Source organism: Psychrobacter maritimus (assembly GCF_904846345.1).
GTDB classification, from domain to species: Bacteria; Pseudomonadota; Gammaproteobacteria; order Pseudomonadales; family Moraxellaceae; genus Psychrobacter; species Psychrobacter maritimus.
In genome coordinates, this window is sequence record NZ_CAJHAJ010000004.1 from 1 (window position 1) to 57,671 (window position 57,671).

The 57,671-nt window shown below is 44.6% G+C and carries 44 protein-coding genes and 2 riboswitches; of the genes, 21 read left to right on the forward strand and 23 right to left on the reverse strand.

Annotated elements, in window-relative coordinates:
- Positions 1-185: 185 nt before the first annotated feature.
- The 4 genes from gcvP to gcvT form a co-directional block, all read right to left on the reverse strand.
- The gene (gene gcvP, locus JMX50_RS06590; protein WP_201628932.1) at positions 186-3,083 is read right to left on the reverse strand and encodes an aminomethyl-transferring glycine dehydrogenase; all 2,898 of its coding nucleotides are present in this window, start codon (positions 3,081-3,083) and stop codon (positions 186-188) included.
- A gap of 83 nt (positions 3,084-3,166) precedes the next feature.
- Positions 3,167-3,925 carry a nitroreductase family protein gene (locus JMX50_RS06595; RefSeq protein WP_201628933.1) on the reverse strand — a complete coding sequence of 253 codons (759 nt, stop codon included), beginning with the start codon at positions 3,923-3,925 and terminating at the stop codon, positions 3,167-3,169.
- Positions 3,926-4,199: 274 nt separating this feature from the next.
- The gene (gene gcvH / locus JMX50_RS06600; protein ID WP_144297111.1) at positions 4,200-4,580 is read right to left on the reverse strand and encodes a glycine cleavage system protein GcvH; all 381 of its coding nucleotides are present in this window, start codon (positions 4,578-4,580) and stop codon (positions 4,200-4,202) included.
- Between the two features lie 69 nt (positions 4,581-4,649).
- Positions 4,650-5,852 carry a glycine cleavage system aminomethyltransferase GcvT gene (gene gcvT / locus JMX50_RS06605; protein WP_201628934.1) on the reverse strand — a complete coding sequence of 401 codons (1,203 nt, stop codon included), beginning with the start codon at positions 5,850-5,852 and terminating at the stop codon, positions 4,650-4,652.
- 168 nt (positions 5,853-6,020) lie between these two features.
- A riboswitch (glycine riboswitch) is annotated at positions 6,021-6,172 on the reverse strand.
- Positions 6,173-6,226: 54 nt separating this feature from the next.
- Positions 6,227-6,362, reverse strand: a riboswitch (glycine riboswitch).
- A gap of 339 nt (positions 6,363-6,701) precedes the next feature.
- On the opposite strand from gcvT, the gene JMX50_RS06610 reads away from it, so the two are divergent.
- From JMX50_RS06610 to JMX50_RS06625, 4 genes are all read left to right on the forward strand, one after another.
- On the forward strand, positions 6,702-7,022 hold the full coding sequence (locus JMX50_RS06610) for a YcgL domain-containing protein (RefSeq protein ID WP_201565121.1): 321 nt from the start codon (positions 6,702-6,704) through the stop codon (positions 7,020-7,022).
- A gap of 351 nt (positions 7,023-7,373) precedes the next feature.
- Positions 7,374-8,045 carry a hypothetical protein gene (locus JMX50_RS06615; RefSeq protein WP_201628935.1) on the forward strand — a complete coding sequence of 224 codons (672 nt, stop codon included), beginning with the start codon at positions 7,374-7,376 and terminating at the stop codon, positions 8,043-8,045.
- 267 nt (positions 8,046-8,312) lie between these two features.
- Positions 8,313-9,179 carry an AAA family ATPase gene (locus JMX50_RS06620; RefSeq protein WP_201628936.1) on the forward strand — a complete coding sequence of 289 codons (867 nt, stop codon included), beginning with the start codon at positions 8,313-8,315 and terminating at the stop codon, positions 9,177-9,179.
- Positions 9,180-9,260: 81 nt separating this feature from the next.
- Positions 9,261-10,484, forward strand: coding sequence for a vWA domain-containing protein (locus JMX50_RS06625; RefSeq protein ID WP_201628937.1), 1,224 nt, complete (start codon positions 9,261-9,263; stop codon positions 10,482-10,484).
- A gap of 125 nt (positions 10,485-10,609) precedes the next feature.
- On the opposite strand, the gene JMX50_RS06630 is transcribed toward JMX50_RS06625, so the two are convergent.
- From JMX50_RS06630 to JMX50_RS06640, 3 genes are all read right to left on the reverse strand, one after another.
- Positions 10,610-11,452, reverse strand: coding sequence for a phosphodiester glycosidase family protein (locus JMX50_RS06630; RefSeq protein ID WP_201628938.1), 843 nt, complete (start codon positions 11,450-11,452; stop codon positions 10,610-10,612).
- Positions 11,453-11,535: 83 nt separating this feature from the next.
- Positions 11,536-13,338: an FMN-binding glutamate synthase family protein gene (locus JMX50_RS06635; protein WP_201628939.1), complete on the reverse strand. Its 1,803-nt coding sequence runs from the start codon at positions 13,336-13,338 to the stop codon at positions 11,536-11,538.
- 297 nt (positions 13,339-13,635) lie between these two features.
- A complete protein-coding gene (locus tag JMX50_RS06640) occupies positions 13,636-14,463 on the reverse strand; it encodes an IclR family transcriptional regulator (protein WP_201628940.1) in 828 nt (275 codons plus the stop codon).
- 175 nt (positions 14,464-14,638) lie between these two features.
- Between JMX50_RS06640 and JMX50_RS06645 the strand changes: the two genes are divergently transcribed.
- The 3 genes from JMX50_RS06645 to JMX50_RS06655 all read left to right on the forward strand — a co-directional run bounded on the left by JMX50_RS06645 (position 14,639) and on the right by JMX50_RS06655 (position 18,427).
- Entirely contained in the window at positions 14,639-15,823 is a 1,185-nt protein-coding gene (locus JMX50_RS06645) for an acyl-CoA dehydrogenase (RefSeq protein WP_201628941.1), read from the forward strand.
- Positions 15,824-16,117: 294 nt separating this feature from the next.
- A complete protein-coding gene (locus JMX50_RS06650; protein ID WP_201628942.1) occupies positions 16,118-17,317 on the forward strand; it encodes a CaiB/BaiF CoA transferase family protein in 1,200 nt (399 codons plus the stop codon).
- 60 nt (positions 17,318-17,377) lie between these two features.
- The gene (locus tag JMX50_RS06655; protein ID WP_201628943.1) at positions 17,378-18,427 is read left to right on the forward strand and encodes a histone deacetylase family protein; all 1,050 of its coding nucleotides are present in this window, start codon (positions 17,378-17,380) and stop codon (positions 18,425-18,427) included.
- A gap of 69 nt (positions 18,428-18,496) precedes the next feature.
- On the opposite strand, the gene JMX50_RS06660 is transcribed toward JMX50_RS06655, so the two are convergent.
- Entirely contained in the window at positions 18,497-19,261 is a 765-nt protein-coding gene (locus tag JMX50_RS06660) for an IclR family transcriptional regulator (protein WP_201628944.1), read from the reverse strand.
- Between the two features lie 262 nt (positions 19,262-19,523).
- Here JMX50_RS06660 and JMX50_RS06665 point away from each other — a divergent pair, with 262 nt between their 5' ends.
- The 3 genes from JMX50_RS06665 (at position 19,524) to JMX50_RS06675 (ending at position 24,142) form a co-directional block, all read left to right on the forward strand.
- Positions 19,524-20,996 carry an NAD-dependent succinate-semialdehyde dehydrogenase gene (locus JMX50_RS06665; RefSeq protein ID WP_201628945.1) on the forward strand — a complete coding sequence of 491 codons (1,473 nt, stop codon included), beginning with the start codon at positions 19,524-19,526 and terminating at the stop codon, positions 20,994-20,996.
- Positions 20,997-21,160: 164 nt separating this feature from the next.
- Positions 21,161-22,423 (forward strand): 4-aminobutyrate--2-oxoglutarate transaminase, encoded by a 1,263-nt coding sequence (gene gabT / locus JMX50_RS06670; protein WP_201628946.1) that lies wholly within the window; start codon positions 21,161-21,163, stop codon positions 22,421-22,423.
- A 279-nt stretch (positions 22,424-22,702) separates the two neighbouring features.
- Positions 22,703-24,142 (forward strand): APC family permease, encoded by a 1,440-nt coding sequence (locus tag JMX50_RS06675; protein WP_201625390.1) that lies wholly within the window; start codon positions 22,703-22,705, stop codon positions 24,140-24,142.
- 106 nt (positions 24,143-24,248) lie between these two features.
- On the opposite strand, the gene JMX50_RS06680 is transcribed toward JMX50_RS06675, so the two are convergent.
- The 5 genes from JMX50_RS06680 to JMX50_RS06700 form a co-directional block, all read right to left on the reverse strand.
- Positions 24,249-25,622: an NAD-dependent succinate-semialdehyde dehydrogenase gene (locus JMX50_RS06680; protein ID WP_201628947.1), complete on the reverse strand. Its 1,374-nt coding sequence runs from the start codon at positions 25,620-25,622 to the stop codon at positions 24,249-24,251.
- A 286-nt stretch (positions 25,623-25,908) separates the two neighbouring features.
- Positions 25,909-26,781 carry an N-carbamoylputrescine amidase gene (gene aguB, locus JMX50_RS06685; protein WP_201629125.1) on the reverse strand — a complete coding sequence of 291 codons (873 nt, stop codon included), beginning with the start codon at positions 26,779-26,781 and terminating at the stop codon, positions 25,909-25,911.
- 121 nt (positions 26,782-26,902) lie between these two features.
- Positions 26,903-28,396, reverse strand: coding sequence for a Na+/H+ antiporter NhaC family protein (locus JMX50_RS06690; protein WP_201628948.1), 1,494 nt, complete (start codon positions 28,394-28,396; stop codon positions 26,903-26,905).
- A gap of 214 nt (positions 28,397-28,610) precedes the next feature.
- Complete coding sequence (locus tag JMX50_RS06695) at positions 28,611-29,975, reverse strand: NAD(P)/FAD-dependent oxidoreductase (RefSeq protein WP_227670952.1); 1,365 nt, start codon at positions 29,973-29,975, stop codon at positions 28,611-28,613.
- Between the two features lies 1 nt (position 29,976).
- Positions 29,977-31,320 (reverse strand): glutamine synthetase family protein, encoded by a 1,344-nt coding sequence (locus JMX50_RS06700; protein ID WP_201565106.1) that lies wholly within the window; start codon positions 31,318-31,320, stop codon positions 29,977-29,979.
- A gap of 499 nt (positions 31,321-31,819) precedes the next feature.
- On the opposite strand from JMX50_RS06700, the gene JMX50_RS06705 reads away from it, so the two are divergent.
- Both JMX50_RS06705 and JMX50_RS06710 read left to right on the forward strand, forming a co-directional pair.
- Positions 31,820-32,560: a gamma-glutamyl-gamma-aminobutyrate hydrolase family protein gene (locus tag JMX50_RS06705; protein ID WP_201628949.1), complete on the forward strand. Its 741-nt coding sequence runs from the start codon at positions 31,820-31,822 to the stop codon at positions 32,558-32,560.
- Positions 32,535-33,269: a cupin domain-containing protein gene (locus JMX50_RS06710; RefSeq protein WP_201628950.1), complete on the forward strand. Its 735-nt coding sequence runs from the start codon at positions 32,535-32,537 to the stop codon at positions 33,267-33,269. The genes JMX50_RS06705 and JMX50_RS06710 overlap by 26 nt, the downstream gene beginning before the upstream one ends.
- A gap of 137 nt (positions 33,270-33,406) precedes the next feature.
- On the opposite strand, the gene JMX50_RS06715 is transcribed toward JMX50_RS06710, so the two are convergent.
- From JMX50_RS06715 to JMX50_RS06750, 8 genes are all read right to left on the reverse strand, one after another.
- A complete protein-coding gene (locus JMX50_RS06715) occupies positions 33,407-34,810 on the reverse strand; it encodes a glycosyltransferase (protein WP_227670953.1) in 1,404 nt (467 codons plus the stop codon).
- 161 nt (positions 34,811-34,971) lie between these two features.
- A complete protein-coding gene (locus tag JMX50_RS06720) occupies positions 34,972-35,844 on the reverse strand; it encodes a TIGR03915 family putative DNA repair protein (protein ID WP_201628951.1) in 873 nt (290 codons plus the stop codon).
- 87 nt (positions 35,845-35,931) lie between these two features.
- Positions 35,932-37,200, reverse strand: a complete 1,269-nt coding sequence (locus tag JMX50_RS06725; RefSeq protein WP_201628952.1) for a putative DNA modification/repair radical SAM protein — start codon at positions 37,198-37,200, stop codon at positions 35,932-35,934.
- Between the two features lie 274 nt (positions 37,201-37,474).
- Complete coding sequence (locus tag JMX50_RS06730; protein ID WP_201628953.1) at positions 37,475-38,404, reverse strand: hypothetical protein; 930 nt, start codon at positions 38,402-38,404, stop codon at positions 37,475-37,477.
- A 413-nt stretch (positions 38,405-38,817) separates the two neighbouring features.
- Positions 38,818-39,294, reverse strand: coding sequence for a transcription elongation factor GreA (greA, locus tag JMX50_RS06735; protein ID WP_079691347.1), 477 nt, complete (start codon positions 39,292-39,294; stop codon positions 38,818-38,820).
- 355 nt (positions 39,295-39,649) lie between these two features.
- The gene (gene carB, locus JMX50_RS06740) at positions 39,650-42,904 is read right to left on the reverse strand and encodes a carbamoyl-phosphate synthase large subunit (protein ID WP_201628954.1); all 3,255 of its coding nucleotides are present in this window, start codon (positions 42,902-42,904) and stop codon (positions 39,650-39,652) included.
- A gap of 156 nt (positions 42,905-43,060) precedes the next feature.
- Entirely contained in the window at positions 43,061-44,293 is a 1,233-nt protein-coding gene (gene carA, locus JMX50_RS06745) for a glutamine-hydrolyzing carbamoyl-phosphate synthase small subunit (protein WP_201628955.1), read from the reverse strand.
- A 448-nt stretch (positions 44,294-44,741) separates the two neighbouring features.
- Positions 44,742-45,290, reverse strand: a complete 549-nt coding sequence (locus JMX50_RS06750) for a phosphatase PAP2 family protein (protein ID WP_201628956.1) — start codon at positions 45,288-45,290, stop codon at positions 44,742-44,744.
- A gap of 271 nt (positions 45,291-45,561) precedes the next feature.
- Between JMX50_RS06750 and JMX50_RS06755 the strand changes: the two genes are divergently transcribed.
- Complete coding sequence (locus JMX50_RS06755) at positions 45,562-46,098, forward strand: gamma carbonic anhydrase family protein (RefSeq protein WP_201625378.1); 537 nt, start codon at positions 45,562-45,564, stop codon at positions 46,096-46,098.
- A 129-nt stretch (positions 46,099-46,227) separates the two neighbouring features.
- Here JMX50_RS06755 and JMX50_RS06760 read toward each other — a convergent pair whose 3' ends face one another.
- Positions 46,228-46,674, reverse strand: a complete 447-nt coding sequence (locus JMX50_RS06760) for a hypothetical protein (RefSeq protein WP_201628957.1) — start codon at positions 46,672-46,674, stop codon at positions 46,228-46,230.
- A 214-nt stretch (positions 46,675-46,888) separates the two neighbouring features.
- Between JMX50_RS06760 and JMX50_RS06765 the strand changes: the two genes are divergently transcribed.
- The 3 genes from JMX50_RS06765 to JMX50_RS06775 all read left to right on the forward strand — a co-directional run bounded on the left by JMX50_RS06765 (position 46,889) and on the right by JMX50_RS06775 (position 49,156).
- Complete coding sequence (locus JMX50_RS06765) at positions 46,889-47,590, forward strand: HAD family hydrolase (RefSeq protein WP_201628958.1); 702 nt, start codon at positions 46,889-46,891, stop codon at positions 47,588-47,590.
- A 116-nt stretch (positions 47,591-47,706) separates the two neighbouring features.
- Positions 47,707-48,802, forward strand: a protein-coding gene (prfB, locus tag JMX50_RS06770) for a peptide chain release factor 2 (protein WP_201625376.1) whose coding sequence is annotated in 2 segments (ribosomal slippage) — positions 47,707-47,778 and positions 47,780-48,802 — 1,095 coding nt in all. Because the reading frame shifts where the segments join, the coding sequence is not laid out codon by codon here.
- A gap of 69 nt (positions 48,803-48,871) precedes the next feature.
- The gene (locus JMX50_RS06775) at positions 48,872-49,156 is read left to right on the forward strand and encodes a pyrimidine/purine nucleoside phosphorylase (protein ID WP_201628959.1); all 285 of its coding nucleotides are present in this window, start codon (positions 48,872-48,874) and stop codon (positions 49,154-49,156) included.
- Between the two features lie 109 nt (positions 49,157-49,265).
- On the opposite strand, the gene JMX50_RS06780 is transcribed toward JMX50_RS06775, so the two are convergent.
- Positions 49,266-49,718, reverse strand: coding sequence for a GNAT family N-acetyltransferase (locus JMX50_RS06780; RefSeq protein WP_201628960.1), 453 nt, complete (start codon positions 49,716-49,718; stop codon positions 49,266-49,268).
- A gap of 179 nt (positions 49,719-49,897) precedes the next feature.
- Between JMX50_RS06780 and JMX50_RS06785 the strand changes: the two genes are divergently transcribed.
- From JMX50_RS06785 to clpB, 5 genes are all read left to right on the forward strand, one after another.
- Positions 49,898-51,031: a DNA topoisomerase IB gene (locus tag JMX50_RS06785; RefSeq protein ID WP_201628961.1), complete on the forward strand. Its 1,134-nt coding sequence runs from the start codon at positions 49,898-49,900 to the stop codon at positions 51,029-51,031.
- A 203-nt stretch (positions 51,032-51,234) separates the two neighbouring features.
- Entirely contained in the window at positions 51,235-52,983 is a 1,749-nt protein-coding gene (locus JMX50_RS06790) for an AMP-binding protein (RefSeq protein WP_201628962.1), read from the forward strand.
- Positions 52,984-53,069: 86 nt separating this feature from the next.
- Positions 53,070-53,861 carry an SDR family NAD(P)-dependent oxidoreductase gene (locus tag JMX50_RS06795; protein WP_201628963.1) on the forward strand — a complete coding sequence of 264 codons (792 nt, stop codon included), beginning with the start codon at positions 53,070-53,072 and terminating at the stop codon, positions 53,859-53,861.
- A gap of 131 nt (positions 53,862-53,992) precedes the next feature.
- Positions 53,993-54,556: a L,D-transpeptidase family protein gene (locus tag JMX50_RS06800; RefSeq protein WP_201628964.1), complete on the forward strand. Its 564-nt coding sequence runs from the start codon at positions 53,993-53,995 to the stop codon at positions 54,554-54,556.
- Positions 54,557-55,020: 464 nt separating this feature from the next.
- Entirely contained in the window at positions 55,021-57,618 is a 2,598-nt protein-coding gene (clpB, locus tag JMX50_RS06805) for an ATP-dependent chaperone ClpB (protein ID WP_201565089.1), read from the forward strand.
- The last annotated feature ends 53 nt before the right edge of the window (positions 57,619-57,671 follow it).

Here is a 57,671-nt window from a genome sequence, read left to right on the forward strand (position 1 = left end):
AACTTCTCACTTGTGGCAAGTCCGGTATGTCCTTGCCGATAGTATGCGATGACTTTTATCTTAAAGTCTAGGTCGTAATGCATAAAAATACCCCATAAGTTGTGTCCAACTTATGGGGTTCAGTTCAAATCAGCTACTGACTTGGAGGTTTGTTTTTATATTAACTTTCTATAGTTGTTTGAAAACTACATATAGTTTTCGATACTTGGGCAAGAGCACATAAGGTTCTTATCACCATAAGCATCATCAACGCGTGCCACACTCGGCCAGAATTTATGGGCACGAATGTAAGGCAGCGGGAAGGCAGCCGTATCACGGCTGTACGGATGCGACCATTCGCTGCTGGTAATCATCGCCGCGGTATGCGGTGCATTGACCAACGGGTTGTCCTCTAACGTCCAACCATCGTCGCCAGCTTTGGCTTTCATCGCTTCGGCTTTGATAGATTGTAGCGCACTGATAAAACGATCTAACTCTTCTTTAGACTCAGACTCAGTGGGCTCAATCATCAAGGTGCCCGCTACTGGGAAACTCATCGTTGGTGAGTGGAAACCATAATCCATCAAGCGCTTAGCAATATCGCTTTCACTGATGCCAGTTTCTTCCTTCAACGGACGAATATCGATGATACATTCGTGAGCGACGCGGCCGTTTTTGCCGGTATAAAGAACAGGGTAGTGGTCTTTCAGCTGGCTGGCAACATAGTTGGCATTTAATAGCGCAAGCTCAGTTGCTTTTAGCAGACCATCACGGCCCATCATGGCAATATACATCCATGAGATAGGTAAGATACTTGCTGAACCATAAGGTGCTGCCGATACCGCTGAGTAATCATTTTGCGCATTATGCACAGGGCTCAACGTATGGTTGGCCATAAATGGTGCTAAGTGTGCTTTCATTCCGATAGGGCCCATGCCTGGACCGCCGCCGCCATGTGGGATACAGAAGGTTTTATGCAAGTTCATATGCAGTACGTCTGCTCCAACATCAGCAGGCTGCATCATGCCGACTTGCGCATTCATGTTGGCGCCATCCATATAGACCTGACCGCCATGTTTATGAATCAAATCACAAATATGACGAATGCCTTCTTCAAACACACCGTGCGTCGATGGATAAGTAATCATCAAGGCACCTAGATTGGCGCTGTGTTCTTCACATTTAGCGGTCAAGTCATCGATGTCTACGTTACCGTTGTCATCGGTTTTGACCACGACTACTTTCATACCCATCATCATGGCGGTAGCAGGGTTGGTACCGTGCGCTGACATTGGAATCAAGCAAACATCACGATCCGTCTCGCCCAATGACTCATGGTAACGACGGATTGCTAAGAGACCAGCATATTCACCTGAAGCGCCAGAGTTTGGCTGCATAGACACTTCATCAAAACCTGTGATGGCTTTCAGTTGCTCTTGCAAGCTATCAATCATCGCAATGTAGCCGGTGACTTGATCGCGTGGTGCAAATGGATGCACATTGGCAAATTCAGGCCACGTAATCGGCAGCATCTCACTGGTCGCGTTCAATTTCATGGTACAGCTACCAAGTGAAATCATGCTACGGTTCATCGCCAAATCTTTGTCTTCAAGCGATTTTAAGTAGCGCAGCATTTCATGTTCGGTATGATGCGTGTTAAAGACTGGATGGGTCAAGATATCGTCAGTACGCAAGTGGGCGCTATCAAGTGATACGCTAGCCGCTTCAGGTAAATCGTGTGATTTATTGACAAATAGCTGAGTTAAGACGTTAAAGTCCTGCGCATCGCTGATTTCACTGAACGCAACGCCAAGCTTACTGTCGCCCAAACGCCATAAGTTATAGCCAACATTGTCCGCATTTTCAAAAATCTGCGTCGCCAGCTTCTCTGAACCACAATCAATAACAACCGTATCGAAGAACTGCTCATGTACCACATTTAAATTGCTATCGTTAGCTTGTTTAATAACATTCGCAAAGGCAGTCGCAAAGGCATGGATACGAGTCGCGATACGCTTGACGCCACCTGGACCATGATACACCGCATACATACCCGCTAGATTAGCAAGCAATACTTGTGAGGTACAGATGTTTGAGTTGGCTTTTTCGCGGCGGATATGCTGCTCGCGGGTTTGTAATGCCATACGCAATGCAGTATTGCCTTGTGAATCTTTTGAGACACCGATGATACGACCAGGTGCTGAGCGTTTGGCTTTATCAGAGAAGGCAAAGTAGGCGGCGTGTGGACCACCAAAGCCCATTGGAATACCAAAACGCTGGGTGCTACCCAATGCGACGTCTGCGCCCATATCGGCTGGTGATTTTAATAGCACCAAGCTCATGATGTCACTGACGACACTCACGTAGGTTTTGTTTTTCTTCACCGCTGCGATAACGTCGGTTAAGTCTTTTACATCGCCCTCAACACCGACGTATTGGAAAATAGCACCAAAATAATCGCCTGATTTGGCGGTTTCAAAATCACCAACCACCACTTCCCAGCCGAAATACTTGGCACGAGTATTGATGACATCTAAGGTTTGTGGATAGATACGGTCATCAACAAAAAACTGATTTGATTTGCTTTTGCTCACACGCTTTGACATGGCCATCGCTTCTGCCGCAGCAGTTGCTTCGTCAAGTAATGACGCGCCAGCCATCTCTAAACCAGTCAAATCAATACAAACTTGCTGGAAGTTTAGCAATGCTTCTAGGCGACCTTGGGCGATTTCAGCTTGATAAGGGGTATAAGCGGTGTACCAACCTGGATTTTCAAGCACATTACGCTGAATAACCGCTGGCATGCGCACAGGCGAGTAACCTTGACCGATATAGCTCTTATTAACCGTGATGTCGTCTGCCATGGTACGTAATTTAGCAAGCGCGGCATGCTCACTCATCGCCACAGGCAAATCTAGCTCTTTATGCAAGCGCACAGGCTCAGGCACGGTATCGTTGATGAAGCTCGCCATGTCTTTATAGCCAACTGCGCTGAGCAGGTCAGCTTGCTTGGTCTCATTTGAGCCTAGATGACGATAGACAAATTCAGCTTCGTTGAATAAACCTTTAAAGGTATCAAGCGTTGGGTTTTGAGAAATAGTCATGAGAGTCCTTGGTTAAGGGAGTAATAAAGGGATGGCTAAAATAACTAATAACTAGTAATAATAACTAATGACGGCTTACAGTTTTAGACGTAATGGACAAACTGCTCTTGGTCAAAGCGGAACTGGGTGTTGTAAACGCCATTATCAGCGCGCTCACCAGCACCAATCATCATAATGATATGCTGGTCGTTGCTTAAGTTTAATAGGCGTTTCATAGCAGGCTCATCAAAGCCGCCCATCGGACAGCTATCAAAACCGTGCGCGCGTAGGGCAAGCATGAGGTTTTCAGCGGCAAGGGCGGTATTGTTGGTGGCCCAGTTTTTGGTGTCTTCAAAGGTATAGTAAGGGGACTTAATCGGACCTTTTACGCGTCTAAATACTTGAGTCGCACTCCATTTTGCCGCTGATATTACGTTAACTGGTCCGCGTAAAAAGTCCATAGCCACGACTTTGGTGTAGTAGTCTTTGACTTTTTTTGGTACGGGTGTATCAGGGTATTCGCGCAATATCTGCTGAGCGTGATCCTGCCAGATATCGGTACGCGCAACGATTGCAATCAAGCGTGCGGCGGTTTTTGCCGCATTTTGATTCATGCAATTTTTTACCGCGCGTTTGCGATTGTCAGCATCGTCAATCACATAAAATTCCCACGGCTGTAGATTGCTTGAGTTCGGCGCGAGCATGGCCAAACGCAGACAGTCTGCTAACACGTCATCAGGTATCTTTGTGTCGGTAAAGCGACGAACGGAACGACGTGATTCAACCACTTCGCGAAACGCTTGCAGCTGCGGGGTATGAGTAGGCGTCGCAGTATTGTCTTTAAGGTCAGTGCTAAAGGTCATATTAGAATCCATACTGGGGATTGAATGATCAACTTAGGTCAGTATTGAGTGCAACTTTTCAATAGTGTCTGACAAGTGGTTAATACGAGTAATCGAATAGCGATTGGCAGTAGTCAATTGAGCGATAAATAGGTTAAAAAAGGCGTACAGATATCAGCTGACGCCAATATCTGTCATAGCAAGTTACATTTTTAAAGCTACATTTTTAAGATTGCAAATAGCGATATTTCATTTCAGTCAAATAGCGCTTTTCAGCAAGGAAGCAAAGCTGATATTACAGCTCGTTTTCGTACTCATCAGCAGTTAGCAGCGCTTCGTAGTCAGCGATGTTGTCAGGCTTCATTCTAAAGAACCAACCTTCACCGTATGGGTCAGAGTTGATGATTTCTGGATCATCTTCTAATGCTTCGTTGATGGCAACGACTTCACCTGAGAGAGGCGCGTAAACGTCAGAGGCCGCTTTTACTGACTCTACGACTGAGATTTCGTCATCAACGGCGATGATGTCACCCACGTCTGGCAATTCAACAAACACCACGTCACCCAATAGGTCTTGAGCATGGTCAGTGATACCAACAGTGATAGTACCGTCGTCTTCTAGGCGTAGCCACTCGTGGCTGGCGATGTATTTTAGTTCTGCTGGGATATTGCTCATGGTCTCTCTCCTAAGTGATAGAGGATGGTTAACAAAAATAGTGGAAGCTAATAATAGAATTTATAATGACTACGAGTCAAACTGCTGCTTGCCATTACGGACAAACGGTAGCTTAAGGACGCGTACATCGACAAACTTACCTTTGCCGCGCAAATCGACCTGAACGCTATCGTCATCGGATAAGCTGGCAGGGACACGGGCAATGGCAATCGAATTTTTTAGGCTAGGGGAGAAGGTGCCACTGGTAATGAGACCAGTTTGCTCATTGTCCGTGCCTTGATTGATGGTGACTGTCATGCCTTCACGCAATACGCCGCGCGTCGTCAATAGTAAGCCGACTTGTTTCATGGCGGTGTTGTCGTCTTTTGCTTGCTGACGCTTACTTACTAAGGCTTCACGACCGATAAAGTCACGCTCGTCTTTTAGCGCCAGCGTCCAGCCCATGTTGCACTCATAAGGGCTGGTTTCTTCATTCATATCATGACCATAAAGGTTCATGCCCGCTTCCATACGCAAGGTATCACGCGCGCCAAGGCCAGCAGGTTTAACGCCATTGGCTTTTAATTGCTCAAAGAACGCTGGAGCATCATCGCCATGCATAATCACTTCGACGCCATCTTCACCCGTGTAGCCGGTACGAGCAACGAACCAATCTGTGCCTTCGATGTCTGTTAAATCAGCACCAACGAAAGGCTTAAGTCCCGACAAGGTATCTGCCCAGCTCGGTTTAACTTGCGCCAGTTTTTCAACCGCATTTGGTCCTTGTACGGCAATCATCGCAAGCTCTGGACGCTCGGTGATGGTAATGTCAAAGCCTTTAGCGACTTTTTCAAACTGTACCATGTCTTTATCGCGAGTAGCAGCGTTTGAGACGATACGGTATTCGGTAGCGTCTTCATTCATCAGGTAAACGATTAAGTCATCGATGATACCGCCTTGCTCATTGAGCATGCCAGAATATAGCGCCTTACCGACGGTTTTTAATTTATCAACATCATTGGCAAGCAGCTTTTGGAGCCATGCTTTAGCGTCAGCGCCTTTAACATCAGCGACGACCATATGTGAGACATCAAACATACCGGCATCGGTACGCACGGCTTCGTGCTCTTCGATTTGTGAACCATAATGGATTGGCAATTCCCAACCAGAAAAATCCACCAGTTTGCCATCACTATCAACGTGAGACTGGTAAAGAGGCGTGCGTTTAGGAGCTGAAGTACTTGTGCTTTGAGAGCTGGCGTTTTGAGAATTGGCGTTTTGAGTGTCGGTCATAACAAATCCTTATGTGTACATCAGTCGTACTCGGTAGAGTAATGAGCGATGTGCAGTATCATAGTAGCGAGAAGCAATATTGCAGGGTGCAAGCATTGCAACCAAGGGTAGCACAGAAAAAAAATATAAAGCAGTAAGCCAAACTAACGCTGAACGTCGGTTTAAGCAAAAGCCCTATCTGTCCTGTAACCTGAGATTTTCAACACGAACCATCATTTTTTTTAAGCATCTATTTGCAAAAAAATAGCAATGATGTCGCATTTTCTCCCCTTCGGTGGGTAAGGCGTCGTCCGTCCTTACCGCTCTCCAGATTTGTTATGCCTTGTGTTTGGGTGTGCTACGCGATTGACGGTAGACAGCGAAACAGTCGTGGCATGTGTTTTTCAGTCCTTTTACCTGAGCGATTGGCAGGGTATATGCGCCTTCGGTGGTCTTGTTACAACTATCAACGCAACTCATTAAATAAGTGCATCTGACATCGTGCCCAAGACTCTCTCCTGAAAAACGCTTTTATTATGAAAGGTTAATGGTTTTTTTACAAGCCACCGCATGGATTAAAGTGAATAATTTAACCAAAATGCGCTTTTTTAGAGATATTTAGGCAAATAAACCGCTAAAAAAGCCAATTTTTTGCGCCTGTACAAAGCAACATAAGGCAATCAAAAGCCATCTCGTTAAAGCCTGCTACGCAAAGCCACTATTGAAAGTCGGGCAAATTATGCTAGGCTAGCAACCATTATTCCTCATTCATTTCATCTAAGCTATTTAATACAGGCTATTTAATACCAGTCATTTGATAACTGTTTTAATTGATGGTTTTTAACCTTTCGTGCTCAATAGGTGCCCTTTATGCATTGCGATATTTACAAATTTCCCAAACACAATGATATGTACGTCTATATTGCTCGTCCTGATTATCCTAACGATACCGACGAGATTAAAGACTGGCTTGGCGTATTACCGAAAGACTTCCGTGCAGGCTTAGGGCGCAGTCAGTTTGTTATGCATCTAGATTTGGCAACTACGGCAACGCTTGCGCGGGTTGATAAAGAAGAAGTATTGGCGAAATTACAATCACAAGGCTATTTTGTACAAATGCCGCCGCAAGATGTCATGCGCCGCCAAGCCGAGTTGCGCGCCCGTGAAGCACAAGACAATATCTACGACTAGTGCACTTATTTTAAAGTGCTGCTTTTAAGTTGTATGGCAATCTTATTTTCAATGTGTCTTATTTTATAAAGCAACTAACGGCAACTGAAGGTAAATATAGGTCAGTGGCCAAGTGGTAGCCAGTCATAATCGGTGCTAATAACAACTCAACTGGCGATGCGACCAATTGATAAAAAACGTTACCAAACAGTGGTCAGCATGCACTTTATTTAGAAGTCGTGATAAACTAGCAGCCTATTCAGTACAGATGTCGATGATGTAGTCGGCCCCATTTTTAGTACGACAGAACGTACCCTATACCGCTAGACACATAACGTGTCGCCGGTGATAAATGCAGGTAACCAAACACGTATGGACTGGTTTAAAAGTATCTTACACAGCTTACCATTGGAAGCCATCAGTGACATTCTCGGCGAGATTGCGATTTGGTGGGGGCAGCTGGTAAAAGACGTTCCAGCCGCAGACTTACCCATGTATGCGTATTTGGGCGGTGTCATTATCGTCTTGATACTTTGGCTACTGGTTGCTCGGGTTTTGCCGCGTCCACTTGGCGGTATGAGCTGGATGATGCTCTTTGCTGTCTTACTAGCTCCCGGTACAGCGCTTGGCGACCCTAGCGTGATTGCACCGGCCAGTATTAGCGTTGTCTACGCCATTATGATGAAAGACACAGCTGGTGCGATTGCTAATATGTTGCCAATATTGGTGGTATTGGTCGTCGGCTTGTTTGTGGGTTTTGTTTGGCAACTGATTCGCGGCGCGTTTGAGTCAAGCTTAGATAAAGCCCGTAGCCGAACGGCAGAAGATACGCAAGCGACGATGCAGCTAACCAGTGGTAATTACTTGGCAGACAATGCTGGTTTAGCAGAGCCGTCTGCTGATTCAGCATTAATGGCTAAGCCTGAAATAACTAAACCCGAAATGGCTAAGACGGAAATAAATAAGCCTGCAGCTGAAGTCAGTTTAAAAAAAGACAATAAGCCATTAAAGCAAGCGGATAGTGATAAATCTGATAAGCTTTAAAGTAGAATTAAGCTTCATTAATTAAGATAGAAGACACCATGCGTGTCTTTTTTTATGTAAAAGCATTTTTATGTAAAAGTATTTTTTGCCGATTGAGGATATAAGTAATTAATGACTATTAAAACGATATCAGTATTATTTGTTAGCAACTGCGAACGCATGAGTATTTTGGCAATTAAGGCAGCTGTGCTAGTCTAATTCATTATTTCTTATTCACCAATTGCCCCCTAATCCCTTTAATGTATAACAATAACTGAGACTTAGTTTATGACAAACACGACCGATAAAACCAAGAAAACCTTTACCGGTACAGAAAGCTATATAGCCACCGATGATTTGCAATTGGCAGTCAATGCGGCGATGACTTTGCAAAAACCGCTGCTTATTAAAGGCGAGCCGGGCACTGGTAAGACGTTACTGGCTGAAGAAGTAGCAGAGAGTTTGGGTATGCCGCTGATTACATGGCATATCAAATCAACCACCAAAGCTGAGCAAGGGCTGTACGAGTATGATGCGGTATCGCGCTTGCGTGATTCACAAATGGGTGATGATAAGGTTTATGAGATTGGCAACTATATCAAGCCGGGTAAATTGTGGGATGCCTTTACCAGTAAAGAGCGCAGTGTGTTATTAATTGATGAGATTGATAAAGCTGATATCGAGTTCCCCAATGACTTGCTTCATGAGCTGGATAAGATGTCATTTTATGTTTATGAGACAGGCGAGACCATCACCGCCGAGCAGCGTCCGGTGGTTATTATCACCTCAAACAATGAAAAAGAGCTGCCAGATGCGTTTTTGCGTCGTTGTTTCTTTCATTATATCGACTTCCCAGAAGAAGCAACCATGCGTCAAATCATTGAAGTGCATTTCCCTGATATTCAAGAAAAGCTGGTCAATGATGCATTAGATATCTTTTATAAGCTACGTAATGTTCAAGGGCTTAAAAAGCCACCATCGACGTCAGAGTTGGTTGATTGGTTAACGTTATTATTGGCCGATGATATGGCACAAGAAGAGCTGGAAGAAAACTTGCGCGGCGAAAAGTCTATCCCGCCATTATATGGTGCACTGCTTAAGAATGAAGCCGATGTGAACTTATTACAGCGTTTTGCCAATATGATGCGTCGCTAAGCAACAGACCATTTGTCATGATTAAAGCCAATGAAACGGCTTCACTCGTAACTATATCAGCCAATAAGTGATGCGACTCTTATGTTTATCAAATTGTTCTATACCTTACGTACTTACGGCGTACCCGTCAGTACCCGTGAGCTGCTTGACCTAAACGCTGCGTTAGATCAAGGGCTGATGATGCAGCCGCATCCTGAGAATCCAGAGCTATCTACCTTTGCCAGTCGCGAGGGTATGTATCGGCTGATTCGACTCTGTATGGTTAAAGACGAGCGTCACTTTGATAAGTTTGACCGCGCCATGGCAGACTATTTTGAAGGGGTCGATAGCCTTGATATGGACGAGCTGTTGGCCAAGTTGACGGACGTCCCAAAAGAATGGCTCGATTTAAAGCTCGACCCAAAAAATCTGACCGAAGAGCAGCGGCGCTTGCTAAAAAAATACGGCTCGCTAGAGGAGTTGATGAAAGCGCTTGAAGAGCGTCTGAAAGAGCAAAAAGAGCGTCATCAAGGCGGCAGTAAATGGGTCGGCACAGGTGGGACATCACCATTTGGTGCCTATGGCGACCATCCAGAAGGGGTGCGCGTCGGCGGTGAATCACGCAAACGTAGCGCTGCCAAAGTTTGGGAGCAGCGAAAATACCGCAACCTTGATGATGATAATCAGCTTGGTACGCGCCAAATTCAAATGGCACTGCGTAATTTGCGCCAGTTTGCGCGTACAGGAAGCGCGGATGAGCTAGACATTCATGAGACCATCAAGCGCACCGCCAAAAAAGGCATGCTCGATATTCATATGCAAGCTGAGCGCCGTAACCGCGTCAAGGTACTTATGCTGTTTGATGTCGGAGGCAGTATGGATATCCATGTGGAAGCATTAGAAAAACTGTTTTCTGCAGCGAAGAATGAATTTAAAACCTTAGAGTTTTTTTACTTTCATAACTGTTTATATGATTATGTTTGGAAGGATAATAATCGTCGCCATAGTGCGCCGATGCCTACCTTTGAGCTGCTGAATAAATACGGCCGAGAATATCGCGTTATCTTCGTCGGTGATGCATCGATGTCGCCCTATGAGCTGATGACAGTTGGCGGTAGTGTTGAGTATATGAATAATGAGGCGGGCATCGTTTGGCTTAAGCGGGTGCTGGCGCATTTTGATAAAGTCGCTTGGCTTAATCCTGAAAACCCCGCGTACTGGCAATATACCCAAACCATCGTCGAGATTAAAAAACTATTCGACAATAAAATGTATCCCATGACTTTACATGGTGTGGAAGACATGACCAACTATCTGGCGCGCTAACGGCTAACTATAGATAACGATAAGAATCCTTTGCTTTATTTTTTATTGAAACACGCATAAAAGTAGCCGTTGTAAAATATAGCGGCTATTTTTTCTTTCTATTTTTAGTTTATACCTTTTCTTTTCTAGTTTTTTGTTTCTATCAGCCCAATCATAACGCCCATCTCTTTTTTATCATGCTTATCGATAGTCGGTGCATACAATGCCGAAGCAATGCCGCCATCTAAAAATAATGCATTTGGACAGTTTAAATCATCCTTAAACAGGGTGGCAAATTGATAAAAGCTCACAGGCTCTTCGCTATGAACAAATTGTAGGCTGCCGTCACTGCAAACACCGGCACCATTACGCAGCTTAATCGAGGTACTGTCAGGGTTGAACTGCGGATGAATCTCATTAGTGATGACCAGCATGGGACCTGATTGCGTGGCATACCAAGGCTGTGCTGTACCACTTTTGAGCTGCTTATCTAAAGCATTGCTTTCAGTAATTTGCACCTTACCAGACTTATCCCACCACATAACGCCATTGGGCAATAAGTGAAAGTTACCGCCGCCTTCTTTAATATTTAACGCGCGCAGCTCTTTACCTTCGATGACGGTGTAGCCAATCGGCGCATAATTTTCATTATACATACCGGCGTTCATGGCAAAATTCAGCGTTTGCTCAGACGGTAATGTCGCTAACAAAGTATCAAAAGTCAGCAGCGGCTGGGTGTTATTAGCACTGTTATTTGCTTGTTGCCAAAACAGCTGTAAAGAATAGCGAGGGTCTGATAGCGTCTGCGCGTCGATACGACAAGCGCTATAAGTAAAGGGCACGTTTTGCGACTGGCATGACCAATGCTTTTTGCTATTATCAGCGCTGCTATCATTTGTGTGGTCTGTCGGTTGACAGGCGCTGATGCTTAATGCAATCAGCGCTGCCGTCAAAAGAGTTTGGGATGAAGTAAAAAGGGAGGTTGGCATCAATGACTTGCCTTGTGGTAGGTGGACAGAAGTTATCTATTGTAATGCTTCTACCATATTTTGTCGCTTATTTGCTGCTTCGCTTAGTCATCTGTATGGGGTAAGTCGCGAAAAGTATTATTGACGTTGCCAATTAACATGCCACCATCGATGATGTCTACTGAATCATCTGGGTGTTTCGTGGTCGGCGCGCTGGTTTCTTTGCCTCTATCGCGCGAGTCTTTATTATAAGCAATCAGCGCATCGTTATTGGCAAGGAAGCTATCAGGATTTGCCATGACCCACATTTGGTTAAAGACGTCGGCGCGAGCGTTTTGCGCAAGTAATGCGCCTTGGTCAGCAAAGTAAAAGAACTTCGATAATAGTTTAATTTGTCCGTTATCTAAACGGCGCGCAATATGATAAGGCTGTAATTGGCTTGGATGCTGGAGGCCAACCGCGCCAACGATGCTGGCCAGTGATTTCAGCGTATTTTTATGGAAACTTGCCACGCGCTCAGCTTTACTTGGCACATCGAGGGCTTTTTGGCGGTATGGGTCTTGAGTGGCAACCCCCGTCGGGCAAGTGTTGGTATGACACGAGCGTGATTGAATACAACCAACGGCAAACATAAAGCCGCGCGCTGAGTTACACCAATCAGCGCCAAGCGCAATCATGCGCGCAATATCAAAACCTGAGACGATTTTGCCACTGACGCCAAGCTTAATCTTGTCACGGATACCAGCGCCAACCAAGGTATTATGTACCAATAAAAACCCTTCAACCATTGGCATACCGACGTTGTCCATAAATTCAACGGGCGCTGCACCTGTGCCGCCCTCTGCGCCATCGATCACGATAAAATCAGGATAGTTGTTCGTCTCAATCATGGCTTTAACAATCGCCATAAACTGCCAAGGCTGACCTACGCATAGCTTAAAGCCGACAGGTTTGCCGCCTGATAAGTCACGTAGCTGCTGCCAAAAACCAACCAACTCGCGCGGCGTGCTAAAAGCGCTATGCGAAGAGGGCGACACGCAATCTTGACCGGTTGGTACTTCACGGGTATCAGCGATTTCTTGGGTGATTTTTTCGGCGGGTAACACACCGCCTTGACCGGGTTTGGCACCTTGTGAGAGTTTAATCTCAATCATTTTTACTTGTGGGTCAACGGCTTTTTCCGCAAACGACTGGGGATCAAAATTACCCTGAGCATCACGGCAACCAAAATAACCGGTGCCCAGCTCCCAAATCAAATCACCACCAAATTTACGGTGATAAGGGCTAATCGCACCTTCGCCGGTGTCATGGGTAAAGCCGCCCATCTTCGCGCCTTGGTTGAGCGCCATAATGGCATTGGCAGATAAACTACCAAAGCTCATTGCCGAGATATTAAATACCGACATATCATGCGGCTGCTTACAACGATCGCCACCGACCACGATGCGAAAATCTTTGTTTTCTAACGGTTGGCTGACGGCGGATTGTAAAAACCACTCTTTATCATGGGCGTATAAATTGTCTAGCGTACCAAAAGCGTTGGTGTCACTGACGTTTTTGGCGCGTTGATAAACCAATGCGCGCTGCTGGCGTGAAAACGGCACTTGTTCTTTATCGTTTTCCAATAAATATTGGCGAATTTCAGGGCGGAAGTCTTCGAGCACGTAGCGGATGTGGCCTGCAACCGGATAGTTTCTCAAAATAGCGTGCTTTAACTGTGTGATATCGTAAATCCCCAAGCACACACCGAAGCCGCCAAGAATGATTAGCCACCAATTCGTCAGTAACAGTCCGGCTAAAAACAGCAAGACCGCGGCAGCAAAGGTACTATAGCGCAAAAATACGCCGACTAAATAAGGAGAACTGGTTTTTGGTTCTGGATTCAAATTGGTACGAGATTGGGGCATAACGATACTCAACAGTAAAACATTGGAATTAAAAATGCGGCAGAAAGTTATTTCGTAACTTTGCCGCTATTCATTATTCAGTATAAAAGGATTGGATAATACTCATTAAAACAAATTAAAGCGCCACCAACTTAAACACTGACAATAAAGGCAGGGGCTCAAATTGATGGCGTACATCATACGCCTATAATATCACGGCTCCATATTAATTGAGTAACGGCTTGCTAATAATGACGTGATAACGCCGTTTTTAAAGGTTTTAGCATGGCAGAAACGGCTTATTAGCCAGATAAGCGCTTAAATACCGCGCCCAATTTTTTCTGCCAGCGCCTGCAACTTAGGTACAATCGTCGCCGCATATTCATCTGCCTGCCAGTTGGCACTCGGCACACTGGCATTGAGCGAATACGCATACTGCCCAGTGGCAACATCAAATACACCAACGGCTACGGCCAATATATCGGTAGAAAACTCACCGTCTGATACCGTATAACCATGCAATCTATAATGCTCTTCTGCATCAGATAAAGCCAACTGCGCGTGCTTATAATCTTCTGTAGATAAGTGCTGTTGTAAATTACTAAGAATCACACTCTGTCTTGCTGGCGAGCTAGCCGCATAAAAAGCGCGCCCAATAGCAGTACGGGCGACGGGTACTGCCGAGCCAACTTGCAAATTGACTGACAGGCGAGCGGGGCTACGACAACAAGCGTGATAACGCATTTCTCCTTCGACCTCGGTTGCTAAATTCACCGATACTTCATTGCTACTAGCAAACTGTCGTAGCAACGGCTCAGCTGCCGCCACCATGTCGTGACGACTCCACGCCGTTGCGCTGAGTCTCACCGCACTACTGCCGAGTTGATACTGTCCGTGCTCGGTCATGCGTAAAAATCCAAGCGTCATCAAAGTATGAATGAGACGGGTGATGGTCGCTTTTGGCAAGGAAGTCATTTGACACAATTGCTGGTGGCTGAGCTGCTCATGCTGTTCAAAGGCTGCCAATAAAGTCAGTCCACGCCCCAGTGCGGTGACAAACTGCCGGTCGTTATCGTCCTTACTTTGCTCAAGAATGGTGGTCATTCGATCGAGTAGTGGCAGAGCTGCCGATACATTTTTTGTCATTTTATGCTCATTTTTTTTGATAAAGGTTTACAGCGCGGTAAAACTTTGCTTAAATAGATTTAAATTATGAAACTAAGTTTCGCACAGCGGAATAAGTAAGTCAATAACCTGTGCAGTCAATTTACTTATTAATCACTACTCGTCGGTCAGGAAGACTGACATCAAGGAGATCCACATGGCAACATCTACGCGTCCAAGTTTCGATTGGGAAGATCCGTTTTTATTACGCAACCAGTTGACTGATGAAGAGCGCATGGTCACGGACAGCGCCCGTCAGTTTTTTCAAAAAGAGTTGATGCCTGGCATTATCGAAGCCAATCGTAATGAGAACTTTGACCGTAATATCATGCGTCAAATGGGTGAGATGGGCTTGCTTGGTGTAACGATTGAAGGTTATGGCTGTGCCGGTTTATCAAGTGTCGCTTACGGTCTGATTGCCAAAGAAATCGAAGCGGTTGACTCAGGTTATCGTTCAGCGATGAGCGTGCAATCAAGCTTGGTCATGCATCCTATCTGGGCGTACGGCACCGAAGAGCAAAGAGAGAGATATCTGCCTAAGCTTGCTACTGGCGAATATGTCGGCTGCTTTGGTCTGACTGAGCCGGATTCAGGCTCAGATCCTGCCTCGATGTCGACTCGTGCACGCGCAGTTGACGGCGGTTATGAGCTGACGGGTAATAAAATGTGGATTACCAACAGCCCTATCGCCGATGTGTTTGTCGTTTGGGCAAAGGACGATGCCGGTGAGATTCGCGGTTTTGTTTTAGACAAAGGTATGAAAGGGTTATCAGCGCCGAAGATTGAAGGTAAGTTTTCACTACGTGCTTCAGTTACCGGTGAAATCGTTATGGACAAGGTATTTGTCCCTGAAGCCAATGCTTTCCCAGATATCCGTGGTCTAAAAGGGCCGTTTGGCTGCTTAAATAAGGCCCGTTACGGTATCGCATGGGGCGCGATGGGGGCAGCTGAATTCTGCTGGAAAGCAGCACGCCAGTACACGCTAGACCGTAAGCAGTTTGGTCGTCCGCTCGCCGCAACGCAGCTCGTACAATTGAAGCTTGCCAATATGCAGACAGAAATCACCTTGGGTCTACAAGCGGCATTGCGTGTTGGTCGTCTAATGGATGAAGACAATGCGGCGCCTGAGATGATTTCACTGATTAAGCGTAATAACTGTGGTAAGGCGCTCGATATCGCGCGTATTGCTCGTGATATGCATGGCGGCAACGGTATCTCTGATGAGTTCCACATTATTCGTCATGTGATGAACTTAGAAGCGGTCAACACCTACGAAGGTACGCATGATATTCATGCGCTTATCCTAGGTCGTGCGCAAACGGGTATTCAAGCGTTTTATTAATAAGTGCTAACCGATAAGTATTAGTCAGTTTTTAGACCATTAACGTACGTTACTGTTTGGCTTTTTATAAGCTGTTATAAACAGGAACGTACGTTTCTGAGTTTTTAAGCATTTTTCTTATACATTGTTTTCAGGCATTGTTTTCATCCATCGTTGTTATGCATCATTTATTTAGCAGTGTCTATTCTTAAAAGGTATTAAGGCATTAAAGAAAAGATACCAAAAGCTAAATGATACATGGCAATTTTTTATTAAATTTTTATCAAAGAATAAGTTACATAATAAGGGAAGATTATGACTGATATGGCAAAAGGTGCATTGCACGGTATTAAGGTGCTCGACTTGTCGAGAGTATTGGCCGGTCCTTCTTGTACCCAAGTACTTGCAGATTTGGGTGCCGAAGTCATCAAGGTTGAGCGTCCGCATATTGGCGATGAGACGCGTCATTGGGCGCCGCCAAAATTCAGCGATGACACCTCCGCTTATTACGCCACTATTAACCGCAATAAAAAATCCCTCACCGTCGATATCACCACGCCTGCCGGACAAACCATTATCAAGCAGCTTGTCGCCGATAGCGATATCGTTGTTGAAAACTTTAAAGTTGGCGGTCTAAAGAAATACGGCTTAGATTATGACAGTCTAAAACAAGACAATCCGCGCCTTATTTATGCCTCATTAACGGGTTTTGGTCAGACAGGTCCAGACGCTAAGCGCCCCGGTTACGACTATATTATTCAAGGCTTGTCAGGGCTGATGAGTATTACCGGTCCAAGCGATGGCGAGCCGCACAAGGTAGGCGTGGCAGTCGTCGATTTATTCGCCGGTTTGCAGCTGACCATCGGTATTCAAGCGGCCTTATTAGCGCGTCAAAATACGGGACTTGGGCAGCATGTCGATGTGGCATTGCTTGATAGCGCGCTTGCGATGCTCGCCAACGTTGGTATGAATTATTTGGCATCCGACAAAGTCCCGCCAAGACTCGGTAACCAGCATCCTAATATCGTGCCTTATCAAGTGTTTGCAGGGCAGGGTGACGCGCACTTTATCTTAGCCTGTGGTAATGACAGTCAGTTTGCCAAGCTTTGTACTGTGTTGGGCGTTGATTGGCATAGCGACAGCCGTTTTGCGACCAATCCACAACGCGTTGCCAATCGTGAGCTGCTGTGTGGTGAGTTAGCTAAGCAATTTGCCGAGCAACCTCGCAGCTATTGGTTAGAGGTGTTGGATCAAGCAGGTATTCCTTGTGGCGCGATTCATAATATCTCTGAAGCATTGGCGATGCCGCAAGCGCTGGCACGTGAGATGGTGGTTGATTTTGCCAAACAAGGCAGCCCTGTTCGTGCCCTTGGGAATCCGATTAAATTGTCCGCCTCACCGGTCACTTATCGTACGCCGCCACCGCAATTGAGCGAGCATACCGATAGTACGCTTGCTGATTTGGGCTATGACAGCGACATGATAGCCAAGCTGAAAGCCGATGGGATTGTTTAGTTAAGCATCATCAGAAACAAGCGCCATTGGAAAAAAATGTTCAACAAAGGAATGTTAAGCATGAAAATATATAGCCATGAAAACCTCAGTTTGCATAGACCGTTACCGTATTTTTCTTATGGCAAGATGCATGAGCCGTTAGAGATACCAGAGCGCATGGTCGAGTTGTTAAAGGCTCCAGCGGCACTAGGTTTAGAGGTAACCACTGCCACCGAGGTCGGAATGGGGCCAATATTAGCCGTTCATGATTTCGGTTACGTGGATTTTCTCAAGCATGGCTATGCTGAATGGATGGCGCTTAACGAAGATTTGGGCGCGCAGGTGCAGACGGGGATTTTTGTACCGTATGACAATCCTGGTATCGGCATCATGGCAAAGGCTGCTAAATATCAGGCCGATGATAGTGCGCCCATCAGTGAGCATTCTTGGACATCTATTTATTGGTCGGCACAAACGGCGCTGAATGCTGCTGAAGCCTTATTAAATGAAGATGCATCAAGTGCTGAGCGTGGGCAACATAATATCCAGCTTTGCTTTTCACGGCCGCCTGGTCACCATGCGCGCAAGAGCGCAGCGGGTGGATTTTGTTATCTCAATAATGCCGCCATCATCGCCGAACATCTGCGGCAGAAATACGCAAAAATCGCCATTATAGACACCGATATGCACCACGGTCAGGGTATCCAAGAGATATTCTACGAGCGCAGCGATGTGCTCTATACCTCGGTTCATGGTAATCCGGTTAACTTTTATCCAGCCGTCACTGGTCATGAGTTTGAAAGGGGCACCGGCGCGGGCGAAGGCTATAATGTTAACTTCCCGATGCCACATGGCACCGATGAAGCTGGGTTTTTTAACTATGTTGATAAATCCATCGAGGTGATGAGGCTATTTGACCCTGATGTCATCGTTCATGTATTGGGCTTTGATGTGTATAAAGACGACCCAGAAGCTAGGTGTGCGGTCACTACCGAAGGATTTACCATATTGGCGCAAAAGCTGAAAGCGTTAAACAAACCGTTAATTGTCTTGGTCGAGGGCGGTTATTACCTGCAAAAGCTTAATGACAATTTGCAGGCATTTTTATCAGGGCTTATTTCAGAAAATTAAAAGTCTGCATTAAAATTACTGAAAATAAAGAATAGCTGAAAAAATTAAATAGCTAGCAGCGTTTAGGTTTTATTGATGAGCAATAAAGCCCAAACGCTGCTCAATTTGCTCTGCCAATTCAATCAGTACGGCACTGACCTCAGCTCGTTTGGACTCATACTCTGCTTGTAAAAAGCTGACCGCCATACCAGCTACCGCGTTGCCTGAGGCATTGCGAATATAAGTGCCTAAGCAATACATACCTTCGCGCAGTTGTCCATCGTCAAGGGAGATGCGACTGTTTTGAATAGCCGTCAGCTCAGTGGACAAATCGGTAAAGTTATCGACACCATGCTGGGTAATGGGCGTAGGGAAACCGCTGGCATAGATGGACTTTATGCTGTCCATAGAAAAGGTGGAAAGCATGGCTTTACCGGTAGCAGAAAATACTGCTGGTACGCGAACACCAGCGCGGAAAGTAAAGCCAAGCGGAGCCGGCGCTTCATGGCAAGCCAAAAACACCACTTCACCAAAGTCGAGCTTGGATAAAGTCACCGTATGTTGAAGAAGGGTAGGATACTGGACAATAAGGTCTTTGAATAGCTGAATGACGCCTTGCTGCTGCTCATATTTGCCCGCCCAATACATCAAATACGAGCCCAAATGAAAGCGGCTATCGCTGTCTTTATAGATAACATGCTTGGCCAAAAGACTCTGCAAAATGTTGTGGGTTGAGCTGCGCGGCAGGTTAAGCTCTTTGGCAATATGAGCCGCCGTTAAAGGCTGGGCGCTGTCGGTTATCAAATCTAAAATCTGAAAGGTCTTGTCCAAAGCAGGAACGGCAGTGGTGCTCATAAGGAACCTATAAAAGTCGGTAAAATTAAAAAAACATCAAAATAAAGCGATAAATCATCACAAAGTTGATAATAGGGGTTGCAAATATGCGTCCATCATTCTTATAATGATGTCTCATATATAGAATAGATGTTCAGTATATTGAACAAATAACAAGTTATCAATAATTATTTAAGTCATAACCTTTTATTTATTGTTAGTTATTTATCGCTATAAATCTGCAAACCCTATCTGCAAAATAACATTGACAAGGAGTGTCAACATGTCACAACTGCCACATACGCTACCGCTATCAAACCCAGACCTACTCAAACAGCAGTGCTACATCAAAGATGGCTGGCATGGTGCTAGTGATGACGCGACTATTGACGTCAGCAATCCTTTTAACAGCGAGATTATCGGTAGCGTGCCAAGCCTGACGACCGACGATGTCAACGATGCGGTTGCGGCTTCTCATGAGGTGCAAATCACGTGGGCGGCCAAAACCCCAAAAGAGCGCGCTGAACTGCTACAAAAGTGGGCCGACCTTATCGATGCCAACAAAGAAGATTTGGCCATCATTATGACCGCCGAGCAAGGCAAACCTTTAACCGAGTCACGCGGGGAAGTTGGCTATGCCAATAGCTTTATCCGCTGGTTTGCTGAAGAAGGCAAGCGCGTATACGGCGATGTTATCCCTGCCAATCAAGCACAGCTGCGCCATGTCATCCTAAAGCAGCCTGTTGGTGTTTGCGCGGCTATCACGCCTTGGAATTTTCCTGCAGCGATGATTACCCGTAAAGCAGCCCCTGCACTAGCGGCAGGCTGTACCATGATTATCAAACCTGCAACCGAAACGCCATTTTCTGCCTTGGCACTGGTGGCATTGGCTGAGCAAGCGGGCATTCCAGCAGGCGTTATCCAAGTCGTAACTGGCAAATCATCAACCATCGGCGATATCCTAACCGGCGATGCCCGCATTCATAAACTATCCTTTACCGGCTCTACCGAAGTCGGTCGTACCTTGATGGCACAATGCGCCCCAACCATCAAAAAACTGTCATTAGAGCTCGGTGGCAATGCGCCATTTATCGTCTTTGATGATGCTGATCTTGAAAAAGCCGCTGAAGGATTAATCGCCTCTAAATATCGTAACGCCGGTCAAACTTGTGTTTGTGCCAACCGTGTCTACGTGCAGGACAGTATCAAAGACAAATTCCTAGATGTATTTGTGAAAAAAGTCGCTGAGCTGAATGTCGGTAATGGCATGGACGAAGGCGTCGATATCGGTCCGTTGATTAACAAAAAAGCCTTGGAAAAAGTACAAGCACTGCTAAAAGATGCTTTAGATAAAGGCGCAACCCTTATCACGGGCGGCAGCACCAACGGCGCATCAGAGCTGACTTATAACCCAACGGTAATTACCGATATCAGCAGTGATATGGATATCGCCCACGAAGAAATCTTTGGTCCTATCGCTACTATCTTTACCTTTAAAGATGAAGCCGACGTCATCCGTCAAGCTAACGACACCATTTATGGATTGGCTGCATATTTCTACAGTGGCAGTTATGCACGCTCATGGCGCGTCACCGAAGGTTTAGAGTACGGCATCATCGGTCATAATACCGGTCTCATTTCTACCGAAGTCGCACCATTTGGCGGCGTTAAGCAATCGGGCTTTGGCCGCGAAGGCTCAAAATACGGCATCGAAGAATATGTCGTTACCAAATACTGGTGCTCTGATGTTAGTTAATAGCTGGAGCTAATAGTTGGCTATTTTGTATTTTAACCGTTTAATTTTTAATCAGTATTTAACGGGATTCAGCAGCAGGAATCCCCAATATTGCTAAACCTTATTTTATAAACCGCCATCACATCACTGGCATCTACGTAAAGAAGAAAGAAAAGGATATTCTTATGACTACTACCAATCAATCATTACTTGAGCGCCGTAAAGCTGTTTTGCCAACAGGACTTGGCGTTGCCTTTCCTATCTTTGCCGAAAAAGCAAAAAACTCGGAAGTTTGGGATATTGAAGGCAATCGTTATATCGACTTCGTCGGCGGTATCTCAGTATTGAATACCGGTCACAGCCATCCAAAAATCACTCAGCGTGTGCATGAGCAGCTAGACAAATTTACCCATACTGCCGCGCAAATGATTAACTATGAATGCTATGTTGAGCTTGCTGAAAAGCTTTGCCAAAAAGCCCCTATCAGCGGTGATACCAAAGCGTTCTTTTTGACCACTGGCGCTGAAGCCGTTGAAAACTGTATCAAGATTGCTCGTGCCAAAACCGGTCGTCCGGGTGTCATCTCTTTCGTTGGCGGGTGGCATGGTCGCACGCTAATGTGCATGAGCCTAACGGGTAAAGTATTGCCATACAAAAAGAACTTTGGTCCGATGCCAGGTCCTGTATTCCATGCGCTATTCCCAGCTGAAGAGTTAAATGTTACTGAAGCACAAGCATTGCATAGCCTTGAGATGATTTTCCAAGCGGATATCGACCCAAGTGAAGTGGCAGCGATGATTATCGAGCCAGTACAGGGCGAGGGTGGTTTCCATCAAGTGACGCCATCGTTTGCCAAAGCCTTGCGCGAGATTTGCGATGAGCATGGCATTGTGCTGATTTTTGATGAAGTACAGTGTGGTTTTGCCCGTACAGGTACCTTGTTCGCCAGTGAGCAGTTGGGCGTTGAGCCGGACCTAATGACCAGTGCCAAGAGCTTGGCGGGTGGTTATCCTATCTCTGCCGTTATCGGCCGCGCTGATATTATGGATGCGCCGCAAGTAGGCGGTTTGGGTGGTACTTATTCTGGTAACCCACTGGCTTGTGTGGCAGCTTTAGCAGTCATGGAAGTCATCGAAGAAGAAAACCTACTTGAGCGTAGTGTTGAGATTGGCGATAAAATCGAAGCTTTCTTAAAGGGTTTAAACTTAAGCAGCATCGGTCATATTCGTCATAAAGGCGCGATGTTAGCGTTTGAGCTAATCGACAGTGATGGCAAGCCTGATGTTGAAGCAACGGCCAATTTAAAAGCCAAAGCATTTGAGCAAGGTCTGTTATTAGCTTCTTGTGGTATGTTCGGTAACGCTATTCGTGTGATGGTGCCACTAACGGTTGAAGATGAAGTGCTCCAAGAAGGCCTTGATATTATCAAAGGTATTTTGACTGCTTAAAGGCGTTAATATTTAACAATAATGGATGCTTAAGGTTTGGATGATGACAGTCCTGCTTTGAGCGGTGGTTTTACAACGGCGCCTTGCAAGTCAAGACGCCGTTGTTGTCTCTGCTATCGATATATAAAAACATTATCAAGCTTCTCAGTCGAGAAGTATGGAAAGATAAACATGAGGGGCGATGCCCTGTTACATAAATCCTGTTATACAAAATACATGTCACTCTAAGTGTAATGAGCAAAAGATTCACATGGATTAAACACGGACAAGGAGTAGATTATGTCTGAATTAAAAAAATCTTTAGGGACGCTAGACGTTATCGCGTTGGCATTTGGAGCGATGGTCGGTTGGGGCTGGGTCGTTTTAGCGGGCGGTTGGATTTTGTCTGCTGGTACGTGGGGTGCCATGCTGGCGTTCTTGATAGGCGGACTGGCAGTGATATTGATTGGGGTGACTTATGCTGAGCTTGCCGCATCGATGCCAGTCACCGGCGGTGAGCACACTTATACCCATCGCGCATTAGGGGTCAATGTCTCCTTTATCTGCTCATGGAGTATTCTATTTGGTTACTTCTCAGTGGTCGCGTTTGAGGCGGTCGCACTCCCGACAGTGGTAGAATATTTTATCCCCAATTATAACCAAGGCTACCTCTGGACCATCGCTGGCTGGGATGTCTATGCCACTTGGGTCGGGGTCGGTATGCTGGGCTCCGTTATTGTAACGTGGCTCAATATCCGCGGTATGGAAGTCAGTGCTTGGTTCCAAAAAACGGCCGTATTAGGCATTTTATTCGTCGGTACGTTATTGTTTATCGGTGCGGTACTGTTTAATCCTGAAAGCTCGAATTCAGTACAAGCGCCAGCATTTATTGGTGGTATCGGCGGTATAATGGCGGTTATTGTCATGGTGCCCTTTATGTTTGTCGGCTTTGACGTTATCCCGCAGGCAGCAGAAGAGATTGATTTAACGCGCCCTAATATCGGTAAATTTTTGATTATCTCAATTATCGTTGCGGTGATGTGGTATGTGGGTATTGCGTGGAGTGTGGGTACGACTTTACCACTGGTACAAGCAGAGAACTCGACTCTCGCTACTGCTGATGCCATGACCAATGCATGGCAAGGCAAGTGGGCGGGTATTTTGTTAGTGATTGGCGGTGTGCTTGGTATTTTATCGAGCTGGAACGCCTTTTTAATCGGCGGCAGTCGTCTGCTATATGCGATGTCCAGAGCACATATGTTGCCAGCCTTTTTAGGTAAATTGCACCCAAAATATAAAACGCCATCAAATGCCATTTTATTAATCGGTGGTCTGGCGACGCTTGCGCCGTTATTTGGTCGCAAAATGTTGGTTTGGATTGTCGATGCCGGTGGTTTTGGTATCGTTATCGCTTACACCTGTGTCGCTATCTCATTCTTAGTGCTGCGCTACCGTGAGCCTGATATGGTACGCCCATTTAGAATACCAGCAGGTAAACTGGTCGGTATGCTGACGATTGTGCTAAGTTTTGGTTTATTGATGCTCTATATGCCAGGTATGCCATCTGCGTTGACCGCTGTTGAATGGTGGATTTTCTTTGGCTGGACGGTGTTAGGTATCGTGTTATATAGCTATGCAAGGATAAAATATCCTGGTATCAGTGAAGCGATTATGGCAGAAGAGCTACGCGAATTAAAAATTGTCAATCAGCTATGGTTAAAAGACAATCCAAAGAAATAGTTTTTATTTTGAACTGATTATAGTAATAAAATGCCGCTGCAAAAAAAGCCTAACAGTGAATGTTAGGCTTTTTATTATTCTCAAAATCAATCAATCAATCAATCGATTAAGATTTATCACGAATCAATTTATAATTTAAAAACTCAGTGATACCAAGGGTACCAAGCTCGCGGCCAAATCCTGAGCGCTTAACACCGCCAAACGGGGTGTTTGCTTCACTACCAGAAGGAGCATTGATAGTGACCATGCCGACTTCTAGTTTGTCAGCAATATCAGCAGCTAGGGCAGCATCTTGCGTTTGGATAGAAGCGCCAAGGCCGAAAGGTACGTCGTTGGCTATCTTAATCGCATGCTCAATATCACGAGCTTTGTAGACGACTGCCACAGGGCCGAATAGCTCCTCACGGTAGACATCCATAGATTCGTCAACGTCAGTCAGAACAGCCGGCGCAAACCAAGCACCCGGCTTGTCTTTGACCATGCCACCTTCGACCAATACCGTTGCGCCGGCTTGAACGGCACTGTCTAGCTGCTCTTGTAAATTAACCGCCGCCGCTTTTGAAGACATTGGACCGATAAAAGTACCTTCATCAAGCGGATCAGCCAATGTCATGTTACGTACGGCATTGGTAAAGCCTTCGACGAATTTATCATAGACCGATTCAACGACGATAAGGCGTTTGGCCGCATTACAAGCTTGTCCTGTATTACCAAACCGACCTTCGATTGCACCTTTCACGGCTTGTTCGATATCGGCATCGGCTGCGACGATAAAGGCGTCTGAGCCGCCAAGCTCTAGCACTACTTTCTTCAGCGCGCCGCCTGCAACTTTTGCAACCGCTTGACCTGCGCGCTCAGAGCCTGTTAATGAGACGCCTTGTACGCGGCTGTCTTCGATGATGGTCGCTGCTTGCTCATTGGTGGCAAAGACATTGTTATAGACGCCCTCAGGTAAGCCTGCCTCTTTTAGGATATCAACGATGGCTTCGGCAGTCTTAGGACACTGCGGCGCGTGTTTTAGAATAATGGTATTGCCCGCCATAAAGTTTGGCGCGGCAAAACGTGCTACTTGATAATGCGGATAGTTCCACGGCATAATGCCTAATAGAGCGCCTACAGGGAGTTTTTCTACAGACGCAGAACCACTATCAACATCGATGCTATGCGGTGCTAGTAGCTGCTCAGCGTTGTCTGCGTAGTAGCGATAAATCTCAGCAACCAAGCCAATCTCGCCTTTTGCTTGGGCGACAGGTTTGCCCATCTCATTGGCCACGATACGAGCCAGCTCATCTTGGCGCTCAAGATAAATATCGGCAATTTTATGCAGCAAGGTACTGCGCTCGTTCAATGAAACCTGACGCCAGTCTTGATAAGCACTGTGCGCTTGTTCAATTGCGTTTTGAATATCTTGCTCAGTTGCTGTCGGGTAGGTGGCTTCTACTTCGCCAGTCGCTGGGTTGTTTACTTGATAATCGCTCATCATTATTCCTTAGGGTTAGATTCAAAATCCGTTTATGTTTTTTTCTATGCATTTATTTCTATGTGTGTATTTCTATACTTATCTATCTATACTTATCTTTCTGTGCTTGTCTGTTTAAGTTTATCTTTTTAAGCGGATAATGTTGGTTGCTGCTGAGTAACGTTATGAGTCTTGCTACCAGCAAAACGATTTTTCTTATGCGTACATCCATGACCTGATGCTAAAGAAACACTATTTCAAGTGCTACAAAGGCTTCATTTAGGCTTTATTTAAGCGTCGTTATCATTTAGCCATGAGTCAGTAACGTACCATACATCGATGGACGGCGATCACGGAAGACGCCCCATTGGCGGCGCGCGATAGCCAGCTCATCTAAATCAAAAGTGGCAGTAAGAACTTCTTTTTTATCCTTCGATGCTTCTTGGATAATCTCGCCGCGACCATCGGTGATAAATGAGCTACCGTAGAATTCTAGCGTGCTGTCATTGCCATTTTGACTGAGGGTTTCTGTACCGATACGATTCGCCGCGATAACTGGCATGAGGTTGGCGGCGGCATGACCTTGCATACAGCGCTGCCAGTGACCTTTTGAGTCAATGCCCAATGTTGGCTCATCGCCAATCGCTGTGGGATAAAACAGTAGCTCTGCACCCATCAGCGCCATGCTGCGCGCGCACTCAGGAAACCACTGATTCCAGCAGATACCGACGCCGATTTTGGCATATTTGGTATCCCAAACCTTAAATCCAGTATCACCTGGGGTAAAGTAAAACTTTTCGGCATAAGGGATGCCATCTGGAATGTGGGTTTTACGATACGTGCCCAGTATCTCACCATCGGCATCAATCACGGTGACACTATTAAAAAACGTATTACCAGACTTTTCATAAAAGCTGATGGGCAATACTATGTCTAACTCTTTGGCCAATGCTTTAAAGTGGTTTATAGCGGCATTGTCGGCAACTGAAGTCGCCAGTTTAAAGTAATCAAAATCATGAACTTGGCAGAAGTAGGGGGTTTCAAACAGCTCTTGTAGCAAGACAATATTGGCACCGGCTTTAGCAGCCCTAGTCACTAATTCAGTGGCGGTATCGATATTTTGCTGTTTATCCCAACCGCAAGCCATTTGGGTTGTCGCAACGGTGACAGTTCTCATTATCTAATTCCTTTTAGTTATTGAGAGAGGTGGGCGGTCTGCTGAGAAGACTATCTATGGGTAATAATTGATAAAGTATTTATCCATAGATAGCGCTCATTGTGAATGCTTGTAATAGTCCAAATTAAGCCATCATATAACCCAAGCCTAGGAAGGTCACGACGGATAAACCCGCGCCGAGCATGGCATAGGGGAACTGAGTAAAGGCATGTTGCATCGGTGAACAGCCAGCGCCTTGGGCAGCCAATAACGATGAGTCACTAAAGAAACAAGCATGACTACCAAATGAAGAAGCTGACAATAAAGCCCCAATCATCAGTGGCGTGCTGACACCAAGCGCTAACGATATTGGGAATACAATTGGCATGGCAAGGACATATAGTCCCCAGCTTGATGAGGTGGCAAAAGTTAGGAATGCCATGACCGCAAAGATAACAGCAGGGAAGATGACAATCGTCATATATGGCGTGATAGCCTCAATCACGTATGAGGTCATACCCAGCTCGTCATTGATGGCTTTTAGGAAAAAGCCGCCGACTACCGTTGATAAGGGATAGAGCATCACTTTAAAGCCTTTAAAAATAGCCTCAACTTGAGTCTCAAAGCTTAAAATACCTTGTATCCAATACACCACAACCGTGACAAAACAAGTCAATAGCGCGCCACGTAATAAATCAATTTCAAAATAAACCGTTGAAACAATCAATAAAATCATTGGGAAGGCAAAGTTCATGATATTGGCTTTAAACGACAGCTTACGTTTGGCTTGAACGTTTGAAACCAATTGCTCTTCTATAAAGGCTTCAGGGACAGGATTACCCGCTTTGGCGCGCGCCTCGGCTTTTTTCATCGGACCCCAGTCACCCAAAATGCCATAAGCGACCAAAAATACAATCAAAAGTGCAAACCAAGCATAAGCCATATAAGGAATGGCACTGATATAAAGCCCGATACCTTCACCGTCTCCAGCCACACCGTTCTCTTCTAATAGACCGGCAAAATAGACCGCCCAAGTAGAGATAGGAACGATGATACACATAGGTGCGGCGGTTGAATCGACAATATAAGCGAGTTTCTCACGCGAGACGTTATAGACATCAGTGAGCTTTTTGACAGAAGTTGATACGGCTAGACAATTTAAATAATCATCAATAAAAACCACGACGCCTAAGGCAAAAGTAGCTAATAATGATTGACGGCGTGATTTGATGATTTTTTGTAGCCATTCACTAAAGCCATCGAGACAACCACTAATCTCAAGCAGCTGAATAAGACCACCCATCAGACCGCAGACAAGCACAATCCAGATAATGGTTTCATTGCCCAGTACCATCGACATATTATCGGCAAAAGGGGACACCAAATCAAACGGATTGAGCATCACGAGGCCCGCGACACAGCCTGCAATCATAGACTCAAACGGTCGTCTAGAAACAACAGCAGTGACCAGCACTAATAATGTGGGTAGTAGAGATAAAGCACCCCAAGATTCATTGGGGTCGCGGATGGTAGATAGCCAAGCAAAAGCCAGATAAATGGCGGCTGCTACTATTAAGGTTAGAAATACTCGCTTGTTATGATACTGCCCTTCGACAGCCTCGCTGAGTTTCATATTCATACTTACGCTCCCTGTAAAACCTCATTGTTTGGAACAAGCTCTGTTTTATGGTTGGTGCTCGATAGGCAGTAGTGCATTAGTGCATTCGCTTTCTATCGAGCTCTATCACAACAATCCATTGCTATGACAGATTTATGTCACATCACCTTTAAAATAAAAACGTTGCATGCAGGATGTATCAATCAACGTTAATGATTTATAGGCTTTGACGTATTTACATGCCAGTCGTGTCTTTTAGCGCATACCACCATGAGCCCATGACAGAATAAGGCACGCGTAGGGCGCGGCCACCTGGGAACGGAATCCAAGGAATCTTGGCAAAATTATCAAACTCTCTGGTGTTACCGTTGATGGCATCGGCCAAGATTTGGCCAAACAAGTGCGAGCCCGTCACGCCATGACCACTATAACCATGCGCAAAATAGACGCGGTCATGGAGTTTGCCCATTTGAGGTACTCGAGAAAAAGACAAAGCAAAGTTACCACTCCATGCGTAGTCAATTTTGACATCACGTAGCTCTGGGAAAATCTTATTCATATTTGGTCGGATTTTGGCCGTGATATCAGCGGGGTCTTGACCACCGTAGACCGTGCCACCACCAAATAACATGCGCTTATCTGCCGATAGGCGATAGTAATCAAGAATATAGCGAACATCCTCGACACAGACGTCGGTTGGAAGCAGCTGGTCTGCTAAATCACCTAATGGTTCGGTGGCGATAATTTGCGTTGAGACGGGCATGACACGGTCCGTCAACTTAGGTATGACTTTATTGAGATAGGCATTCCCGCATAGAACCGCTTGCTTACAAGTAACGGTGCCAAATTCAGTGATGATTTTAATAGAGTCATCGGCATACTCAATATCAACCACCAAGGTGTTTTCATAAATAGTACCGCCAGATTTTTCGATAGCAGCGGCTTCGCCAAGCGCTAGATTTAGCGGATGGATATGACCACCTGAATGGTCAATAATACCGCCCACATAGGCGTCGGTTTTTATATGCTCTTGGATACCATGTTTATCGAGCATTTCTCGATCATGCATACCATGGCTTTCCCATAAGGCGTGCGTCTCTTGCAAATCTTTTAATTGACCATTATTTAACGCGGCAAAGATATTTTTCTCTTTAAGGTCGCAGTCAATATTATAATCAGCAACAAAGCGACGAATGATTTTGCCACCACGGGTCACGAGCTGACCGACGAAGTTTGCGTTTTCTTGACCATAAGACTTTTTGATTTTTTGTAGGCTGGCGTTAAGACCGTTGACGATTTGACCGCCATTACGCCCTGATGCACCCCAACCAATTTGCGCGCCTTCTAGTACCACCACTTCATGATCAGTTTCGATAAGGTGTAGCGCCGTTGATAAGCCGCTATAACCGCCACCGACCACGCAGATTTCCACTTGGATATCGTTTTTTAGGGTTGGTCTATCCGGCTTAGGATTACGGCTGGCCGCATAATAGCTATCAGGGTATTGACCTTTATCTGAATAATGCGGGATATTGCGCGTGTTATTCGAGGATAAGTTTTGGCTCGTTGCTGCGCTGCTATTTAAGTTGTTATTTAACATATCAAACATCCTGTAAATAGGTGAGGTATTCAAGGTTGGTCACTTGCTGAGCAAAGCGTTTGGCTTCTTGTTTTTTGACTGCAATCAATAGCTCAATCATCTCACTTGGAAACAATGAATCAATGATGTCGCTGCTTTCAAATTTGCGGATGGCGGACAGCCAATCTAATGGCAAGGTTTTAAGCTCGGCTTCGTTGTAAGTGATGCTATTGACCGGCTCTGGCGCTTCAAGCTTGTTTTCAATACCATAAAGCATGCCTGCTAATACCGCACTACAGACCAGATAAGGGTTGGCATCGGCTCCCGATACGCGGTGCTCGATACGGCGTGCTTGTGAGTCGCCACCAGGGATGCGTACGGCGGCGGTGCGGTTTTCATAGCCCCATGACACATTGTTTGGTGCCAGTGTACCTGGGGTAAAGCGGCGATAAGAGTTGACGTGCGGCGCAAATAACAAGGTACAGTCTGACATGGTTTTTAATAAGCCAGCGACCGCATGACGCAAGATGTCCGACCCTTCTTCTGAGCCGTCATCAAAGACATTGTTGCCATCTTTATCAAGCAGGCTGCAGTGGACATGAAAACCATTACCTGATTGCAAACCAAAAGGTTTTGCCATAAAAGTGGCCGTCAGTTTGCGGCGTGCTGCGACTGATTTAACCACTTGTTTGAATAAAATGGCATCATCAGCGGCTTTTAACGGGTCATCGACGTGTAGTAGGTTGATTTCAAATTGACCACAACCGTTCTCAGCTAAAGCCGCATCGACCGGAATATCAAGTTTTTTACATTGCTCATAGACTTCATCTAGAAACTCATCAAACTGCAATAAGTCATTGATACTCAAGATAGAAGTTTTGTTCAGCCTTAAGCCACTCTTTGGGCGAATAGGCGGTTTTGGCGTTTCGCCTTCGGTGTAATCAATCAAATAAAATTCAAGCTCTGTTGCCATAACCGGCGTCAATCCCAATGCTTTGAATTTTTTGCTGACGTAATCTAAAACATGGCGTGCGTCACCGTAATAAGGCTCGTTGTCTTCGGTATAAAGCCAAACGGGCAACAGCGATGAGGGCGCACTGGTATTGAGCAGCGGGTAAGCGGCGCGGCCAGTAGGGCGGGCGATGGCATCGATATCGCCATTACACTGAGAGGATTCGATAACATCCGCACCCCAGATATCGACTCCTAAAATCGATAATGGCAATCGTATCGCGCCGTTTTCTGCTTTTTCCATCTGATTGAAGGGGATGCGCTTACCACGAAGTAATCCATTGATATCCCCCGCCGCAACATACACATATTCCGTATTATTTGCAGATTCGACCATTCCATTGGTTGTCGTCATGTCTATTATCCCTATTGATGTTAATTTTTACTCTGATTATGGTTGCGCCGTTTATGGTCGCTGTCATTCATAATTGACAAGTCAAGATTGTGAATAACGTTAAATAAAACAGTGTTTCTAAATAAAACAGCACTTATAAATGCCGTGGCTGATACCACATTGTTCAGCTTACTAAGTATCCTTTTCATCTGATTGCGTAATATTTCTACTGCAAAATGAATCACTTAGCGTTATTTTTATCAGTGATGACATCAAGGTTGTAAGTACTGTTATTAACCTTTGTCTTACTGATGTCCTTCAATATATGACTGAAATTTATAGTTGTCAATTAGTATTTAAAACTATTAAAAAGTAATTAATTATATCCAATAGAGTTTTTATTAACTAAAAATGAAGTTTATAGTTTACATTATCCAAAAGACTGTGTTAGATTTTAATCAACGAAATATCGGCATATAGAAGATTTGAGGCTCATATGTCACATTCAAGGAAGAATAAAATGCAAACTTATCGACCCATTATTGCCATTGTCTCCTGCCATAAGATGGTTGACGGTCAACCCGCGCAAGCGGTGTATCAGAAATATATCGATGCCGTCCATTTTTATGGTGGTAATCCTATCTTGCTGCCGAACACCGCTGCTGAAAGTGAGAACTTCGCGGCTTTGATTGGTATTGCTGATGGCATTTTATTGACGGGCAGTTATAGTAATGTTGCACCTGCGCGTTATGGCGCTTCACATATTGAGGAAAAGCAGGACTTAGGTCGTGATGAGCTGAGCTTTAAGCTGCTTGCTCATGCAGAAAAATCTGGTACGCCTTTATTGGCAGTGTGCCGCGGCTTGCAAGAGATGAATGTCTATTTTGATGGCAGCTTGCACCCAGATTGGCGCGAAGTAGAAGGGTTTTATGAGCCGCATTTGGAGGACAATACCCAGCCACTTGAGGTGCAATATCAGCCGGTGCATGACGTGATTATCCAACCTGAGGGTCGACTGGCGGTGTTTGGTGAAAAATGGCACGTCAATTCGTTGCACAAACAAGCCATCAATACAGTAGGTAGGGATTTGTTTGTCGAGGCACGCGCACCGGATGGATTGGTGGAAGCGATTAGCTTAATAAAACATCCATTTATGATTGGTGTACAATGGCATCCTGAGTTAAATTATGCACAAGACGATTTGTCGAAATTTCTATTCAAGGAATTTATCCACTATGCCAGCAAAAAACACGGTTCATAATAGTGCAGAAAACGATATCGAAAAAGAGGGTATTGCGCCCGAAAATGAGATGAATTCGCTCGAAGACGAAGCTGATACTGATGACGTTAGCAGCGATGAGGAAGACGCGTTAGAGTCTGATGAGGCGCCGTCCGTGCTCGAGATGGATAGGCAGCCAGAAGAAGATATCGGTAAAAAAATCAATCAGCTGCGCCTTGCAAAAGGCTACTCGCAACGCAAGCTGGCAAGGATGGCAGGGGTTACTAATACCTCAATCAGTGCGATTGAGCGTAATAAAGTCAGCCCAGCGGTGAATACGTTAAAGGCGATTTTGCTGGTGTTAGGATCTGATTTAACGACCTTTTTTAGTGATGAGTGGAAAGAGCCTAAAGCACGTGTGGTCGTCACGCCAAAAGATTTGATAGAGCTGAGCGAGCCAAGCAGTAGAGTGTCTCTAAAGCAGGTATATAATTGTAGCACCACCAAAAATCTTGGGTTTTTGATTGAGACTTATCAGCCAAATAGCTCCACGGAAGAAAAAATCGCTCATGAAGGTGAAGAGATTGGCACCGTCATTGAAGGCAAAGTATTGATTCGTATTGAAGAGACGACTTATCTGCTGAATGAAGGTGACAGTTATGTGATTGATACGATTAAACCGCACACCTTTATTAATCCTACTGACGGCGTAACTCGTATCGTAAGTGCGCATACGCCCACGACTTATTAAGTTAATGTTAGAGCTTAATTAACGTTATTGGGTATTTTAAAAGAGTTTTAGAAATTATTCATTATCATGTAAAGCGCTACTTCTAGAAACAGAAGAAGCGCTTTTTTTGCTGAAAATAGATGGTTATGAGTAAGTTATTAGGTATTGTCTTGAGTCGTTTTTGAATCATCGGCTGATTTTACTGATTCTGTTGCTTTCACTTGTATTTCCTTAGTATCTGTCGCTTTCATGTCTGCGGTTTTAGCCTCTAGTACTTTAGCATCGGTCGTTTTAGTAGTGTCTTTAAGCAGCCTGACTTTGGTGATTTTATCCGCGGGTTCGATTTTTACATAAGGGGATTCAGGAATGGATTTAGACGCCTTGCTAAGGCTGTTTCTAATTCTTTTGACCGTTGCTGCATCGGCCTGCGCTTCTGCACGCGATTCTTCATACAGCTCTTGATATACCGCAAGGGTTTGCTCAATCATCTCACGCATGGTGAATTTGGTGGTCATTTCAGGGCGCGTAACACTTTCTAGCTGATTGCGTACCGCTTTACAAAGTGCCTTGGCATTGTACTTTCTAACCAAGCCCTGCGGATAAAGCGGTTGTAAAATCTCGCTAAACGCCGCTTGATCCCAACCAATCACCGGTGTGCCTAAATGAATCGCCTGTAGGGCATTGATACCGATAGATTCAGGCTCGTTAGCAAGCGCCATGACGATATTGGCGGCTGACAGCCACTCGCGCATGTCGTTACGCTTACTACCGACATAGGTAATACGCTCAGAAAGCCCTAACGTATTGCTACGTTGGCGAAAGTCTTCATGGGCGACGTCGCCTTCGCGGTAATCTTCATCCATAATAATGGCGTGAATATTGGGAAACTGTTCTTGTAGATTGCCCAAAATATCAATCAGCCATTCTTGCCCATACTCATTGCCAATGATGGTCGGAAAGACCAGCCATTTTTTATGTTCAAGCTCAGGATATTCAGCAAAAGTGTGCCGCAACCAATAAACAGAAGGGTTGTGCCTGTACGGATAACGGCGCGTATCGACACCGCGATAGATACGCTTAATGACCTTGGGTTCTAGATCTTCACGGCGCAGGCCTTTTTTTAGATAATTGGTGACGCTATCAGAGACCGTGATGATGGTATCGACATCAAGCAGCGCTTGCGAGTATTTATTAATCGGATAAAAACCATACATGGTCGAGACCAGTTTTGGTCGGCGCTTGACGCGCGCGCGGCGCAGTGCCAAATGCAGTATCCATGCGGGTGTGCGTGAATGTACATGAATGACGTCGGGGTCGTATTTTTCAATCAGGCGGCGTAGCGGGGCGACTTGGAGCAGTGACAGCCAAGATTTTTTATTCATATAGAGCTGATGGTAGATATTGCCGTCACGCTTTAGACGTTTGACCAAGTCATTTTCTTCATCAGCACTGGAGATAATGATGGAAGTATGCTCATTTTTAACCAAAGCGCGTCCAAGATGAAAAATACCGCGCTCGGATTCATCATGCTTTAAAGACGACAGTAAGCGCATAACTTTCATAATAGCGTCGGTCACCAAATAAGATATCAAGCTGCTATTGTCAGTTAAAAGCGCTGAAAACTCAACCACCAAGATAAAAAGATAAGACTGGATTTGCCATACTTTTTTTAGCTAAGATTAATCATTTAACGACAGTTAACCTTAGTATTAATCTTAATAAACTAGCGGCGTTTTTGTAAATGATCAGCATTTGGCAGCACTTGCTTTTCACTGAGATATTTCCAATAGCGCTGCGGCAGATATTGCTTATGCAGCCGCGGATTTTTACGCTCTTTGATATTGACGTTGGTAAAGTAACCTTGCCAAAATTTTTGATAGCGCTGCTCGTCCTCGCTATGAATGCTGGCAGGATTACGCAGTACTGCATCGTCTAAGTCTGTAATGGTTTGCAAGGCAGCAGGGCGCGACGGGGTACTTTTACTTTTGTCGTAATAAATACCATAGCCGCGCGCCACATCATAAATTGCCCAATGCTGGTCTTGGTAGCGCTGACGAAAATGCTCACCAATCAAGGGCAACACATTAAAATCAGGCTCAACGCGGGCAAAGTAAATGTCGTCAGTGGTATGTTCAAAACGTACAAAGGCTTCCATACGGTGTTTTTCTCGAGCGACAGACTTGACGGTTTGTACCAACTCTAAAACATTGAGGTTACCCAAATCTTCCATAATAGCGCGGCTAGGGTAGTCGATGGCATATTTAACCACCTGAAATAAAGTGGTGCCGATATGGTCTTTTTCTGATAAAAATCCCCACAGAATATTGCGCATACCTGAACGACCTAATAATTTATGCAGCTTTGTTAGTACACGTTCGGCATGATTTTCATCTGTAGCAATGCTCGTCGCTTGAGCGATTAATGAAGGTATATAGCAGTCTTGAGCAATTAACTGTAAGGATTCATCATCTTGTAAGCGGTTGGCATAGACATAAAATACCGCACTCAGCCAACCTTCAAAACTTGGCTCATAAAGCACAATACTGGGCGTTAATTGACCTATAATATAGTCATGACTCTGCAGTAGTTGTGACATTTATGTTCCTATTTATAATAGTGGCAATTAAAACTGTAATCATTAAAACCATGCTAATCAAAACCTTACTTATTAAAACCGCACTTATCAAAACAATGCCAACTGCCCACTACGTTGGTCTTTATATTTGGTCTGCGTTTGCGCCAGTACGTATTGACGGAAATTATCACGCGTTAAATGGGCGAGATGTTCGTTTTTACCCGTCGTAGCGATAAAGTACTTGGCACGGTTGACCGCCGCACCCATTTTCTTCAAATGGTAAAGCGTTAACTGATTAAACTTGCGTGCTTTTACTATCTTTTTAGCCGTTTTGGTACCGATACCGGGGATGCGTACAATCATCTCGTAAGTGGCGGTTTGAATATTAACGGGAAAATGCTCACGATGGCGGATTGCCCAAGCAAGTTTAGGGTCGCAATCCAAGTCTAGAAATGGCGAATCTGGCTCAACGATTTCATGCGCGCCAAAACCATAAAAGCGCATCAGCCAATCGGCTTGATACAGACGGTTTTCACGTATCATTGGTACTGGCGTTCCAATCGCTGGCAAGCGACTATCAGACAACATCGGCACATAGCCGGAGTAATAGACGCGTTTCAAATCATACTGTTTATAAAAATGACTCGATAGCTGTATGACTTGCAAATCAGTTTCATTACTGGCGCCAACAATCATCTGACTGGTTTGACCCGCTGGGGTAAATTTCGGTGCTTTTTTATGGGTTTTACGACTTTCACGGATAGTGATGATTTCTTCTTTTACCGTTTGCATCGGCGCTTTTAGTTGCTCATGAGATTTTTCTGGTGCCAGTAAAGCCAGACCAGACTTAGTAGGAATCTCAATATTGACGCTAAGACGATCAGCATATAATCCCGCTTCTAATAGCAGTTCTTTAGATGCACCTGGAATAGTCTTTAAGTGGATATAACCATGAAAGCGTTCACGGGTACGCAATATCTTAGCGACTTCGACCAAGCGCTCCATCGTATAATCACCACTTTTAAAAATACCTGAGCTTAGAAAAAGCCCTTCGATATAATTACGACGATAAAACTGCATGGTTAAATCAACCACTTCTTCGACACTAAAAGCCGCACGCGGGGTGTCATTACTTTTACGTGAGGTGCAATAAGCACAGTCGTATATGCAATGATTGGTTAAGAGGATTTTTAACAAGCTGACGCAGCGACCATCTTCAGTATAGCTGTGGCAAATACCGGTTGCTGAGGCATCGCCAAGACCACCGCCTTGGTTTTTGCGCGTACCAGCGGAGGATGAGCAAGAGACATCATACTTAGCAGCGTCGGCTAAAATATTGAGCTTGCCTTGTAGCCGTTCATAATTGATGGTTGCCATAAGCGATATTTACCAATGCATTAATGAAAGGCTATTTTAACAAAATTAACGTTAAGTCATTGTATTTATAGAAGAATATTAGAAATAACACGACAGATGGTGTCGTTAGATGCCAATAATTTATTATCGAGAAGTTATAGCTGAAAAATTACTATCGAAAAGTTATTATTAAAAAGAGCTTTGTCGTTTATATTTTCTACAAACAAAAAAGCCCTGCATAAGCAGAACTTTTAGAGCAGTTATTTAGCAAATATGTTTTTATACGCGGTAGTCGTTACTGAACTTTAGCACGTATAACAACCGTTTGCGGTGCGTTAGCAGGAAGGTCAACCAAGTTCCATTTTAGTCCAGAATAGTTTTCCGTAACGACTACAGTATTGCCAACTTGTTGGATGGTTTGATAGCTGTCGCCACCGGTGGTCGCAAGCGTCGGTAATGGACTGTTTAATGATACCAATTGAACGCCGTTTGGCAATGACACCATCGCATTGATATCAGTGACAGGCTGTGCTGTAGTATTGGTATAAGTGGTGTGATATTCGATGACGTCACCGGGCGCGATATGATTGGCAGGTACTGCTACTTCACGACCGTCTTTATTTTTTAATATCTTCATGACTTTGGTTTGTGCATTGACCACGCCAGGCGTACTAAAAGTCGGGGTTAGTTGCAGAGCGTCTAAAGAGGTAGATACGATTTGCGTCGTTGCAGGTTGGTTCGTCACTACGGTTGTCGTTGGCGCATTGAGGACTGGCAATTGGGTAGCCGTCGTCACAGGCAAGACTTCTGTCACGCTAGTCGTCGGCACGGCTATAACATCAACTCTGCTGGTTTGATTGGTCATCTGGTTGGTCACAGGCACGCTCGTCACCGTGGCACTGCCTTGGGTGACGACGGTATTGCTAGTACCATTACTGGCGACTTGGCGAACCGTATAGCGCGGCACATTGGTCACTTGTGTCACCGCAAACGGCATGCCATCTTGCATGGTGATGCTATTCGGTGTTGCGGTGATGACCGCCGTTTTACCATCAGAATATTGCTCAACCACCGTCGTGCTACCAACAGACGAGCTAACCGCTATCTCAGGCGCGGCATTGGCTGTGGCGATAGACATCACTGCGCCTGCCAACAGTGCTGATACTGCAGTAAATGTCGCTGTTTTTTGCATGATACCTGATGAGCGATGAATAGTAGTGGTCATAATAAAGTCCTTTAAAGTTATAATAAGTAAAACAAAAATGACAAACACTTAGATAAAAATACCCTCGTTGACCCTACAGAGCAGGTCAACGAGGGTAGCAGTATTAATGCAGTACTAATAATAGTCATAAACACCCAAACAATATAAGCTATCTATCGAAGCGTGTTATCAAACGATTAAATCATAAACTATCGAATTACTGATTTATCCGTCATTATTTTAATGAAAAGCTAAGCATGTGCCATGCACCTAATTATTTAGCCATCTCAACTCAACAATTATGCGCTAAAACGAATTGAGTAGAAAAGCAGCGTTGTGTAACTGCTCTCTTATAAACGATAACTTTTTGTGTGCTTTACTTTATATTCTTCTTAAGAAAATTACTATTTTACTCACTATAAAAACCAATCAGATTAATCGTAAATCACTTTCATGATTTCGTATTCGACCACACCTTTTGGTGTTTCAATACGTGCTTCGTCGCCTTCAGATTTACCAATCAAACCACGCGCAATCGGTGAGTTAACAGAGATTTTACCGGCTTTAAAGTCTGCTTCGTCGTCACCAACGATTTTGTACTGTTTTTCTTCTTCGGTGTCCATATTTTCAATAACGACGCTGACGCCGAATATCACTCGACCATCTTTTGGCAATGTCGTCGGGTCAATCACTTGCGCGCCACCAAGTTTGGCTTCGATATCACGGATACGCGCTTCACAAAAACCTTGTTGTTCGCGGGCTGCATGATATTCAGCATTTTCTTTTAAATCGCCGTGTTCGCGAGCTTCAGCGATAGAAGCGGTGATGCGTGGACGGTCGACACTTTTTAACTGTTTTAATTCGGCTTCTAGAGCCGCATGTCCTTGCGGAGTCATGGGATAACGTTGCATGTTTTTTCCTTAAACCAATAACACCACACCATCTCCTAGTGAATAGTGAGATGGTGTCAGTGTTGTTGCAATGAGTATGTGAAGATATAAAAAGAATGAGGTTTAGACGGCGTCATAAGTAAATGCGCGCTTATCTATGAGCGTATATACACTGATAGATGATACACATGAACCTTACGTAATAAAAAGCATAGTCGCAGTTTAGCCACTATGCTTTTTAGGTCTATCTTTTTAAAACTTTGTTTTTTTAAGCACTACTGTTATATAAAAATAGATAACAAGTTTTGCAGCAGCGATTAAACAAGCACTGCAGTTATGCTTAATCTACTGAAATTATACCGCCAAGTCAATAGAGCTATGCGATAGTCTTTGCTTGTTCGTGCAAATCTTGTAGCTTATACACATCAAACGGTAAGTCGATGGCATAAGATTTACAAACCGCATCTGCCGCGCCTAAGGTTGTCACATAAAAGACTTTACCTTGCAGAGCACTACGGCGAATAGAGAATGAATCCTCTTGTGCCTGTTTGCCTTCAGTGGTATTGATAATAAGGTCGATTTTACCATTTTTCAAGGCATCGACAATATGCGGGCGACCTTCGGTGACTTTATTGATTTGCTTACACTCGATACCGTTATCGCTAAGTACTTTTTGCGTACCCGTGGTGGCAACGATTTTAAAGCCATAGTCGATTAGCTGACGGGCGATAGGGGCGACTTGTTCTTTATCGCTATCACGTACCGAGATAAAGACAGTTTTGGTTTCGCCCTCAACAGGTAGACCTGGCAGACGCTCGTTACTACCGATAACCGCTTTGTAGAATGCTTCGCCAAAGGTTTTACCAACGCCCATCACTTCACCGGTTGATTTCATCTCAGGGCTCAAGATTGGGTCAACACCAGGGAATTTAGCAAATGGGAATACTGCTTCTTTTACCGCGAAAAATGCAGGAACGATTTCAGTGGTAAAGCCTTGGTCTTTTAATGACGTGCCAGCCATACAGCGCGCCGCGATTTGCGCTAATGACGTACCGATACATTTAGAAACGAAAGGTACAGTACGGGCTGCACGTGGATTCACTTCTAAGATATAAACGGTTTCACCTTTTACCGCAAACTGAACGTTCATCAAGCCGATAACGCCAAGCTCTTTTGCCATCGCAACGGTTTGCGCGCGCATAACGTCACACAATTCATCAGACAATGAGTAAGGCGGCAGTGAACAGGCTGAGTCACCAGAATGCACGCCAGCTTGTTCGATATGCTGCATGATACCGCCAATTACCACGTCTGTACCGTCGCTAACACAATCGACATCGACTTCAATAGCATCATCTAAGAAGCGGTCTAACAATACTGGTGCTTCGTTTGACGCTTGTACCGCAGTACGTAGATAATGTCTTAATTCATCTTCGTTATAAACGATTTCCATCGCGCGACCACCGAGTACATAAGACGGGCGTACCACCAACGGATAACCAACGTCTTTTGCCTTAACCAAACCATCTTCTAAGCTCGTCGCTAGAGCATTGGTTGGTTGCACAAGATTCAATTGCTGAATCATATGCTGGAAGCGTTCGCGGTCTTCAGCACGGTCAATCGCATCTGGGCTAGTACCGATGATTTTAACGCCAGCAGCTTCAAGCGCGCGCGCCAGTTTCAATGGCGTTTGACCACCGAATTGTACAATCACGCCATCAGGATTTTCGATACGGACGATTTCTAATACGTCCTCTAAGGTGATTGGCTCAAAGTAGAGACGGTCAGAGGTGTCATAATCGGTTGAAACCGTTTCAGGGTTACAGTTAACCATGATGGTTTCATAACCATCTTCGCGCATGGCAAGCGCCGCATGGACGCAGCAATAATCAAACTCGATACCTTGACCGATACGGTTAGGACCGCCACCGATAACCATGATTTTCTTATTATCGGTAGGGTTGGCTTCACATTCGCTATCGTACGTTGAGTACATATAAGCGGTGCTAGTCGCAAACTCTGCGGCACAGGTATCGACGCGTTTATAGACTGGATAAACGTTTAAATCCCAACGCTTGGTGCGTAGCTGCTTCTGTGAGACGCCAAGCAATTTTGCCAAACGTAAATCTGACAAACCTTTACGCTTAAAGCTGCGTAAATTATGCTCAGTTAAACCGCCAAAACCTAACGCTTTAACTTGTGCTTCGGTTTTGACGATATCTTCGATTTGTACCAAGAACCATGGGTCAATTTTGGTTAAGTTAAACACTTCATCGACGCTCATCCCAATACGGAAAGCATCAGCAATATAATAAATACGTTCAGGGGTTGGAATTGTTAAGCGATTATTAATCTCACTACGGGCTTTTTCAATGCTTACTTTTGCTAAGTCGATTTGCTCATCAAAACCATCATTGCCAGTTTCCATGCCGCGCAAGGCTTTTTGCATCGACTCTTGGAAGTTACGACCGATTGCCATCACTTCACCGACCGATTTCATTTGCGTTGATAAAACATTATCGGCTTGTGGGAATTTTTCGAAGTTAAAACGAGGGATTTTTGTGACGACGTAATCAAGCGCAGGCTCAAAGCTCGCTGGCGTTTTGCCACCCGTGATGTCATTTTGCAATTCATCTAGCGTATAACCAATTGCCAATTTTGCTGCGATTTTAGCAATCGGAAAGCCCGTGGCTTTTGAGGCCAATGCTGATGAGCGTGATACGCGTGGGTTCATCTCAATGACGACCATACGACCAGTCTCAGGGTTGATACCGAACTGCACGTTTGAGCCGCCTGTTTCAACACCAATCTCACGCAGTACTGCTAATGAAGCATTACGCATGATTTGATATTCTTTGTCGGTCAAGGTTTGCGCTGGTGCGACGGTGATTGAGTCGCCGGTATGCACACCCATTGGGTCAAAGTTCTCAATCGCACAGATGATGATGCAGTTGTCGTTTTTGTCACGGACCACTTCCATCTCATACTCTTTCCAACCGATTAACGATTCATCGATAAGCAACTGATGGTTCGGTGATAAGTCAAAACCGCGCTCACAAATTTCGATAAATTCATCACGGTTATAAGCGATACCGCCACCTGAACCACCCATAGTAAATGACGGACGAATGATACACGGATAGCCCATTTTTTCTTGGGTCGCAAAGGCTTCTTCCATGGTCTCAGCCGTTTCAGCGCGTGGACATTCAAGGCCGATGCGCTTCATGGCTTTATCAAACAAGTTGCGATCTTCTGCCATCTCGATTGAGTCTTTGGTCGCGCCAATCAATTCGCAGTTATATTTGGTCAAGACGCCATGTTTGTCTAGGTCTAAAGCACAGTTTAGCGCCGTCTGTCCGCCCATCGTTGGCAGAATCGCATCAGGACGTTCTTTAGCTATAATTTGTTCAACCGTTTGCCACGTAATTGGCTCAATATAGGTCGCATCAGCCATGACAGGGTCAGTCATGATGGTTGCAGGGTTTGAGTTGACCAAGATGACGCGGTAGCCTTCTTCTTTTAGCGCTTTACACGCCTGCGCGCCTGAGTAGTCAAACTCACATGCTTGGCCGATGACGATAGGGCCTGCGCCAATGATAAGAATGCTTTTTATGTCGGTACGTTTTGGCATAGTTAGGGCTACCTTCGTTTGGGTGATATTTTGAGTAATCTGTATTTTAACGATATGTTCAATAACGCTTATCGTGTCTGCTATGGTGCAGCTTGAACCACCATCTGTGCTTCAAGCTTTATATTGATTATTTGCTTGCCGTTAATTATCGATAACTTACGCTTTCGCCGCTGCCATCATATCGGCAAATTTATCAAACAATGGCGCAGCATCATGCGGGCCAGGGCTGGCTTCTGGGTGACCTTGGAAGCTAAAAACAGGCTTATTGGTCAGCTCAATACCTTGGTTGGTACCATCAAATAATGAGCGATGGGTCGATTTAACATTGTCAGGCAGCGTGTCTTCATCAACGGCAAAACCATGGTTTTGACTGGTAATCATAACCGTGCCAGTTGCCAAGTCTTGTACCGGATGGTTAGCACCGTGATGACCTGTTTTCATTTTGATGGTTTTTGCACCGCTAGCTAGACCAATCAGCTGATGACCTAAGCAGATACCAAAGGTTGGAATGTCCGTTTCTTCAATGATATGACGTACCGCATCGATAGCATAGTCACAAGCAGCTGGGTCGCCAGGGCCATTTGATAAGAAGATACCATCTGGATTCATCGCGAGGACATCTGCGATAGGTGTTTGCGCGGGTACGACGGTGACATGACAACCGCGGTCTACTAGCATACGTAGGATATTGGTTTTGCTACCGAAGTCATAGGCGACGACATTGTATTTTGCTTCGACATGCGTGCCTAAATGCTTAAAGAAGCCGCCCGTACCGCTATCATGGCTACCAGCTACATCACGGTTGAGTAGGGTGTCTGATAAATCCCAGCTACCGGCGGTCCATTCAAATATCGTCGGTGTACAGCATTCTTTTGCTAAGTCCATACCTTCGATACCAGCAAATTCTTGTGCCAATTTAATCGCTTGCTGTTCATCTTCGCTGCTAATCGTTGCGCCGTTAGAAGCGGTCATGATACAGCCGTTTTGTGCACCTTTATCACGTAATAGGCGGGTCAATTGACGGGTATCAATATCAGCAATGGCGACGGTATTATGGCTCTGTAAATAATCAGTCAGTGACTCTGAGTTGCGGAAGTTTGAGGTAACCATGGTCGCATCGCGGATGATAAGACCTTCAGCCCATACTTGATGACCATTACCAGACTCGACATCTTCAGCGTTGGTACCAGTATTGCCAATGTGCGGATAGGTAAGCGTGACCAGTTGGCGTGCGTAACTTGGGTCAGTTAGGATTTCTTGATACCCTGTCATGGCTGTATTAAATACCACCTCACCGACACGATGACCAAGACTACCGATACTCAAACCGCGAAAAATCGTACCGTCTGCTAGTGCCAAAATTGCTTGTATTTCTGCCGATGAATTCAAGGGTTGCCTCCGCTGTTATTAGTGAGTGCTGTGCTATTTTTAGGTTAAAATAAAGCGCTGCTTTTTTGATTATTGCTATTTAACTGCGGCTAAATAACCATAATAAAAGAGACAGCGCCAAAATTTTTCCACAAAAAAGCGAGAAGACATCATAGATGAAAAGGTACAGGATTCACTAAGGGGTGAATAAGTAACTTACATCATGTCCGCTCGCTTTGGCACAGATTTTGCGCATTATACTAGAGTTTTGCGTTAAGGGCTAGCACCTTAAGGTGAGGAAGGCGGATAAAATGGGCATAATGTTAAAACGGTTGTTATTTAATCAAAAACTGAGGCAATACCAAAAGCGTTTTTATTCTAAGCAGGTTGTATAGTTGATGCCAAATAAAATAGACTCGCCATATCGTTTTTACATCGAACTGACTATATCTACAAGCAATCTAAAGCCTTAAAAATTATAATGAACCGATAAGCCGTAATAGTCGGGCGCTAAATTGGTGGCGATATGCAATTGGTCATCATAATAGCTTTTGGTTAAATACATACTGCTGGCAACCCCTAAGGCAGCCCCCGCCAATACGTCAGCCACATCATGCTCATCGGCTTCAACACGGCTATAAGCCACGAAACCTGCGCCAATATAAGCAGGGATGCTATATTCTAAGCCATAGCGTTTATGAATAAAGCTTGCGCCCTGAAACGCCATGGATGTATGACCAGAGGGGAAGGATTTCTCATCACGGCCATTGGGTCGCTCTTTATCTATCACTGACTTTAGCACTTGCGTCGCAGCAACGTTGGTCGCAAATGAATAATAAAATTGCTGACGACCCTCTTTATCATCCATATAATAAGTGCTACCGTAAGCAGCTGCTGGTATCGCAAAGGCCAGCACATCGCCTACCTTGCTAGTAGAGCTACTGTCTGCGTGGACAGGGATGGCAACCATCAAGCTGGTCGATAGTAAAATGATAGGGGCATATTTTTTGCTGATCATCACTGCGATCCTAAAAAGGGTTGGTGAGCGTTGATTGTCCGTATAAAATTTTATGGTTGTTTTATAGGGATAAATGGCATACGGCTTTATTGTAATTGCTAATTGCTCTATTGATTGGCGGCAGCATTATACTATAAAGTTTTTATCTTTCTTTACAACTATCACGCTTTAGATCACATTTATTTATGACACGTTTTTTACGCTAGGCTTTTTTACCACACACTTTTTACTATGTATAAACTTATATAAAAATAACGATTAAGGATGGATGATGATTTATCAATATTTAGACAAAACGCCAGAGTTTGCAGCACCATTTAACGGTTGGGTTGCGGACTCAGCACGGGTAATAGGCGATGTATATTTGGGTCATAAAGCCAACGTGTGGTTTGGAGCGGTGATTCGCGGTGATAACGAGCGCATTCATATCGGTGATTATAGTAATGTACAGGAAAACAGCGTCATTCATACCGATGCAGGCATTGAGGTTAAAATCGGTAATTATGTCACCATTGGCCATTTAGCGATGCTGCATGGCTGCGAAGTTGGTGATAATAGCTTGATAGGTATTGGTGCGGTGGTGTTAAATAATGCCAAAATCGGCAAAAACTGTATCATTGGTGCCAAAGCTTTGGTCACCGAAGGTAAAGAGATTCCAGACAACTCACTGGTAATGGGCGCCCCTGCAAAAGTGGTCAAAACCTTGACCGATGAGCAGGCGGCAATGTTAAAGCTGTCGGCGCTACACTATGTTGAGCGTTGTCAAAAATTTAAAACTGGCTTAACAGAAATAGCGATGCCTGATTGATTGCTATAGATGTTAGAACAATAGAAGTCAGAACAATTTTATAAAAAAGGATGGCTTTTTAGTGAGCAATCCCTTTTATGAATGTTAACTTATTTTTTGACATTGAGCGGCTCTTTATGCAAACGGTCGTTATGCCATTAGCATCATGATAAGCCAAATAACGGCAAAAATGATAATACCGATAATCAGGCCGCGAAAGATATCATGGCGAATAGAATGGTCACTAAGGTAATGATTATTACCCGTATCGTCGATATTTAAGGCATTGACGCTTTCAGCACCAGCGCTTTTGCCAACGATAAAACCCGTTAGCGCCCCCAAAATTAGCATAAACGGCGTAAATAGCCAGAATATCTCGCCATTGCCCATACCGGCTATTGAGCGAATAACAACGATGGCAAGGTCGATAAGTAAGCCGCCAAAACCATACATCAAGCCATTTAATAGCGCATAAAGCAGACGCTCTAAAGGCGATTGATAGCTTTTGCCTAACTGCCGTCGCCTGATTTCTCTGATTGAGCGGGCAGGAGGTCGCGGTCGGTTGGACAAAGCAGTTTTATCATCAGGCGCTTTCATAAAGTTCTCTATTGTTATTATTCAGCAGGCTAAAGATAAGCTAATGGGATATTAAAGTAAACAAGTTAGCATAATTTTGTTTGGTAAACTGTGGGCTTCTAAAAATTTATTCTGCAAATTTTATATTCATCACTCTTTATTTTAAGCTCTTTATTTCAAAAATTATTTATATCTAAAAAATTATTCCCTCAATAAACAAGAATAAGGCTCCATTATGCAGGCAACACAAGCAGGACAGGCTCCAAAAGAATTGGCACTCTTTGATTTAGACCATACTTTGCTCGACGTCGATAGCGATTACCTATGGGGTGAGTATATCGTTAAGCATAATCTCGTTGATGAAGCCGAATATCGCACCGCCAACCAAAAGTTTTATCAAGATTATATCGAAGGTACGCTTGATGCGACCGAATATAATGAATTTGTCGCACAATTCTTAAGTAGCTTACCGATGGACAGATTACATGAGCTACGCGAAGATTATATTAAGACGGAAATCGAGCCGCACATTCGTCCAAAAGCCATGGAGGTGCTCTGTCATCATGTCGAAAAAGGTCATGAAGTAGTGATTATTTCTGCCACTAATAACTTTGTAGTATCAGCCATTGCTAAGCGTTTTGGTATTGAAGATGCCAACGTGCTATCGACGCCACTTGAGATAAAAAACGAGCGCTATACCGGCAAATTAATGGATAAGCCTAATTTTAAAGAAGGTAAAATTTACCATCTCAATAAATGGATAGATAAGCGAAAGTCAGCGGGTATTGATTTTGATAAAACTTATGCCTACTCAGACTCCAAAAATGATATTCCATTGCTCGAATGGGCGGATGTGGCTATTTGCGTGTCACCCGATGATGCGCTACATGCGCACGCGCTTGCCCATCGTTGGGCAGTAGAAGATTGGTCGATTTAGGCAGCTTAAAGTTATTTAATATAAATGCAGTACTAATTAGCCAACTATTTATTGTCAATCTCATTTAAAATAGCGCCATATCAGTGAGATATCTATTTAAAAAGACAGGAACACTTATGGAAATCAATCCGTATCAAGAACAAATCAAAGATTTATCTGAGCGTGGGCAGGATTTGCGGAGGTATCTTTGACTTCGATGGTAAGCAAGAACGCTTAGAAGAAGTCAATTTAGAATTAGAAAACCCCGAACTATGGAATGATCCAGAGCGCGCGACCAAGATTAATAAAGAAAAAAGTCAGCTTGATGGCGTCATCGACGTGGTGGTTTCGCTTGAGACTACTTTGGAAGATGCTGCTGCCATGCTAGAGCTGGCGGTAGAAGCAGAGGACGAATCATTGCTTGCTGATGTGCAAGCAGAGCTCGACAATGCAGAGAAGCGCGTTGCTGATTTAGAGTTCCGTCGTATGTTTAGTGGCGAGATGGATCCAAACAATTGCTACTTGGATATCCAGTCAGGCAGTGGCGGCACGGAAGCGCAAGATTGGGCTGAAATGCTACTGCGTATGTATACGCGCTGGGCGGAATCACATGGCTTTAAGGTTGACGTGATTGAAGTGTCTTCTGGTAGCGTTGCTGGGATTAAATCAGCCACGATTGAGATTAAGGGTGATTATGCGTTTGGTTGGTTACGTACCGAAATTGGCGTGCATCGCTTAGTGCGTAAGTCACCATTTGATAGTAATAATGGTCGTCATACTTCGTTTGCTGCTGTTTTTGTGTCGCCTGAAATCGATGATAACGTCGAGATTGATATCAATCCAGCCGATTTGCGTATCGATACTTACCGCTCATCGGGTGCCGGTGGTCAGCACGTGAACACCACCGATTCTGCCGTACGTATCACCCACGAACCAAGTGGCGTGGTGGTGACTTGTCAGAACGAGCGTAGCCAACATGGTAACAAGGCGACAGCGATGAAAATGCTCCGTGCTAAGTTATATGAGCTTGAGATGCAAAAACGTATGGAGTCACAACAAGCAGTCGAAGATGGTAAGTCTGATGTCGGTTGGGGCAGTCAAATCCGCTCTTATGTACTCGATGACTCACGTATTAAAGACTTGCGTACTGGCGTTGAGACCTTTAACACTGGCGCGGTGCTAGATGGTGACCTCGACCAATTTATCGAAGCGAGCCTAAAAGCGGGATTGTAAAGTTAGACTATTATTAATACCATTTGAAAGATAAATTTAAACCCAAACACTATTTAATTAAGGAAAATTATGCCAAGCGTTAATAACTATTTTGATAATAAAGTCACTTCTATTGCTTTTCAAACAGCGACCAAGCCGGCTACCGTTGGCGTGATGGAAATTGGCGAATATGAGTTTGGTACCAGCGAATTTGAAACCATGAGCGTAGTCAGTGGTGCATTAACGGTGAAGTTGCCAGAAAGTAATGAGTGGCAAACCTTTAATGCAGGCGAGCAATTTACCATTGACGCCAATCAGAAGTTTCAAGTAAAAGTAGAGATTGAGAGCGCTTATTTATGTGTTTATGGTAAATAATCGTTTTTAGATACTTATTAGAACAATCAACGCCAAGTGTTTAACGCTTGGCGTTTTTTTTATGATTGCATTTTGAGGTGAATTTGAGTCATAAAGTATTGGACAACCATTATAAGTTTTTACGGTATTGCACCATGTCCGTTTGACTGGCAATTACATCATAGAGTTTGCGCGCGGTGGTATTTCCTTCTTGCGTCGTCCAATAAACGCGGTTGCAGTTTTTCTTATTGGCAAATTCATACACCTGTTCAATCAGTGCGCGTCCCACACCTTGACCGCGCACCGCTTCACTGACATATAAATCTTCTAAATAACAACATTCAGTGGTATTCCAAGTATTGGGATGTAGCACCACATGCGTGATACCTAGCAGCGTGTCGTCTTGCCAAGCACCAAAGCCATAAATCGGTGCGTTATTATCAAGCAAGTTGCGCCACGTCGATTCTGTCGTACTTGCTGGCAAGCTGGCTTCATAAAATGCGAGATAGCGCTGCCATAAATTTAACCAAGAGTCGTAATCAGCTTTAGATAATGGGGTTATTTTTATAGAGGTATTTTTCATGATATTTATTTAACTTAAGTGGTGGTGGTTATGGAATTATGGCTGAAAAGCTCATTATTTAGAACCCTTTAAAGAATGTTTCTTACACATCGATTACACTTTGCTCGTGGCAAACAAACAGCAAAAACAAGCGCAATTGATTATGCTAAAACGACTATTTTATCAATCGAGTATGTATTATGGCGAAGCTAGATGACCAAACAACCACGCAGGATGTGCGCCATGATTATGAATATTTGGCTGGCTTGGCCAACTTACGCTATGTCAGTGATAATGAGCCTGGGTTTACACGCAGGCGTTGGGGACGCGGCTTTACCTATAAAGACGCCATAGGTAAAACGGTCAAAGATAAAGCGTTGTGCAAGCGTTTTGCTGCGCTGGTGATACCGCCGATGTGGTCAGAGGTTTGGATATGCCAAGATGATAAAGGGCATCTGCAATCGACAGGCCGCGATGATAAAGCGCGTAAGCAGTACTTGTATCATCCCGAGTGGGATCGCGTGCGTGACCAAGCTAAGTTTAATGCCATGATAGGTTTTGCTGAGGCGTTGCCAAACCTACGTGCGCAAGTAGAAAAAGATTTAGAAGCGCAGTCGTTATCACGCGCCAATGTACTAGCTGCCGTGGTTAAATTGCTGGAAACTACGTTAATTCGTATCGGTAATAGCCGCTATCCTAAGCTCAATAAGAGCTATGGCCTTAGTACGTTACGCAGCAAGCACGTCAGCGAAACGGATAATGGCTTGGCGTTTGATTTTGTCGGAAAAAGTGCCAAGGAGCATCATATAGAATTGCAAGACGAGCGTTTAATTGACATTGTGCAGGCATGTAGTGAGTTGCCTGGTTATCAGATTTTTAAATATTTGGACGATGATGGCAACAAGCAGGTCGTTGATAGTAGTGATATCAATGACTATCTACGCACACATACTTGTGGTCATGATTGTGAGAGCAAGATGTATAGCGGCAATTTATATAGTGCAAAGGACTTTCGTACTTGGATGGCAAGCGTTCTTGCAGCCAGTCATTTATACGATGAGCTGCAAACCTCTAAAGGGCAAACAATATTAGCCAGTGAACCCAATAGCGACGAGCGTCAACAGCTGGTCACTGCTATGGTCAAAGCGGTGGCGGAGGAGCTTGGCAATACACCTGCTGTCTGCCGCGCTTCTTATATCAATCCAGTTATTATCGAGCGCTTTTTAGCAGGAGAGTTTTTTGAACCTTATAAGCAAGCGCGCCGTGGACGTACGAAGCAATATCAAAGCTGTGAAGAGAAAGCGTTGCTAGGATTTTTAAATGGCATAAAATAAGGTTATCTTCCTTAAGAAAACCATATTGAAATTAAAAATGATACGTTATGTATTGAAATAAATATAAAAATGCGTTACTAATAGAGCATATGAAATTTAATAAGTGCAAACAATAAGAGAAAACAGTGTATAGGATATGACTGTTTTACTCCTGATAAAGCGCTGATATCGTCAGTGACCCTCGATTGCTAAAGGATTAGCTTATGAATACCTCTTCTATAGATTTTTCGTCCTCAACCAATTTGTCTTCAGACAACCTGTCTCAAAGCAATTCGTCTTCTTCAAACCCAACTGGCTATAGCGATTACTATAATAACTTTGATATGAATGCGCTATTAACAGAGATATTTGGTGAAAATTTAGATGACCGTCTAAATGCCTATATGGCGTGTTGTGGTCGTCATGTACGTGATGGTCGCGGCGATAATTTGGCATTAGTTCATGAAGATACCGCTGGCAACATAACGCGCATGACTTTTGCTGAGCTTGATAAGGCAAGTGCGCAAGTTGCCAATATATTATTGTCTTATGGCGTAAAGGTCGGTGACCAAGTAGCGACCATGCTACCGCGTACACCTGAGCTGCTCACGATTGTATTGGCAACTTGGCGGATTGGGGCGGTTTATCAACCATTATTCACCGCCTTTGGTTATGATTCGATTAAATACCGTATGGATAAAGCCAATACCAAAGTGGTTTTTACCAATCAGGAAAATCGCGGCAAGTTTGAAGACTTAGCTGAACAAACCAAAATGGTCATGGTTGGCAGTAAGAATAATGCGCAAGCTGATAATGAAAGCAAATGGTCTGATGATAATTATGCTCAGATGATGGCGACCCAGCCGCAAACGGTAGAGGCTGTTTTGTTAGATGAGGATGCGCCGTTTTTGCAAATGTTTACCTCAGGTACGGTAGGTAAATCAAAAGGCGTTAGTGTGCCATTAAGCGCGCTCTCAGCTTTTTATCTATATATGCGCTATGCGATTGACTTGCGCGCCGATGATAACTACTGGAACATGGCCGATCCCGGCTGGGCATATGGATTATATTACGCGATTACGGGTCCTTTGCTGATGGGTGTCACCACCTATTTTAATGAAGCAGGCTTTGACGCTGCCAATACCCGCGACTTTATGGTCCGTCATAAGATTACCAATTTGGCATCTTCACCGACCGCCTTTCGGATGATGAAATCGAGTGGCGTGTTTGAAGAAGCTCACAATGATGCCAATGCCAAGCTATTACTACGCTGTGCCAATTCAGCAGGCGAAACCTTGAATACCGAAGTCGTCAACTGGGTGGAAACTTATCTAAACTGCAAAGTGTGCGATCAGTACGGGCAGACCGAAACGGGCATGACCTGCTGCGAGCACCATGCATTAGCTCATGAATGTCCAGTAGGCTCGATGGGCATGGCGTTACCGGGGCATACATTGGTCGTATTAGATGATGACATGAACATATTGCCTGATGGTGAGCAAGGACAGTTGGCAGTGGTCGTCAGTCAATCGCCGGCGTTTTATTTCCGCGGTTATAGTTGGAATGAGAAAGACGCCTTTGCTGAAGATTACTATTTAACCGGCGATGTGGTCGAGCGCCATAGCGATGGCAGCTATTGGTTTTCTGGACGTGATGATGACATTATCATTACGGCAGGCTACCGCGTAGGGCCTACGGATGTGGAAAACACCGTGCTTGAGCATGAGGCAGTCGCAGAATCCGCCGCCGTTGGCGTGCCAGATGAAGTGCGCGGTCATACGATTAAGTCTTATGTGGTGCTAAAAGATGGCATCAAAGGGACAGATGAGATTGCTAAAGAGATTCAAGACTTGGTCCGCAGACGTCTTTCAACTCATGCCTATCCGCGTGAGGTTGAATTTGTCGATGCGTTACCAAAAACGCCAAGCGGTAAAATCCAGCGCTTTTTGTTGCGCAGCTTGTCTGCTGCATAAATACTTCGAAGTCTTAACAGTATTTGAAAATAATAAAATAGTTAGCCTATAAGAATAGTAATAAAACATCCATTAAAGGAATAATTATGCAAATTGAACAACACAGCTTTTTGGTTACTGGCGGTGCATCAGGTCTAGGTGAGTCAGTGGTTCGCGCTATCGTGGCTCAAGGCGGCAAGGTCGTTATTGCTGATTTGAACGAGTCAACTGGGCAAGCTTTGGTTGATGAGTTAGGTGATAATGTACGTTTTGCACGTTGTGATGTGACCAGTGGTGATGAGGTGCAAGCGGCTGTTGAGTTGGCGGAAAAAGAATTTGGCGGTTTGCAAGGTTCCATTAACTGTGCAGGTATCGCTGTCGTACAAAAGCTACTCGATCGCGAAAACAATCCAGCGGATCTTGATGCTTTTAGTCGCGGGGTTAATATCAATCTCGTTGGCTCTTTTAACGTAGCTCGTTTGGTCGCGGCTAGTATTGCTAAGCGCGTGGCGAACGGCAATAATACAGAAAGCGACGCAGAGAAGAATGCTGATAATGGTGTCATTATCAATACGGCATCTATCGCTGCTTTTGATGGGCAAGTAGGGCAAGCAAGCTATTCATCGTCTAAAGCGGGCGTCGTTGGCCTGACCTTGCCACTGGCGCGTGAGCTGGCGCGTCATGGTATTCGCGTGATGACCATTGCACCTGGCGTCTTTGCCACACCGATGATGGAGACTATCCCTGAAAAAGCGCGCGAGCAGCTAGAGGCCGGTGTTCCTTATCCAAAGCGTTTAGGCAATCCAAATGAGTTTGCCAAACTGGTCACACATATCATTGATAATGCTTATCTAAATGGTGAAGTGATTCGCCTAGATGGCGCAATTCGCATGGTGTAAGGTGATTTTAGATTTTGAGTGCAGCAAATTTACCCTTAATCCATAAAGCTTGCACAAACTTGGCATAGTCTTTTGCTATCTTATCAAAGATGGTTTTATCAATGAGCGCTTACCTTTAAGAAGCAAAAGCTATGTCTTTTTTCAATATAAATAGTAAATATTCACATTGGTTATTTATCGTCATAGGTTTTAGCCTCGCTATCATTACTAGCACGAGTGCCATTGCTGCTGAGGGTGTTTCAGAGACCAAACAAGCCATGCCTAAAAGCATTATGATTGATAAAGTCTTTGTCGATAAATCCGCTCGTACCCTGCAGTTGCTAAGCGATAATGAAATTATTAAGTCTTATCATATTGCCTTGGGCGGCAATCCTGTCGGTCATAAGCAGCAACAAGGTGACAAACGTACTCCGACAGGTTCTTATATACTTGATTATAAAAATGAAAAATCCAAATTCTATCGCTCTATTCACGTAAGCTATCCTAATGTGGCGGATAAAGCCCGTGCCAAATCACGAGGCTTTAGTCCTGGCGGGGATATTATGATTCATGGGCAGAAAAACGGTTTTGGGCATTTAGCAGCGATAAATCAGCAACGTGATTGGACCGATGGCTGTATTGCCGTGACCGATAATGAGATGGATGAAATCATGGCGGCTGTAGAGATTGGTACACCTATCGAAATTGTGGAATAAACACCTTGTTAACGTACGTTTATTCAGCTCTAATTTAACGTACTTTCTACTTTTATAGATATTTCTAAATCACTCATTTAAGGTTTTTTCGATAATTTATTCATACTCTTAACATACTCATCTCTTTCTTTCTGAAAAATCCCAAACTTCCTATTTTTTCTTTTCTATCTTCCCTTGAAATCTCCCATAAATGTGCCTATTAATGCTTTATCGTCATATCATTGTTATAAGTAAGGTTTATATTGATAAGGTGATATATTAGTGTTTTGTATGGTCTATTTAATTGAAAGCAACTGACGCTCATAAGCTACTAAATATTATTGATAAAAGTTAAATTTACATTGAAATAATACTTAACAAACCCGATATAGATAACAACGAAAAGCTTACGGCATCTTAATACTTATAAAAAGCCGCAGCTACTATCAGATATAAAATATTATTAATTATAAGAGGAAACAAATATGAGATTCGAGAAGTTTACCCAAAAGTTGCAATCTGCCATTCAAGAAGCCCAAAGTCTGGCTTTAGGACGCGACCATACAGGTATCGATCCTGTGCATTTGCTTGCCGTATTGCTGCAAGATGAGTCTAACTTGTCTATTTGCCAGCAAGCGGGTGCGTCTATTCCTGCGCTAAAAAATGGTGTGGCAAAGGCGCTCGACAATCAAGCAACGATTAGCGAGCCAACCGGCGACGTTAATTTAAACCCAAACTCAGTCAAAATTTTGAACTTGGCAGATCGTCAAGCACAAAAAGAAGGTGATGATTTTATCGCCACTGAATGGGTGATGTTGGCACTTGCTGAACAAGGTGACACCAAAAAGATATTTGAAAGCGCTGGCGTAACGGCAAGTAAGTTAAAAGCGGTCATTGAGCAATTGCGCGGTGATGAAACGGTGAACAATCAAAATGCGGAAGATCAGCGTGATGCGTTGAATAAATATACCATTAACCTGACCGAACAGGCGGAGCTTGGTAAGCTTGATCCGGTGATTGGCCGTGATGAAGAGATTCGCCGTACCATTCAAGTGCTGTCACGTCGTACCAAAAATAACCCTGTACTGATTGGTGAGCCGGGTGTTGGTAAAACGGCTATTATTGAGGGTTTGGCACAAAAAATTATCAATGGTGATGTACCAGAAGGACTACGCCGCAAAGAAGTATTGTCGTTAGATTTAGGCTCATTGATTGCGGGGGCAAAATTCCGTGGTGAGTTCGAAGAGCGCCTCAAAGCGGTACTTAGCGACTTATCAAAGCAAGAAGGCAATGTCATCTTATTTATCGATGAGTTGCATACTTTGGTCGGTGCTGGTAAAGCCGATGGCGCGATGGACGCTGGTAATATGTTAAAGCCTGCACTAGCCCGCGGTGAGCTACATTGCGTTGGTGCGACGACACTCGATGAGTATCGCCAGTATATCGAAAAAGATGCCGCGCTTGAGCGTCGTTTCCAAAAGGTGCTGGTCGATGAGCCAACGGTCGAGGATACCATTGCGATTTTGCGTGGTCTAAAAGAGCGTTATGAGCTGCATCACGGCGTTGATATCCAAGACAGCGCGATTATTGCTGCCGCGCGCATGAGCCATCGCTATATCACTGATCGCAAGCTGCCAGATAAGGCGATTGATTTAATTGATGAAGCGGCAAGTCGTTTGCGTATGGAGATGGACAGCAAGCCTGAGTCACTTGGCAAACTTGATAGCCGTCTCATTCAGTTAAAAATGCAGCGCGAAGTGCTCAAAAACGAAGAAGACGCTGGTGCGCAAGCAGAGCGTAAAGTGCTTGATGCACAAATTGAAGAGCTTGAAAAAGAGTACGCTGATCTTAATGAGATTTGGCAAGCAGAAAAAGCACTGGTCAAAGGCAGTCAGCAGCTAAAAGACGAGTTAGATAAAGCGCGTATTGCTTACGATAAAGCCAGCCGTGAAGGCGATTACGAGACCATGAGTAAGCTGCAGTATGAGACGATTCCGCAGCTAGAGCGCCGTATCCATGAGTCGGATTTGGCCGAGCAAAAAGAGCAGACTGGTGAAAATAGTGGTATCAAACTGCTGCGTAATAAGGTCACGGATAATGAAATCGCCGAAGTCGTGGCGGCTGCAACAGGTATTCCGGTCAGCAAAATGATGCAAGGCGAGCGTGACAAGATGATAGCGATGGAAGAAAAACTCCATGAGCGCGTCATCGGTCAAGATGAAGCGGTCGAAGCAGTCGCCAATGCGGTACGCCGTAGCCGTGCAGGTTTGTCTGATCCGAATCGTCCTTCTGGATCGTTCTTATTCTTAGGGCCTACTGGGGTCGGTAAGACTGAACTGACTAAGTCACTGGCGAACTTCTTGTTCGATAGTGAGGATGCGATTGTTCGTATCGACATGAGTGAGTATATGGAGAAGCATAGCGTCAGTCGTTTGGTAGGCGCGCCTCCAGGGTATGTTGGTTATGAAGAAGGTGGCGCATTAACTGAAGCGGTACGCCGTAAGCCTTATAGTGTGATTTTGTTTGATGAAGTGGAAAAAGCGCATCCTGATGTGTTCAATATCTTACTGCAAGTATTGGACGATGGTCGCTTAACGGATTCACAAGGTCGCGTGGTTGATTTTAAAAACACCGTCATCATTATGACCAGTAACTTGGGCTCGCATAAGATCCAAGAGATGGTCGGCGAAAGCTATGAGGATATCAAAGCTGAGGTGATGGAGTCAGTTGGGCAGCATTTCCGCCCAGAGTTTGTCAACCGTATCGATGAAATCGTAGTATTCCATCCGCTCGGTATGTCGCAGATGTCAGGTATTGCGGCGATTCAGTTGGATCGCTTGCGTCAGCGCTTGCATGAGCGTGAGTTGGATATCGAGCTATCAGCCGATGCGATGAACAAGCTGGTGGCAGTTGGTTACGATCCTGTGTATGGTGCGCGTCCACTAAAACGTGCTATCCAACAAGAGATCGAAAACCCATTGTCATTGAAACTGCTGGCGGGTGATTTTGTCGCCGGTGATATCATCAAAGTCGATGTGAGCGCCGATGATAAATTGACCTTTGATAAGCTTAGAATGAGCTAATAGCAAACGCTAAATGACTGTCGCTAAATGACGGTTATGCTTTAAAAAAACCC

Excerpts from the sequence above, each read along its gene's own strand:
- gcvP (WP_201628932.1), bottom strand. The coding sequence starts at position 3,083 with ATGACTATTTCTCAAAACCCAACGCTTGATACCTTTAAAGGTTTATTC.
- JMX50_RS06595 (WP_201628933.1), bottom strand. The coding sequence starts at position 3,925 with ATGACCTTTAGCACTGACCTTAAAGACAATACTGCGACGCCTACTCAT.
- gcvH (WP_144297111.1), bottom strand. The coding sequence starts at position 4,580 with ATGAGCAATATCCCAGCAGAACTAAAATACATCGCCAGCCACGAGTGG.
- gcvT (WP_201628934.1), bottom strand. The coding sequence starts at position 5,852 with ATGACCGACACTCAAAACGCCAATTCTCAAAACGCCAGCTCTCAAAGC.
- JMX50_RS06610 (WP_201565121.1), top strand. The coding sequence starts at position 6,702 with ATGCATTGCGATATTTACAAATTTCCCAAACACAATGATATGTACGTC.
- JMX50_RS06615 (WP_201628935.1), top strand. The coding sequence starts at position 7,374 with ATGGACTGGTTTAAAAGTATCTTACACAGCTTACCATTGGAAGCCATC.
- JMX50_RS06620 (WP_201628936.1), top strand. The coding sequence starts at position 8,313 with ATGACAAACACGACCGATAAAACCAAGAAAACCTTTACCGGTACAGAA.
- JMX50_RS06625 (WP_201628937.1), top strand. The coding sequence starts at position 9,261 with ATGTTTATCAAATTGTTCTATACCTTACGTACTTACGGCGTACCCGTC.
- JMX50_RS06630 (WP_201628938.1), bottom strand. The coding sequence starts at position 11,452 with ATGCCAACCTCCCTTTTTACTTCATCCCAAACTCTTTTGACGGCAGCG.
- JMX50_RS06635 (WP_201628939.1), bottom strand. The coding sequence starts at position 13,338 with ATGCCCCAATCTCGTACCAATTTGAATCCAGAACCAAAAACCAGTTCT.
- JMX50_RS06640 (WP_201628940.1), bottom strand. The coding sequence starts at position 14,463 with ATGACAAAAAATGTATCGGCAGCTCTGCCACTACTCGATCGAATGACC.
- JMX50_RS06645 (WP_201628941.1), top strand. The coding sequence starts at position 14,639 with ATGGCAACATCTACGCGTCCAAGTTTCGATTGGGAAGATCCGTTTTTA.
- JMX50_RS06650 (WP_201628942.1), top strand. The coding sequence starts at position 16,118 with ATGACTGATATGGCAAAAGGTGCATTGCACGGTATTAAGGTGCTCGAC.
- JMX50_RS06655 (WP_201628943.1), top strand. The coding sequence starts at position 17,378 with ATGAAAATATATAGCCATGAAAACCTCAGTTTGCATAGACCGTTACCG.
- JMX50_RS06660 (WP_201628944.1), bottom strand. The coding sequence starts at position 19,261 with ATGAGCACCACTGCCGTTCCTGCTTTGGACAAGACCTTTCAGATTTTA.
- JMX50_RS06665 (WP_201628945.1), top strand. The coding sequence starts at position 19,524 with ATGTCACAACTGCCACATACGCTACCGCTATCAAACCCAGACCTACTC.
- gabT (WP_201628946.1), top strand. The coding sequence starts at position 21,161 with ATGACTACTACCAATCAATCATTACTTGAGCGCCGTAAAGCTGTTTTG.
- JMX50_RS06675 (WP_201625390.1), top strand. The coding sequence starts at position 22,703 with ATGTCTGAATTAAAAAAATCTTTAGGGACGCTAGACGTTATCGCGTTG.
- JMX50_RS06680 (WP_201628947.1), bottom strand. The coding sequence starts at position 25,622 with ATGAGCGATTATCAAGTAAACAACCCAGCGACTGGCGAAGTAGAAGCC.
- JMX50_RS06690 (WP_201628948.1), bottom strand. The coding sequence starts at position 28,396 with ATGAATATGAAACTCAGCGAGGCTGTCGAAGGGCAGTATCATAACAAG.
- JMX50_RS06695 (WP_227670952.1), bottom strand. The coding sequence starts at position 29,975 with ATGTTAAATAACAACTTAAATAGCAGCGCAGCAACGAGCCAAAACTTA.
- JMX50_RS06700 (WP_201565106.1), bottom strand. The coding sequence starts at position 31,320 with ATGACGACAACCAATGGAATGGTCGAATCTGCAAATAATACGGAATAT.
- JMX50_RS06705 (WP_201628949.1), top strand. The coding sequence starts at position 31,820 with ATGCAAACTTATCGACCCATTATTGCCATTGTCTCCTGCCATAAGATG.
- JMX50_RS06710 (WP_201628950.1), top strand. The coding sequence starts at position 32,535 with ATGCCAGCAAAAAACACGGTTCATAATAGTGCAGAAAACGATATCGAA.
- JMX50_RS06715 (WP_227670953.1), bottom strand. The coding sequence starts at position 34,810 with ATGAAAGTTATGCGCTTACTGTCGTCTTTAAAGCATGATGAATCCGAG.
- JMX50_RS06720 (WP_201628951.1), bottom strand. The coding sequence starts at position 35,844 with ATGTCACAACTACTGCAGAGTCATGACTATATTATAGGTCAATTAACG.
- JMX50_RS06725 (WP_201628952.1), bottom strand. The coding sequence starts at position 37,200 with ATGGCAACCATCAATTATGAACGGCTACAAGGCAAGCTCAATATTTTA.
- JMX50_RS06730 (WP_201628953.1), bottom strand. The coding sequence starts at position 38,404 with ATGACCACTACTATTCATCGCTCATCAGGTATCATGCAAAAAACAGCG.
- greA (WP_079691347.1), bottom strand. The coding sequence starts at position 39,294 with ATGCAACGTTATCCCATGACTCCGCAAGGACATGCGGCTCTAGAAGCC.
- carB (WP_201628954.1), bottom strand. The coding sequence starts at position 42,904 with ATGCCAAAACGTACCGACATAAAAAGCATTCTTATCATTGGCGCAGGC.
- JMX50_RS06750 (WP_201628956.1), bottom strand. The coding sequence starts at position 45,290 with ATGATCAGCAAAAAATATGCCCCTATCATTTTACTATCGACCAGCTTG.
- JMX50_RS06755 (WP_201625378.1), top strand. The coding sequence starts at position 45,562 with ATGATTTATCAATATTTAGACAAAACGCCAGAGTTTGCAGCACCATTT.
- JMX50_RS06760 (WP_201628957.1), bottom strand. The coding sequence starts at position 46,674 with ATGAAAGCGCCTGATGATAAAACTGCTTTGTCCAACCGACCGCGACCT.
- JMX50_RS06765 (WP_201628958.1), top strand. The coding sequence starts at position 46,889 with ATGCAGGCAACACAAGCAGGACAGGCTCCAAAAGAATTGGCACTCTTT.
- JMX50_RS06775 (WP_201628959.1), top strand. The coding sequence starts at position 48,872 with ATGCCAAGCGTTAATAACTATTTTGATAATAAAGTCACTTCTATTGCT.
- JMX50_RS06780 (WP_201628960.1), bottom strand. The coding sequence starts at position 49,718 with ATGAAAAATACCTCTATAAAAATAACCCCATTATCTAAAGCTGATTAC.
- JMX50_RS06785 (WP_201628961.1), top strand. The coding sequence starts at position 49,898 with ATGGCGAAGCTAGATGACCAAACAACCACGCAGGATGTGCGCCATGAT.
- JMX50_RS06790 (WP_201628962.1), top strand. The coding sequence starts at position 51,235 with ATGAATACCTCTTCTATAGATTTTTCGTCCTCAACCAATTTGTCTTCA.
- JMX50_RS06795 (WP_201628963.1), top strand. The coding sequence starts at position 53,070 with ATGCAAATTGAACAACACAGCTTTTTGGTTACTGGCGGTGCATCAGGT.
- JMX50_RS06800 (WP_201628964.1), top strand. The coding sequence starts at position 53,993 with ATGTCTTTTTTCAATATAAATAGTAAATATTCACATTGGTTATTTATC.
- clpB (WP_201565089.1), top strand. The coding sequence starts at position 55,021 with ATGAGATTCGAGAAGTTTACCCAAAAGTTGCAATCTGCCATTCAAGAA.